40 protein-coding genes, 1 other RNA gene, 2 pseudogenes and 1 riboswitch (1 of these 44 running past the window's edge) are annotated in these 57,671 nt (G+C 57.9%); of the genes and pseudogenes, 14 read left to right on the forward strand and 29 right to left on the reverse strand.

All coding sequences use genetic code 11. The features are described from left to right. From LD28_RS22890 to moaA, 5 genes and pseudogenes are all read right to left on the reverse strand, one after another. Positions 1-88, reverse strand: a pseudogene (locus LD28_RS22890) (ferredoxin-type protein NapG); the annotation flags it as partial. Between the two features lie 16 nt (positions 89-104). Further along, positions 105-2,594: a nitrate reductase catalytic subunit NapA gene (gene napA, locus LD28_RS0106825; RefSeq protein ID WP_033136240.1), complete on the reverse strand. Its 2,490-nt coding sequence runs from the start codon at positions 2,592-2,594 to the stop codon at positions 105-107. 101 nt (positions 2,595-2,695) lie between these two features. Beyond that, on the reverse strand, positions 2,696-2,950 hold the full coding sequence (locus tag LD28_RS0106830) for a chaperone NapD (protein ID WP_031227438.1): 255 nt from the start codon (positions 2,948-2,950) through the stop codon (positions 2,696-2,698). A gap of 29 nt (positions 2,951-2,979) precedes the next feature. After that, positions 2,980-3,522 carry a ferredoxin-type protein NapF gene (gene napF / locus LD28_RS0106835; protein WP_033136241.1) on the reverse strand — a complete coding sequence of 181 codons (543 nt, stop codon included), beginning with the start codon at positions 3,520-3,522 and terminating at the stop codon, positions 2,980-2,982. A gap of 239 nt (positions 3,523-3,761) precedes the next feature. After that, positions 3,762-4,757 carry a GTP 3',8-cyclase MoaA gene (gene moaA / locus LD28_RS0106840; protein ID WP_033136285.1) on the reverse strand — a complete coding sequence of 332 codons (996 nt, stop codon included), beginning with the start codon at positions 4,755-4,757 and terminating at the stop codon, positions 3,762-3,764. After that, positions 4,745-4,885, reverse strand: a riboswitch (molybdenum cofactor riboswitch). It overlaps the preceding gene by 13 nt. Positions 4,886-4,963: 78 nt before the next feature. Here moaA and narQ point away from each other — a divergent pair. The 3 genes from narQ to LD28_RS0106855 all read left to right on the forward strand — a co-directional run bounded on the left by narQ (position 4,964) and on the right by LD28_RS0106855 (position 7,993). Continuing rightward, on the forward strand, positions 4,964-6,676 hold the full coding sequence (narQ, locus tag LD28_RS0106845) for a nitrate/nitrite two-component system sensor histidine kinase NarQ (protein WP_033136242.1): 1,713 nt from the start codon (positions 4,964-4,966) through the stop codon (positions 6,674-6,676). Next, the gene (gene narL, locus LD28_RS0106850) at positions 6,676-7,314 is read left to right on the forward strand and encodes a two-component system response regulator NarL (RefSeq protein WP_033136243.1); all 639 of its coding nucleotides are present in this window, start codon (positions 6,676-6,678) and stop codon (positions 7,312-7,314) included. Before narQ ends, narL begins: the two co-directional genes overlap by 1 nt. Before the next feature lie 103 nt (positions 7,315-7,417). Next, the gene (locus tag LD28_RS0106855; protein ID WP_033136244.1) at positions 7,418-7,993 is read left to right on the forward strand and encodes an LON peptidase substrate-binding domain-containing protein; all 576 of its coding nucleotides are present in this window, start codon (positions 7,418-7,420) and stop codon (positions 7,991-7,993) included. A 250-nt stretch (positions 7,994-8,243) separates the two neighbouring features. Here the strand turns inward: LD28_RS0106855 and LD28_RS0106860 are convergent, their stop codons facing one another. Together LD28_RS0106860 and LD28_RS0106865 are read right to left on the reverse strand one after the other, a co-directional pair. Further along, entirely contained in the window at positions 8,244-10,340 is a 2,097-nt protein-coding gene (locus LD28_RS0106860; protein ID WP_033136245.1) for a hybrid sensor histidine kinase/response regulator, read from the reverse strand. Positions 10,341-10,371: 31 nt separating this feature from the next. After that, a complete protein-coding gene (locus LD28_RS0106865; RefSeq protein ID WP_033136246.1) occupies positions 10,372-11,556 on the reverse strand; it encodes an FIST signal transduction protein in 1,185 nt (394 codons plus the stop codon). A 113-nt stretch (positions 11,557-11,669) separates the two neighbouring features. Here LD28_RS0106865 and LD28_RS0106870 point away from each other — a divergent pair, with 113 nt between their 5' ends. Then, complete coding sequence (locus LD28_RS0106870; RefSeq protein WP_033136247.1) at positions 11,670-12,584, forward strand: gluconeogenesis factor YvcK family protein; 915 nt, start codon at positions 11,670-11,672, stop codon at positions 12,582-12,584. 43 nt (positions 12,585-12,627) lie between these two features. Here LD28_RS0106870 and LD28_RS0106875 read toward each other — a convergent pair whose 3' ends face one another. From LD28_RS0106875 to lpcA, 3 genes are all read right to left on the reverse strand, one after another. Next, positions 12,628-12,963 carry an Hpt domain-containing protein gene (locus LD28_RS0106875; protein WP_033136248.1) on the reverse strand — a complete coding sequence of 112 codons (336 nt, stop codon included), beginning with the start codon at positions 12,961-12,963 and terminating at the stop codon, positions 12,628-12,630. 291 nt (positions 12,964-13,254) lie between these two features. Next, positions 13,255-14,064, reverse strand: a complete 810-nt coding sequence (locus LD28_RS0106880) for a class II glutamine amidotransferase (protein ID WP_033136249.1) — start codon at positions 14,062-14,064, stop codon at positions 13,255-13,257. Between the two features lie 164 nt (positions 14,065-14,228). Further along, on the reverse strand, positions 14,229-14,807 hold the full coding sequence (gene lpcA, locus LD28_RS0106885; RefSeq protein WP_033136250.1) for a D-sedoheptulose 7-phosphate isomerase: 579 nt from the start codon (positions 14,805-14,807) through the stop codon (positions 14,229-14,231). A 277-nt stretch (positions 14,808-15,084) separates the two neighbouring features. Here lpcA and fadE point away from each other — a divergent pair, with 277 nt between their 5' ends. Further along, complete coding sequence (gene fadE / locus LD28_RS0106890) at positions 15,085-17,541, forward strand: acyl-CoA dehydrogenase FadE (RefSeq protein WP_033136251.1); 2,457 nt, start codon at positions 15,085-15,087, stop codon at positions 17,539-17,541. A gap of 178 nt (positions 17,542-17,719) precedes the next feature. After that, entirely contained in the window at positions 17,720-18,994 is a 1,275-nt protein-coding gene (locus LD28_RS0106895; RefSeq protein WP_033136252.1) for an amidohydrolase, read from the forward strand. Positions 18,995-19,073: 79 nt separating this feature from the next. Here LD28_RS0106895 and LD28_RS0106900 read toward each other — a convergent pair whose 3' ends face one another. Together LD28_RS0106900 and LD28_RS0106905 are read right to left on the reverse strand one after the other, a co-directional pair. Continuing rightward, positions 19,074-19,421: an RnfH family protein gene (locus LD28_RS0106900; protein ID WP_033136253.1), complete on the reverse strand. Its 348-nt coding sequence runs from the start codon at positions 19,419-19,421 to the stop codon at positions 19,074-19,076. Then, positions 19,414-19,848, reverse strand: coding sequence for an SRPBCC family protein (locus LD28_RS0106905; protein ID WP_033136254.1), 435 nt, complete (start codon positions 19,846-19,848; stop codon positions 19,414-19,416). The genes LD28_RS0106900 and LD28_RS0106905 overlap by 8 nt, the downstream gene beginning before the upstream one ends. A 169-nt stretch (positions 19,849-20,017) precedes the next feature. Here LD28_RS0106905 and smpB point away from each other — a divergent pair, with 169 nt between their 5' ends. Both smpB and ssrA read left to right on the forward strand, forming a co-directional pair. Then, a complete protein-coding gene (gene smpB, locus LD28_RS0106910; protein WP_033136255.1) occupies positions 20,018-20,509 on the forward strand; it encodes an SsrA-binding protein SmpB in 492 nt (163 codons plus the stop codon). 119 nt (positions 20,510-20,628) lie between these two features. Next, positions 20,629-20,988: a transfer-messenger RNA gene (gene ssrA / locus LD28_RS22160) on the forward strand. A gap of 65 nt (positions 20,989-21,053) precedes the next feature. Here ssrA and LD28_RS0106915 read toward each other — a convergent pair. Further along, positions 21,054-22,115: an HNH endonuclease gene (locus tag LD28_RS0106915; RefSeq protein ID WP_033136256.1), complete on the reverse strand. Its 1,062-nt coding sequence runs from the start codon at positions 22,113-22,115 to the stop codon at positions 21,054-21,056. After that, positions 22,099-22,725, reverse strand: a complete 627-nt coding sequence (locus LD28_RS0106920; protein ID WP_033136257.1) for a class I SAM-dependent methyltransferase — start codon at positions 22,723-22,725, stop codon at positions 22,099-22,101. Before LD28_RS0106920 ends, LD28_RS0106915 begins: the two co-directional genes overlap by 17 nt. A 261-nt stretch (positions 22,726-22,986) precedes the next feature. Between LD28_RS0106920 and LD28_RS0106925 the strand changes: the two genes are divergently transcribed. From LD28_RS0106925 to fdhF, 4 genes are all read left to right on the forward strand, one after another. Continuing rightward, positions 22,987-28,185, forward strand: coding sequence for a RecQ family ATP-dependent DNA helicase (locus LD28_RS0106925; protein WP_033136258.1), 5,199 nt, complete (start codon positions 22,987-22,989; stop codon positions 28,183-28,185). A gap of 358 nt (positions 28,186-28,543) precedes the next feature. Next, positions 28,544-32,788 (forward strand): ATP-binding protein, encoded by a 4,245-nt coding sequence (locus tag LD28_RS0106930; RefSeq protein ID WP_033136259.1) that lies wholly within the window; start codon positions 28,544-28,546, stop codon positions 32,786-32,788. Beyond that, a complete protein-coding gene (locus tag LD28_RS0106935; protein WP_033136260.1) occupies positions 32,781-33,992 on the forward strand; it encodes an EAL domain-containing response regulator in 1,212 nt (403 codons plus the stop codon). Before LD28_RS0106930 ends, LD28_RS0106935 begins: the two co-directional genes overlap by 8 nt. 522 nt (positions 33,993-34,514) lie before the next feature. Then, complete coding sequence (gene fdhF, locus LD28_RS0106940; protein ID WP_033136261.1) at positions 34,515-38,681, forward strand: formate dehydrogenase subunit alpha; 4,167 nt, start codon at positions 34,515-34,517, stop codon at positions 38,679-38,681. 131 nt (positions 38,682-38,812) lie between these two features. Here fdhF and LD28_RS22895 read toward each other — a convergent pair whose 3' ends face one another. The 11 genes from LD28_RS22895 to kbaZ all read right to left on the reverse strand — a co-directional run bounded on the left by LD28_RS22895 (position 38,813) and on the right by kbaZ (position 49,460). After that, complete coding sequence (locus tag LD28_RS22895; protein WP_156120129.1) at positions 38,813-40,645, reverse strand: hypothetical protein; 1,833 nt, start codon at positions 40,643-40,645, stop codon at positions 38,813-38,815. A gap of 65 nt (positions 40,646-40,710) precedes the next feature. Next, positions 40,711-41,442, reverse strand: a complete 732-nt coding sequence (locus tag LD28_RS0106950) for a sugar isomerase domain-containing protein (RefSeq protein ID WP_033136263.1) — start codon at positions 41,440-41,442, stop codon at positions 40,711-40,713. Between the two features lie 14 nt (positions 41,443-41,456). Continuing rightward, positions 41,457-42,185 carry a sugar isomerase domain-containing protein gene (locus tag LD28_RS0106955; RefSeq protein WP_033136264.1) on the reverse strand — a complete coding sequence of 243 codons (729 nt, stop codon included), beginning with the start codon at positions 42,183-42,185 and terminating at the stop codon, positions 41,457-41,459. Between the two features lie 20 nt (positions 42,186-42,205). After that, complete coding sequence (locus LD28_RS0106960; RefSeq protein ID WP_050514270.1) at positions 42,206-43,045, reverse strand: PTS system mannose/fructose/sorbose family transporter subunit IID; 840 nt, start codon at positions 43,043-43,045, stop codon at positions 42,206-42,208. 1 nt (position 43,046) lies between these two features. After that, positions 43,047-43,835, reverse strand: coding sequence for a PTS N-acetylgalactosamine transporter subunit IIC (gene agaW, locus LD28_RS0106965; RefSeq protein ID WP_033136266.1), 789 nt, complete (start codon positions 43,833-43,835; stop codon positions 43,047-43,049). Positions 43,836-43,844: 9 nt separating this feature from the next. After that, complete coding sequence (gene agaV, locus LD28_RS22165) at positions 43,845-44,315, reverse strand: PTS N-acetylgalactosamine transporter subunit IIB (RefSeq protein WP_081959448.1); 471 nt, start codon at positions 44,313-44,315, stop codon at positions 43,845-43,847. 38 nt (positions 44,316-44,353) lie between these two features. After that, positions 44,354-45,208 (reverse strand): tagatose bisphosphate family class II aldolase, encoded by an 855-nt coding sequence (locus tag LD28_RS0106975; protein WP_033136268.1) that lies wholly within the window; start codon positions 45,206-45,208, stop codon positions 44,354-44,356. Continuing rightward, positions 45,199-46,398, reverse strand: a complete 1,200-nt coding sequence (nagA, locus tag LD28_RS0106980; protein WP_033136269.1) for an N-acetylglucosamine-6-phosphate deacetylase — start codon at positions 46,396-46,398, stop codon at positions 45,199-45,201. The genes LD28_RS0106975 and nagA overlap by 10 nt, the downstream gene beginning before the upstream one ends. Further along, positions 46,399-46,839, reverse strand: a complete 441-nt coding sequence (gene agaF, locus LD28_RS0106985) for a PTS galactosamine/N-acetylgalactosamine transporter subunit IIA (RefSeq protein WP_033136270.1) — start codon at positions 46,837-46,839, stop codon at positions 46,399-46,401. Between the two features lie 131 nt (positions 46,840-46,970). After that, entirely contained in the window at positions 46,971-48,134 is a 1,164-nt protein-coding gene (locus tag LD28_RS0106990; RefSeq protein WP_033136271.1) for an SIS domain-containing protein, read from the reverse strand. Positions 48,135-48,146: 12 nt separating this feature from the next. Continuing rightward, on the reverse strand, positions 48,147-49,460 hold the full coding sequence (gene kbaZ, locus LD28_RS0106995) for a tagatose-bisphosphate aldolase subunit KbaZ (RefSeq protein WP_033136272.1): 1,314 nt from the start codon (positions 49,458-49,460) through the stop codon (positions 48,147-48,149). A 274-nt stretch (positions 49,461-49,734) separates the two neighbouring features. Here kbaZ and LD28_RS0107000 point away from each other — a divergent pair, with 274 nt between their 5' ends. Beyond that, the gene (locus LD28_RS0107000; RefSeq protein ID WP_033136273.1) at positions 49,735-50,541 is read left to right on the forward strand and encodes a DeoR family transcriptional regulator; all 807 of its coding nucleotides are present in this window, start codon (positions 49,735-49,737) and stop codon (positions 50,539-50,541) included. A 16-nt stretch (positions 50,542-50,557) separates the two neighbouring features. Here the strand turns inward: LD28_RS0107000 and LD28_RS0107005 are convergent, their stop codons facing one another. The 3 genes from LD28_RS0107005 to LD28_RS0107015 all read right to left on the reverse strand — a co-directional run bounded on the left by LD28_RS0107005 (position 50,558) and on the right by LD28_RS0107015 (position 56,223). Further along, positions 50,558-51,415, reverse strand: a complete 858-nt coding sequence (locus tag LD28_RS0107005; protein WP_033136274.1) for an aldose 1-epimerase — start codon at positions 51,413-51,415, stop codon at positions 50,558-50,560. After that, positions 51,412-52,863 carry a sugar porter family MFS transporter gene (locus LD28_RS0107010; protein ID WP_033136275.1) on the reverse strand — a complete coding sequence of 484 codons (1,452 nt, stop codon included), beginning with the start codon at positions 52,861-52,863 and terminating at the stop codon, positions 51,412-51,414. Before LD28_RS0107010 ends, LD28_RS0107005 begins: the two co-directional genes overlap by 4 nt. Before the next feature lie 81 nt (positions 52,864-52,944). Further along, a complete protein-coding gene (locus tag LD28_RS0107015) occupies positions 52,945-56,223 on the reverse strand; it encodes a DUF5107 domain-containing protein (RefSeq protein ID WP_033136276.1) in 3,279 nt (1,092 codons plus the stop codon). A gap of 119 nt (positions 56,224-56,342) precedes the next feature. Between LD28_RS0107015 and LD28_RS0107020 the strand changes: the two genes are divergently transcribed. After that, entirely contained in the window at positions 56,343-57,539 is a 1,197-nt protein-coding gene (locus LD28_RS0107020) for an ROK family transcriptional regulator (RefSeq protein ID WP_033136277.1), read from the forward strand. A 45-nt stretch (positions 57,540-57,584) separates the two neighbouring features. Here LD28_RS0107020 and LD28_RS22900 read toward each other — a convergent pair. Next, a pseudogene (locus tag LD28_RS22900) lies at positions 57,585-57,671 on the reverse strand (IS3 family transposase) (its annotated part continues 63 nt past the right edge of the window); the annotation flags it as partial.

Raw genomic sequence — 57,671 nt, forward strand, 5'->3', positions numbered from 1 at the left:
CCACGCCACCGAGCCCCACACCAAGCAGGCCCACACCGCAAGCCCCCTTGGCCATGTCGGCCAGAAACTGGCGACGACTACGACTCATCTCTCGCTCCCCCGCCTCAGGCCTTCATCACCTTGACGGCGCACTTCTTGTAATCGGTCTCTTTGGAGAGCGGATCGGTGGCGTCCAGGGTCAGCTTGTTGACCAGCTGGCTGGCGTCAAAGAAGGGCATGAACACCAGTCCTTTCGGCGGACGGTTGCGACCACGGGTTTCGACACGGGTCTTCACCTCACCACGGCGGGAGGAGACAATCACCTCTTCGCCACGACGCACGCCACGGGCCTTGGCATCTTCCGGGTGCATGAACAGCACCGCATCCGGGAAGGCGCGATAGAGCTCGGGCACCCGACGGGTCATGGTGCCGGTGTGCCAGTGTTCCAGCACGCGGCCGGTGGAGAGCCACAGGTCGTACTCTTTGTCCGGTGACTCGGCGGCGGGCTCGAACGGCAGGGCGAAGATGACCGCCTTGCCATCGGGCTTGCCATAGAAGCGCACCCCCTCGCCCGCTTTGACATACGGGTCGAACCCTTCACGGTAGCGCCACAGGGTCTCTTTGCCATCCACCACCGGCCAGCGCAGACCGCGCGCGTCGTGATACTGATCGAACGGCGCCAGATCGTGGCCGTGACCGCGACCGAAGGTGGCGTACTCCTCGAACAACCCCTTCTGGACGTAGAACCCGAAGTGCTCGGCCTCGTCGTTCAGCAGCCCCTTGCTCTGCTCTTTCGGGAACTGGTTGACCTGACCGTTGGCATAGAGCACGTCAAACAGGGTTTTGCCCTTCACTTCCGGCATCTTGGCAATGAGGTCTGCTGGCCACACTTCCTCAACCTTGAAGCGCTTGGAGAACTCCATCAGCTGCCACAAGTCGGACTTGGCCCCTTCCGGCGCTTTCACCTGCTGGTGCCAGAACTGGGTGCGGCGCTCGGCGTTGCCGTAGGCACCCTCTTTCTCCACCCACATGGCGGTGGGCAGGATAAGGTCAGCCGCCTGGGCGGTGACGGTCGGGTACGGGTCGGAGACCACGATGAAGTTGCGCGGGTCGCGATAGCCAGGCAGGCGATCGGTATTCATGTTGGGACCGGCCTGCATGTTGTTGTTGCACATCACCCAGTAGGCGTTGAGCTTGCCATCTTTGAGCATGCGATCTTGCAGCACGGCGTGGAAACCCACCTTGTCGGGAATGGTCCCCTCCGGCAGTTTCCAGATCTGCTCGGCGATGGCGCGGTGCTTGGGCTCGGTCACCACCATGTCGGCAGGCAGACGGTGGGCAAAGGTACCCACTTCCCGCGCGGTGCCACAGGCTGAGGGCTGACCGGTCAGGGAGAATGGGCCGGAACCCGGCTCGGAGATCTTGCCGGTCAGCAGGTGGATGTTGTAGCAGAGGTTGTTGGCCCAAACGCCACGGGTATGCTGGTTGAAACCCATGGTCCAGTAAGAGACCACCTTCTTGCTCGGGTCGGCATAGATCTGGGCCAGCTTTTCCAGCTTCTCTTTAGAGACGCCGGAGAGCTTGGAGACCGACTCCACATCGTAATCCGCCACGAACTTGGCAAACTCCTCGAAGGTGATCGGGCTGGCATCGCCGCTGTCCGGGTTCTTCGCTTTCTGCTGCAGCGGATCGGTCGGGCGCAGGCCGTAACCGATGTCGGTGACCCCCTTCTTGAACACGGTGTGCTTGTTGACGAAGTCCCAGTTCACCTTGTCGTTCTGGATGATGTAATTGGCGACATAGTTGAGGATCGCCAGATCGGTCTGCGGGGTGAACACCATGCCGTTGTCCGCCAGTTCGAAGCTGCGGTGCTCGAAGGTGGAGAGCACGTGCACCTGCACATCGGGGTTGGAGAGACGGCGATCGGACATCCGCGACCAGAGGATGGGGTGCATCTCGGCCATGTTGGAGCCCCACAGCACAAACGCATCAGCCTGCTCGATATCGTCGTAGCAGCCCATCGGCTCATCCATGCCGAAGGTCCGCATGAAGCCGACGACCGCGGAGGCCATGCAGTGACGGGCATTGGGGTCGATGTTGTTGGTGCGGAAACCGGCCTTCATCAGCTTGGCGGCGGCATAGCCTTCCCAGACGGTCCACTGGCCGGAGCCGAACATGCCGACGGCGGTCGGCCCCTTCTCTTTGAGGGTCGCCTTGAACTTCTCGGCCATGATGTCGAAGGCCTGATCCCAGCTGATGGGGGCGAAGTCGCCATCCTTGTCGAACTGGCCGTTCTTCATCCGCAGCATCGGCTGGGTCAGTCGATCCTGGCCATACATGATCTTGGAGAGGAAGTAGCCCTTGATGCAGTTGAGGCCACGGTTGACCGGTGCATCCGGATCACCCTGAGTCGCCACGACCCGACCATCCTGAGAGCCCACCAGCACGGAGCAGCCGGTACCGCAGAAGCGGCAGGGGGCTTTATCCCAATGGATGGCAGTCTTGTCGGTACTGGTGATGAGATTGGCTGCCAGCGTGGGGGCACTGACACCGGCCACAGCAGCGGCAGCTGCCACCGCGTTGGCCTTCATAAAGTCGCGTCGACTCAGCTTCATGGCATATCCTCACATTGCTTATCGCGTAATAGTTGTCGAATCTGTCGAACGGGAGCCAGCCATCAGCAGCAGAGGGCTCGCCCGGCATCCCATCAATCTTTTCAGTGACCGCCGAGTTCATCGAACTGGTGGTAAATCAGGGCGGCAGAGAGCACGCCCGGCATCGCCTGTATCGCATCAATGGCCGCCATGATCGGCCGCTGGCTCGGACCTTCCAGGGTCACGACCAGCTTGCCCTCGTCACTGACGGCGTGGATCTCGGCCCCTTCGAGGGCACCAATCTGCTCGGCGAGCTGATGGCGCAAGGGGGGCTGGGTCAGCACCACCAGACTCGATACATGGAACTCCTGATCCATTGTGGCTTCTGTGTCACACGGTTTCTGACTCATTCTGACTCCTGCTTGAGGGTGGGCTGGCTCGCGCCACCGGATGGGGCGGCTCGCCCGTCGACCTTGATGCTGCCAACCGGACAATCCTGCACGCAGGCGCCGCAGCCGTTACAGCGATCCGGCTCCACCGTCGGGGTGGGCACTCGCCCCAGCACCGGAATAAAACGAATGGCATTGGGCTCGCAGCTGTCCTGGCAGCGCTGGCAGAACACCTGACCATTGGCCAGACAGTTGGCCTCGATATGGGCCTTGTAGTGCCAGGGAGAGTCGGTGGTCGGGCGAAACAGCGGCGCCTTGCAGACCGTGACGCACTCGGTACAGAAGGTGCACTCGCCACGCTGGAAATCGACCACCGGAAAACCGCCTTCGCCAATCACCAGGATCTGCTCCGGGCAAGCGGCCAGACACTCCCCACAGCGGGTACAGTCGGCGACAAATGCCGACCAGTTGACTGACCAGGGCAACTGCACCGGCGGTTCGGCGGCTCTCAGCCGCCCCCGGAACAGGCCGCGGCGGGCAAGATCGATCTCATCCGGCATGTTGACTCCTGTTCTGGTGAGGAAGGGTGCAGTGCGAGTCCATGATTGGCATTTTCGATACCAATTATAAGAGTGGGTGTATATTGCGGTCCTGACAAGGTCAGGGATATACCACCAGGGAGATAAACAGGGGGGATTCTTGCGCCAGATCAAAGCCTTGCAGCGCAATAAAAATGGAGGTATCGGTTAAAATACCTCCATGTGAGGATTGCTATTTAATCGTTGGCGATTTTTTGCCGTTATCCGCCGATAGAGGCGAGATGGGGGGTAATACCGGCATTACCCTCATGGAGACGATGGGAGGCACTCTTGCCCGCCAGTGCGGCACGAATGCGCTGTTGCAGCTCATCCGACTGCTGATCTGCGGTGAGCAGATCCCGCAGGTCGACACCGTTGTCGCCAAACAGGCACAGATGCAGCTTCCCCAGCGAGGAGACCCGCAGCCGGTTGCATCCGACACAGAAATCCTTGCTGTAGGGCATGATGAGACCGACCCCACCTTGCGAATCGGGGTGCATAAAGACCTGCGCCGGGCCGTCATCCTTGCCCCGCAACTGCTGCACCCAGCCACTCTCCAGCAAACGCAACTTGATCTGCTCGCCGCTGACATGGTGGTCGCGAAACAGGGTATCCATCTCGCCGGTCTGCATCAGCTCGATAAAGCGCAGCTCGATGGGCTTGTGCTTGATCCAGCCCAGAAAAGCATCGAGCTGGTAGTCGTTGAGCCCCTTGAGCAGCACCGCATTGATCTTCACCGATTTGAACCCGGCGGCCAGTGCCGCTTCGATCCCCTCCATCACCTCCGCCAGCTTGTTCTCACCGGTGATCTGATGAAACTGGCGCGGGTCGAGACTGTCGACACTGATGTTGAGGGCGTTGAGTCCGGCATCAAACCACTCCCGAGCCCGATCCTTGAGGCGATAGCCATTGGTGGTCATGGCGACTTTCTCGATGCCCGGGGTAGTGGCAATCACATTGACGATCTCGGTGAAATCACGGCGCAGGGAGGGTTCGCCCCCCGTGATGCGCACCTTGCGGGTGCCCATAGCGGCAAAGCTGCTCACCACGCGGCGGATCTCGTCAACCGAGAGAAAGGGGCGGCGCCCCGCTTTGTGACCGTCCGGGGGGCGATAGCCATCCGGCAAGCAGTAGGTGCAACGAAAATTGCAGACATCGGTCACTGACAAACGCAAATAGTAAAAACGACGGGAAAAACCATCTTCAAGTGGCAACATAAACACCTTTCCAAATACGGGAGGCCAGGGCATTTCTTTCCTGACCCTTACAGCTCGAACATCGGCTGACGGCTGGTTTTCCCCTATCGCAAGGACGTAGGCAAAACCGCTCGGAGTTCATCTAGTTTTTCGATGCTAACACAAGTTGAAGTACACTCCCACGCATCTTGCGGGGTCCTTATCACTATCCAGAGGTGTGCATCAATATGGGAAAACGATTCAGGGTCCATTCGGTCAGCAGCGCCATTGGCCGCGCCATGGTATTGATCCTTTTCATGGCCAGCCTGATTGCGCTGGTCGCCATGGTGACCCTCTTCTACTCGGTACCCGATGCCAAGGCGATCAACCTATCCGGTTCGCTGCGGATGCAGGCCTACCGGATGGCCTACGAGATCGAGCGGGGCGATAGCGTACTGGGACGCCTGTCACAGTTTGAAGAGACTCTTCACGCCGCAGAGCTGCAGGAGACCCAACGCTGGATCACGCCCGCCTCCCTGCGCCGTACCTATGGCGAGGTGCTCGGCCAGTGGGCGGTGATGCGCCAGCATATCGAAGAACGCACCCCCAGACGATACACCGATAACACCGAGCAGTTTGTGGCGGCCATCGACAATTTCGTCAATCAGATGCAGTACCACGTGGAATTCAAGGTGCGGATGCTGGCCCTGGCAGAGGGGCTCGGGCTGCTGGCCATCATCACCATCGCCTGGTTCACGGTGCGATTCACCCGCCAGCAGGTGGTCGCCCCCCTCAATCAGCTGGTCTACTGCGCCCGCCAGATCCAGCGCCAGGACTTCGATCTCCAGCTGCCCGCCCACGGCGAAAATGAGCTGGGGGAGCTGTCGCGGGCCTTCATCACCATGGCGGACGAGCTGGGCAAGCTCTATCGGGAGCTGGAGAACAAGGTGGAAGAGAAGACCGCCAAGCTGCAGCAGGCCAACGACACCCTCTCGTTTCTCTACAGCACCGCCCAGAAACTTCATGCGGCACCGCTCAGCACCCGCACACTGATCAAGCTGCTGGACAGAGCTGCCGCTCACCAGCATATCGACCATATCCGGCTGACCCGCTTCGAACACAACGCCATGCCGGTCTATATCTCGGGGCGTACCGGCTGGCCCGGCGATCTCGATGCAGTCGCCAGCTTCTATCTGCAGATGGATGAGCAGGAGTTTGGCAGGCTCGACATCATCAGCCAGCACCCCATCGACGAGCGGTTGATCAAGAACTTCACCATGCTGCTGGCTCAGGTGCTGCACAAGGACCAGACCCTGCTGCAACAACAGCGACTGCTGTTGATGGAGGAGCGGGCGGTGATTGCCCGGGAGCTGCATGACTCGCTGGCGCAGGCCCTCTCCTATCTCAAGATCCAGTCCACCCTGCTCAAGCGCTCCTACACCAAGGGGCAGCAGGAGAAAGCGCAAGAGGCGATACAGCAGATCGACGAGGGGCTCAGCAATGCCTACACCCAGTTGCGCGAACTGCTCGGCACCTTCCGCCTTACCATTGGGGACGCCAATCTGGGGGAAGCGATCCGCGTGATGCTCGATCAGCTGCAACCCCAGACCCATGCCGAAATCAGATTCCACTATGGGCTGGCCGACACGGATCTGGAGGCGGGTCAGCATATCCATATCCTGCAGTTGATCCGTGAGGCAGTGCTCAACGCCATCAAACATGCCTACGCGCAAGTGATTGATGTTAGCTGTGAGACCCTCGCCAGTGGTAACATTGAGGTTCAGATTTCAGATGACGGTGTCGGGATCGGACTCGCCAGCTCGGCGATCAACCATTACGGTTTGAGCATCATGAACGAGCGTGCAAGCAAACTGCATGGTCTGTTGACCATCAGCGAACAGCAACCACAAGGCACCTGCGTGCATCTGACCTTCCCCACCAGTCTAACGAGAGACGCCTGATGGACGAGATGAAATACAGTGTTCTGGTCGTAGATGACCATCCCCTCATGCGCAAAGGGATTGTGCAGTTACTGGCTCTGGAAGAGAACATGGAGGTGACCGGTGAAGCCTCCAACGGTACTGACGCTGTGGCGCTGGCCAAGGAGTCAGAACCGGATCTGATCCTGCTCGACCTCAACATGAAGGGGCTCTCGGGTCTCGATACCCTTAAAGCGCTGAGAGCCGAGGAGATCACCTCCCGGGTGGTGATCCTCACTGTCTCCGATGCCCGCCAGGATGTAGTAGCCCTGCTCAAGGCCGGTGCCGATGGCTACCTGCTCAAAGATACCGAGCCTGATCTGCTGCTGGCCCAGCTGGCAGACGTGATGACCGGCAAGCAGATCCTGAGTGAACCGCTGCGCCCTTATCTCGAAAACATCTACGAGCTGGACCACCTGCAGCAGAAGCTGGAAAGCTTAACGCGTCGCGAAATGCAAATCCTGCGTGAAATTGCAAAAGGCCTCTCCAACAAACAGGTCGCCTCGGTACTCCATATCTCCGAGGGAACGGTCAAGGTTCATGTGAAGAGCCTGCTGAAGAAACTCGAGGCGCAAAGCCGCGTGGAAGCGGCTGTCATGTATCTCGAGCAGCGCAACTAAGTCCCCTCCTCCTCCCGAAAAGCCACCCTCCGGTGGCTTTTTTCATTCTCTGGCACAGTCGCTGCATTGTCATATTCAGCAACTACTCAATGGAGGATGGAACATGAAACTACAACCTTTGGCACTGTTCCCCTTGCCTTCCCACATACTTCCCGGCGGCAAGCTTCCTCTGCGTCTGTTCGAACCACGCCATCTGCAGATGCTCAAGGAGTCGTTCGTCAACGATCAGGGGTTTGGCATCGTGATGGAAGAGTCGACCACCTCGGGACAATCCGGCCGGATCCTGCCAGTCGGCACCCGGGTCAAGGTCACCGACTTCTACACCCTCAACGATGGTTTGCTGGGCATCACCGTCCTTGGGCTGGAGCGCTTCTGCATCCACGAGATGGAAACAGACGACATGGGCCTGCGCCGGGCAAAGGTGGAGATGCTGCCCAACTGGCCGAGCACCCACTCAGATTTCAACGACAAGCTGCTGGTCAACCGCCTGCGAGAGGTATTCGAGCAGTATCCGGAGCTTGATGAGCTCTATCCGGACAAACGCTTTGAAGATGCGGCCTGGCTCTGCCAGCGCTGGCTCGAGATATTGCCGATGCCGATTTATGAAAAGCAGATGCTGATTGCCAAACAGAACAGCGAAGCGGCCCGTAAATTTCTCCATCGCCTGATTTCACAATGACAAAAAACAGCGTTGCAAAATGCAATTATTCCAACAATGAAAATAGTAATTTCGCATTATGCAAATGAGTAGGAACACAATTAAGCCATAACAAGAGAGAGCCGCTGCGCTAAACGGCCAAAATGAACACAAAAGAGTCCTTTGAAAGTTGGCACAGATTTTTCATGTATTTTGATACAACCCGATTTATCCCGTGCTCTCTTCAGTATTTGCTGAAGAACTGGTCAACCCACAAAGTTGACCATTTTTTTTATCCGCGCGTCGGCAACCGCTGGCCAAAGTGGCGCTGCAAACACGCTCTCAGCCGCGACAAGGTAATGGGTTTGGCGAGAAAATCATCCATCCCCTGTGCCAGACAACACGCCTTGTCCTCCGCCATCGCATTGGCCGTCAATGCAATGATGGGCATGGTGCACCCCAGCTCCCGCAAGCGCCGGGTGGCCTCCAGCCCGTCCATCAGGGGCATCCGCATATCCATCAGGATCAGATCCGGTTGCTGTTCATCCACCTGTGCCAGCGCTTCCAGACCATTGGCAGCAAGGCGCACCTTGATCACCAGTTTTTGCAGCATCAGCGACACCACCAGCTGGTTGACCGGACTATCCTCCACCACCAGCACGTCCAGTGGCAGTAAAGGTGGTTCCATCTCTTCCCGCTGAGGTTGGCAATGGCAAGGCAGCGCCATGCCGGGGAGTTCAAACCAGAAGCGGCTCCCCTTGCCCGGCTCACTCTCTAGCCGGATCTCGCCTCCCATCAAGGCAACCAGCCGCTTGCTGATGGCAAGGCCAAGACCGGTCCCGGAAAAGCGGCGAGTCGCCGAGTTGTCGACTTGAGAGAAGGGCTCAAACAACAGCGCCTGATCAGCATCGGCAATACCGATACCTGTGTCAGAGACCGATATCCGCAACTTCTCATCCTGCCAGCCAAGGTGCAGCGTCACCTCTCCCTGCTCGGTAAACTTGAGGGCGTTATCCAGAAGATTGCCCATCACCTGCGACAGACGCATCGGATCCCCTTGCAGCTCCTGGGGGACGGACTCATCGATCCGATAAACCAGCGCAATCCCCTTGGCTGTAGCCCGTGCCTGCAGCGGCTCAACCAGAGACTGGCATAACTGGATTGGCTGCAGGGTCTCGCAGTGAAACACCAGGGTTTGCGACTCGATTTTCGAAAAGTCGAGTACGTCATCGATGATGGTTTGCAGCAATCTGGCCGAGTGGGTGGCATGACGCAACAAGCTCTGCTGCTCCGGCGCCAGCTCGGCATGCAGCACCAGATCAAGCATCCCCAGCACCGCATTCATGGGTGAGCGGATCTCGTGAGTCATCATGGCAAGAAACTGGGACTTGGCGCGGTTAGCCGCTTCGGCTTCATCCCGTGCCCGCGCCAGCTCTTCTTCACGACGGATCTGGGTGCTGATATCCCGCGCGGTACCGCGATACCCGATGAAGCTGCCACCATGATCAAAACAGGGCTCGGCGCTCACCTCCATCCAGCAGGGGCCATTGAGCAGCGCAACCTGCATGCGGACTCCGCGCACCGGCCTGCGCTGTGCCAGCAGCTTGAGATAAGCCTGTGACTCGGCACTCTGCTTGTTGCAAACATAGTCATAGAGGGTCGGCCGGGTTGCCAACGCCGTCATCTCATCGAGGTATCCCGGCTCGGACGCATAGCTGAGCCGATGTTCGGCATCGGTCTCCCAGAACCAGTCGGAAGCCATGGCGGCGAAACTGCGAAAACGGCGTTCGCTGGCCTGCAGGGCCTCGGTTTTTACCTCAACCTGCTCCTGCAAGCGGGCCCGATAGGTGATGTTGACCAACGCTTGCGAAATAAGTGGGCGACACCGTTGCATGGCCGCCTTGCTGGTAAGGTCGAAAGTGCCCGCCTGTGAATGGCGGCAGATGATGGCAGCGGTAAAGCCGGGGGCCTGCAATCCGGTCAACATCAGGCTGGCCCAACCGGGTTCACCCGCCAGCGGTGCCAGCTCTGGCAACTGGGCGGGGTCATAGATCACCAGCGTCTCTCCGGCGACGGCTCGGCCAAAGGCCGAAGTCATAAACCAGCGGCGGCCGCACTGACCCGGCTCGGTGCTGAGATGGGTGATCCCCTGACCACCTTCCCAGGCCACCACATCGGCATGTTCAAAGCCGATAAAGGGTTTGAGTACCTGGATAAGGCTCTCCAGTACCTGCTCCAGCGTCTTGGCATCGGCCAGAGTAGCAACCCCGCCCAACAGGGTCTGGGACTCATGACGGTACTTTGCCTCACGCTCACGACAGCGCATGAGATCGACCAGGCTGGTCTGCAATTTGTCGCTGAGGGCTTCCAGTTCACTGTTGCCAATCATCTTGTTGCCTGCTCTGTTATGTTCTGCCGACTCAAGGGGTCAGGAAAATCACGCTCGACACCATCAGGTTACCGTGGGCCAGCTCGCCATTGGGCAGCCGTCCCTGCTCACCGAACGTAAAAGGGGTGATAAAGGGGATCTTGCCGAGACGAGCCTGGCTCTGCTCAACAAACTGGCACAACATATCGCCAAGGGCCAAACGGCAACCAGCACAAAAGATGATGAGGGCACCGATCGGTTGCAACTCGGCATCGACGCCATAGGCCGGTTCAATCCGGATGGCATTGAGGCTGCGCTGCAACAGCCCCTCCTGACTGCTATACATCAGCAGCAACCGTTCCCCTTGCACCACATCGGTAAAAAGTCGCAAGCCCCCCTGCTCAGTCACCGCCTCGGGATGGGAAAGCTTGTAGTAGGGAATGCCATCCAGCATGCCCACTTGGCGGGCCAGCGGGGTCAGGGTCGTCTCCCGCAAAATGGCGCCAGCCGACCAGGGCTGCTCACGCCCGCACCAGCGGGCATAGACCTCGGCAGCGGGCTGGTGATCGATGGTAAGCACCTCGCGCCCGTCGCAGGCGGTGATCTCGCCGCTGAACTCGGCAGGGATGTAACCAGAGTGAAACTGGAACGCCAACTGACACTCCGGATAGAGTACTGCCAGCACAATGCCGTCTGAACAGACCTCTTCATCCCAACACAGTTGCCACTCGCCACTCACGCTATTGTCGGCCGCAGATCCGCCGACCACCGGCACCGAGGCACCCAGTTCGGCTTCGATGCCAGCCAGCAGCCCCTCCTCTTCGCCGGGACTGGCGTGAAACAGGATCAACTGGGGCAGCTCGCCAGGTCGGCCGCAATCGCTCATGGCGCTGCGCAGCAACTGACGCACATCCACCCCATCGCCGCTTGCACCGGCTACCCCGAAGGCCCCTTTCTCGTCATAAAGGGCTGCCACCGCCAACCCATATCCGTCTCTGGCATGGTGACCCATCTCGGTCATCACGCCGCCACAGGAGCTGCACCCGAGCAATCGGGTCGTCGGGAACTGGTGTTTGAGCGCTTCGCGCAGTATCGCGCCGTCATGAGCTTGGGTAAAATAGACCAGCAACAGGGAGGGAGCCTGAATGGCATGGTGGCGCAAACGCGCACAGATATCTTGGGCCGCCAGCGATGAACTTTCAGCGAGGGAGTGAACGGTCAGAAATTTCAACACCATCTCCTTGTTTTATCGGATAGCGGTCGCAAGCAAAAATCATACCTTTATCAAACAATTATCTCGCTTCACTTGCTAACATAGCTGTCAACTGAGCCCAATTACAGGACGCCCATATGTGGCAAAAAAACATCAATGACTTCGATCGGGTCGTTGCCATCGGTGGTGGCCACGGCATGGGTCGAGTGCTGTCGTCCCTCTCGTTTCTCGGTCAACGACTCACCGGCATTGTCACCACTACAGATGATGGCGGCTCAACCGGACGCCTGCGCAAGAGTCAGGAGTGCATCGCCTGGGGCGATCTGCGCAACTGCCTGAACCAGCTGGTGACCGATCCCAGCATCGGTAGTCTGTTGTTCGAGTACCGCTTCGCCGGCAAAGGCGAGCTGGCGGGCCACAACCTCGGCAACCTGATGCTGCTGGCGCTCGATAATCTCTGTGTCCGTCCTCTTGATGCTATCAAGCTGATCAGTGACATGCTCAAAATCGAGTCACAATTGCTACCCATGTCTGAATTTCCTACCGACCTCTGTGCCCATATGGAGTGTGGCACCCAGATCCTGGGCGAGGTCTCCATCGATCAACTGACAACGCCGCCTCTTTCCCTCGGCCTGATGCCGGAGGTGCAAGCCACCCGGGAAGCGGTGCTGGCACTGCAACAGGCAGACATGATCATTCTGGGACCAGGCAGTTTTCTCACCTCCATCATGCCACCACTGCTGCTGGCCGAGATCGCTCAGGCCATCAACGAGAGCAGCGCCATGCTGGTCTTCGTCTGCAATCTGGTGGCGGAAAACGGCCCCGCCAGCCAGCTGGATCTTATGAGTCAGTGTCGCTGGCTGGAGTCCCGGGTCGGTCAGGGTCGGCTGGATGCCATCCTGGCACCCCAGGGTGCGGGTGATGCGGGGGCCTGGCAAGGGCGATTGATCGAAGCCGAGCTGGGTGAACTTGAGCTGCCCCATCGGCACGATCGGTTGAAGCTGAAACTGGCGCTGGACAGGATCATCCAGCAACTGCTTAACCAGCGTTAGGCAACGGCCACGGCGCCCCGGCATCCCTGCATGGCGCCGCTACTTACTGATAATCGGCAAGAAACGCGAGCACTTGGGGCAAGGAGAGTTCCAGCAGTTGCAGCTGACGCTCTGCCTCGGCCACATCCGCCTGCTTGCAAGCCATCTCCAGCGCCATCACCTGTTGGTAGCTCGGGACTGCGCCGTAGCTGCCACAGGATGATTTCATGCTGTGAGCCACCCGGGCTAGCGCTTCCCACTCCCCCTGCTCGTAAAGGGGTCTGAGCTGGCTCAACTGCTCACCCACCTCTTCGATAAACACTGCGATGACCACCGGCAACATCTCCTGCCCGATATCATCGGCCAACTGCTGCAACACCTTGCGATCCACCCACTCCATGCGAGGCCCTCCAGAAAGGTATTCAAACAGACCATACTATAGATAGTTTTCGGCGTCGTGCCTCATGGCCAAGCGGTGATGAACCATCCGATTGGGCGGCTCAGGGGATAAACTGGCAAAAAATGTGATCAGTATCGAATTAGCGACGCAGAAACGTCCGTCAAGACAACAACTTGATTGCCACCAATTAACAATTGATCAACACTCAATCCCGTCAGAGTGATGATGCTCAGCAACACCTCTCATCCCTTTTTGCCTTTTATGGCTGCTGCGAAGAACCAGGGTAGGAATCTACCCTGGTATTTTTTTATCTCGCTCAGGCACGCCCTGATTGGTCGTCACCCGCTCCCCCATACGGAACAGATTAAATTCGCCGGGTGCCATTTTGACCCAGTTCTCATTGCCGGTCAGCGGACGGGTGGTGATCAGGGTTACCACATCGTTGGGAGTGGTCTCGCTCTGAAAGTCGATCACTACCTCCTCATCCAGCAGGCTCGCCTCGCCAAAGGGCGCACAGCGGGTCAGCCAGTGCAGGTTGTTGGTACAGTAGCTCATCACATACTCCCCGTCCGAGAGCAGCATGTTGAACACCCCGAACGCTCTGAGCTCGTCACACAGGGTGGCGAGATAGCGAAACATGGCGGGAAAGTTGGCAGGACGCTTGGGATATTTTTGCTCCAGCCGATCGAGCAGCCAGCAGAAGGCGTGTTCGCTGTCGGTATCCCCCACCGGACGGTGACGGCCGGTTGGCAGCTTCTTGTAGCCGGTCAGCTGACCGTTGTGGGCAAAGGTCCAGTAACGACCCCACAGCTCACGGGTAAAGGGGTGGGTATTTTCCAGTGACACGCAGCCACGGTTGGCCTGCCGAATGTGGCTGACCACGGCGCAACTCTTGATGGGCAGCGCCTGTACCAGTCTGGCGATGGGAGATTGGGCGCTGGGCTCGGGATCCTTGAAGGTGCGAAAGCCCTTCCCCTCGTAGAAGGTAATCCCCCAGCCATCCTTGTGGGGCCCTGTCTTGCCGCCGCGCAGCATCAACCCGGTAAAGCTGAAGCAGATATCGGTCGGCACATTGGCACTCATGCCGAGCAGTTCGCACATATCCGGCAGACTCCTTTCATGATTTGGCTTGTGTCATGTTCGACCAGTACTCTGGTTCGACAGACAGCAGGGGAAGATGCAATCCCTTCCCCTGTGACTGGCAGCAACCGGTCGATGGCAAACCATGCAACCTGTGATGCCCTTGTCTGGTAGCGACAGCCTGATTACTTGGCCATCTCTTTTTCGACCAGCTGGATCAGGATGTGGATCACCTTGATGTGCACTTCCTGAATACGGTCGGCATAGCCAAAGTGCGGCACCCGGATCTCGACATCCGCCAGACCCGCCATCTTGCCGCCATCCTTACCGGTCAGGGCGATCACTTTCATGCCTTTGGCGCGGGCAGCGTCAATCGCTTTCAGGATGTTGCCGGAGTTGCCGCTGGTAGAGATGCCAAGCAGCACGTCGCCACGGCGGCCGACCGCTTCTACATAACGGGAGAAGACATAGTCGTAGCCAAAGTCGTTGGAGACGCAGGAGAGGTGGCTCGGATCGGAGATGGCGATACCGGCATAACCCGGACGGTTTTCGCGATAACGGCCGGTCAGCTCTTCGGCAAAGTGCATGGCGTCACAGTGGGAACCACCGTTACCACAAGAAAGCACCTTGCCCTCTTCTTTGAAAGAGTCAGCCAGCAGTTTGGCGGCCGCTTCGATGTTTTTCAGGTTCTGCTCATCAGCCAGGAAGGCCTGCAGCACGCTGGCAGCTTCGGTCAGTTCATTGCGGATCAATTCTTGGTACATGATGTCTCTTCCACTGTTTTAATGTGCTTGTAGCTCGCGGCTATTCTCGCACAAGCCAATCGCGGAGTCGCCCCCCTGCCAGCGACTCCACCAGCCCGCCACTCCCCGAACAGGGAGCGAGCCGTGAGCGTTATGTGGATCACAGAGAGAAGGTAATGAAGATGTAAACAGCTTGATAACTTTGTGCGTATGAATTACAACAGGGGCCATATCCAACAGGTCAGACCTCTGGATCAGTTACGCCACGTTGGCAACCTAACCACGCAAGGAGCAAGCAATGACGACGACCCTCACTCTGCTCGGGGTGATCCTGGTTATCGGAGCCCTGGCCTATCGCCGGGCATCCCTGTTCATCTCCACCCTGGTCACCGGCGCCGCCCTGGTGCTTGGCGCCATCTATGGTCATGTGCCCTTGCTGGTATGGGCGCTGTTCGCGGTGATCGCCATCCCGCTCAATCTGGTGGAATTTCGCCGCAATCAAATAACCAAGCCGCTGTTCAAGATCTACAAATCGATCATGCCGGAGATGTCCCGCACCGAAAAAGAGGCGATCGAAGCGGGTACCACCTGGTGGGAAGCCGATCTGTTCGCGGGCAACCCGAACTGGAAAAAGCTGCACGCAATCCCGGTCAGTACTCTCTCTGCCGAAGAGCAGGCCTTTATGGATGGTCCGGTCGAGGAAGTGTGCCGCATGGTGAGCGACTGGGAAGTGACCCACGAGCGCGCGGATCTCTCCCCCGAGGTGTGGCAATACCTGAAGGAGAACAAGTTCTTCGCCATGATCATCAAGAAGAAATATGGCGGCCTCGAATTCTCTGCCTACGCCCAATCCTGCGTACTGCAAAAGCTGTGCGGCGCCAGCGCCGTGCTCGCCTCCACCGTCGGCGTGCCCAACTCGCTGGGCCCGGGCGAACTGCTGCAGCACTATGGCACTGACGAGCAGAAAGATTACTACCTGCCCCGCTTGGCGGTCGGCAAGGAGATCCCCTGCTTCGCCCTGACCAGCCCGGAAGCGGGCTCTGATGCCGGCTCCATCCCCGACTTCGGTATCGTCTGCAAGGGTGAGTGGGAAGGCAAAGAGGTGCTCGGTATGCGCCTCACCTGGAACAAGCGCTACATCACCCTGGCACCTATCGCGACCGTCTTGGGTCTCGCCTTCAAACTGCGTGACCCGGAACACCTGCTGGGTGAAGAGGAAGAGCTCGGTATCACCTGCGCCCTGATCCCTACTCACATCAAAGGGGTTGGCATTGGTCGTCGCCACTTCCCGCTCAACGTGCCGTTCCAGAACGGCCCGACCCTGGGCAAGGATGTATTCGTCCCACTCGATTTCATCATCGGTGGCCCGGCCATGGCCGGTCAGGGCTGGCGCATGCTGGTCGAGTGTCTGTCAGTCGGTCGTGGTATCACCCTGCCCTCCAACAGCACCGGTGGCGTCAAGATGCTGGCCCTGGCGAGCGGCGCCTACAGCCGCATCCGTCGCCAGTTCAAGCTGCCCATCGGCAAGATGGAAGGGATTGAAGAGCCGCTGGCCCGCATCGGCGGCAACGCCTACATCATGGGCGCCGCAGCCAACCTGACCGTGACCGGTATCGACCTTGGCGAGAAGCCGTCGGTCATCTCCGCCATCGTCAAATACCACCTCACCGACCGTGCCCAGAAGTGCATCATCGATGCCATGGACATCCACGGCGGCAAGGCGATCTGCATGGGCCCCAACAACTATCTGGCCCGTGGCTATCAGGGTGCCCCCATCGCCGTCACGGTGGAAGGGGCCAACATCCTGACCCGCAGCATGATCATCTACGGTCAGGGCGCCATCCGCTGCCACCCGTATGTACTGCCGGAGATGCTGGCTGCCAGCCACCCGGATAAAGAGCAGGCGCTGAAGGATTTCGACAAGGCGGTGTTCAGCCACGTCGGCTTTGCCATCAGCAACCTGGTACGCAGCTTCTGGCTCGGTATCACCGGCGCCCGCTTTGCCTCTGCACCATACAAGGATCAGACCAAGGGTTACTATCAGCAGCTCTCCCGCCTCTCGGCCAACCTGGCGTTCCTGTCAGACATCGCGATGGGCACCCTGGGTGGCGAGCTCAAGCGCAAGGAGCGGGTCTCCGCCCGTCTTGGCGACGTGCTGAGCCAGCTCTATCTGGCCTCCAGTGCCCTCAAGCGCTATCAGGACGAGGGACGCCAGCAGGCCGACTTGCCGCTGCTGCACTGGGCACTGCAAGATGCCATGTTCAAGGCCCAAGAGGCGATCGACGAGCTGCTGCGCAACTTCCCGAACCGCTGGATTGGCCTTGCCCTGCGCGCCGTGGTGCTGCCGCTGGGTCGTGACCTGAACCGTCCGTGCGACAAGCTGGACCAACAGGTTGCCCGTCTGCTGCAAACCCCGAGCGAGACCCGTAGCCGCCTGGCCAAGGGTCAGTATCTGACCCGCGAAGAGGGCAACCCCTTCGGTCTGCTGGAGCAGGCGCTCGATGACGTGCTGGCCGCCGAGCCGCTGTTCGAGAAAGTCTGCAAGAGCGATGGCATCAAGCGCCCCTTCATGGCGCTGGACAAGGTGGCCGACATTGGTCTGGCTGCTGGCGTACTGACCCAGAGCGACGCGGAGCTGCTGCGCCGCGCCGAGATCAGTCGCCTGCGCACCATCAACGTCGATGATTTTGACCCCATCGATCTGGTGGCCAACAAGAAGCTGTTTGAAGCCTCTGCTTACCATCACGCGGCCTGATAACCCCCCATCGACAACGCCTCCCTTGTGGAGGCGTTTTTTATGTTCTGCCGCCACTATCAGCAGCCCTACTGCCACAACCCGCTACCACAGCTCCCCCGACCAGCTGCAGCCCCCGTGTGGTCAGCCGGGAAAAAAGGCACAATAGCCGACAAATCGAATCACCAAGGAAGCCAAGATGACCCTTGAGCACCTGATCCTGTGGCGCCGCGACCTGCACCGCCTGCCGGAAGCCGCCTGGAAAGAGTTTCGCACCACCAGCCTGATTGCCCACCACCTGAGCGAGCTCGGTTATCGCATCGTGCTCGGCGACAAGCTGCTGGCCAGCAACCTGATGATGGGGCGCGATGTGGATGTGGCGGCCGAGAAGGCTCGCGCCCGCCGTCAGGGAGCCCATCCCGACTGGCTGGAGCGCATTGGCGATGTCACCGGGCTGATGGGAGAGCTGGATACCGGCCGTCCCGGCCCGACCCTGGCCTTTCGCTTCGATATCGACGCGGTGGAGGTGGAAGAGTCCGACGCCGAACAGCACCAGCCGCAGCAAGAGGGCTTTGCCTCCCACAACAAGGGGTGGATGCACGCCTGCGCCCACGATGGCCACACCGCCATCGGCATGGGGCTGGCCAGCCAGTTGATGGCGATGAAAGAGCAGCTGTGCGGTCGCATCAAGCTCTTCTTCCAACCCGCCGAAGAGGGGTGTCGCGGTGGCAAGGCGCTGGCCGCCGGGGGGGCACTCGATGACGTGAATGCCCTGCTCTCGCTCCATATCGGCATTCACGCTGGCAGCGGCGAGCTGGTGATCAACCCCACCGAGTTCCTCTGCTCCACCAAGTTCGACGTCCACTTTATGGGCACCGCCGCCCACGCAGGGCTCGAACCCAACGCTGGCAGCAATGCGCTGGCAGCCGCCTGCATGGCCACCACCGCCATGCTCGGCATTCCCCGCCACCGCGACGGCATGACCCGTATCAACGTCGGCCAGCTCCACGCTGGCAGCGGCCGCAACGTCATCCCCGATCATGCCGAGCTGCACGGTGAAACCCGTGGCGCCGACAGCAATCTCAACGACTACATGTTCAGTCAGGTGCAGCGCATCGTCGAAGGTACCGCCCTCGCCCACGGCGTCACCTACCGCATCATCAAACAGGGTGAGGCCATCGCCCTCGACAACAGCCCGGCGCTGCAGGCCGAACTGGCGGCACTGGCCCGCAAGCAGGGGCTCGCCACCATCCAGACTCGCCGCTTTGGCGCCAGCGAAGATGCCGGTTTTCTGATGGAGCGGGTACAAAAGCAGGGGGGCGAAGCGGCTTACCTCATTCTGGGCGCCGATCTGGCGGCGCCGCACCACCACAACGAATTCGATTTCGATGAGCGGGTGATGCAAAGCGGCGTCGAGCTGCTGGCCGCCTGGGCGCGCGCCCGACTGGGCGTGACAGAAGCAGCCCTCTCTTGATATCCCCTCGGCCAACGCACCGGCTAACGGGATCAAAAAAGGCGCCTCGGCGCCTTTTTTCTGCAAGAAAACCTGAGCGCTACTCGCTGCGCTTGCGATGCACATCGGGTCGGCCACCGGTCACGCTATCGGCTCGCCCCTCCTCTTTGGCCTTCTCGGCGCGCTTTTTACGCATCTCGCGGGGATCGGCGATAAGCGGGCGGTAGATCTCGATGCGATCGCCGTCGTGCAGCGGCTCACTCCCTTTCACCGGGCGGCTGTAAATGCCGAACTTGTTGACCGACAAGTCGATCTCGGGATGCTTTTGCACGATGCCGGACTGCTCGATGGCGGCCTGTACGCAGGTCTCGGGCGCCACCCGCAGCGCAATCACGGTCTGCTGCTGCGGCAAGGCATAGACAACCTCGATATTGAGTTGATCAGGCACCGTACACCACCTTGGCCCGGTTGGAGAAGGCGGAGACCATGGAGCTCACCAGATCGCGGAACACCTGACCAAAGGCCACCTCGATCAGCTTGGAGGTAAACTCGAAATCGAGATCAAACTCCACCTTGCAGGCGTCCACATCAAGCGGGGTAAAGGTCCACCAGCCCGCCAGCTTGCGGAACGGGCCATCCACCAGCTCCATCCTGATCTGACGGTTCACATCCAGCTGATTGCGGGTAGTAAAGGTCTTGGCGATACCCGCCTTGGCCACATCGACCGACGCCATCATGTAGTCATCGCCAGCCTCGTGGACACGGCTGCCGACACAGCCGGGCAAAAACTGCGGATAGGCATCCACATCGTTAACCAACTTGAACATCTGTTCTGCACTGAACATCACCAGGGCACTGCGCGTAATTCGGGGCATGGCTTTTCCTCATCCAATCGGCGCGATTTTATCACCATGTTTCGGGTTGTGGAGGTAAAACCTCAGCCAAACCGCTCAGAAAGCCACCACTTGACCTGTTGCGCGTTTTACAGCCGCCCCTGCCTACGTATAATACGAGCCTCCTAGTCATTGCCGGAAATCGCCCGTCATGAGCAAAAAAAACAGTAAAAACAAAGCCGGGTCCAGCACCATTGCACTCAACAGAACCGCGCGCCACGAATACTTCATCGAAGAGAAGATCGAAGCGGGTCTGTCCCTGCAAGGGTGGGAAGTCAAATCCCTGCGGGCGGGCAAGGCCAACATCAGCGAAGCCTATGTCATCTTCCGCGATGGCGAGGCCTACCTGTTCGGCTCCAGCTTCCTGCCACTGCAAGCGGCCTCCAGCCACGTGGTATGTGACCCGACCCGCACCCGCAAACTGCTGCTGAGCCGTCGTGAACTCGACAAGCTCGAGAGCCTGATCGCCCGCCAGGGCTACACCGTCGTTCCCCTCGCCCTCTACTGGAAACAGTGCTGGGTCAAGGTCGAGATCGGTCTGGTGAAGGGCAAGAAAGAGCACGACAAGCGCGAAGATACCAAGGCCCGCGAATGGGATCGGGAAAAAGCCCGCATCATGAAGAACAAATCCCGCGGTGGATGATGCGACGCCCCGGCCTGTCAGCCGACCAATAAACCAGCAATCAACCGGCCGAGGCCGGTTGATTGCTATCAACGCCTTGCTATGACAGCATTTTTGCGTACAATCGCAATTAACAACTTGGGGCTGATTCTGGATTCGACAAGATTCACGAAACCCAAGGTGCATGCCGAGGTGCGGTAGGCCTCGTTAATAAACCGCAAAAAAATAGTCGCAAACGACGAAAACTACGCACTAGCAGCTTAATAACCTGCATAGAGCCCTTCTACCCTAGCTTGCCTGTGTCCTAGGGAATCGGAAGGTCATCCTTCACAGGATCGTGTGGAAGTCCTGCTCGGGGCGGAAGCATTAAAACCAATCGAGCTAGTCAATTCGTGGCGTGTCTCTCCGCAGCGGGTTGGCGAATGTAAAGAGTGACTAAGCATGTAGTGCCAAGGATGTAGTAATTTTGGACGGGGGTTCAAATCCCCCCAGCTCCACCAAACGTTTGGAAAGGGCCACCTCGCAAGAGGTGGCCCTTTTTTATCGAGTTTAAAGCCTCAACGTCTCATAAAAAGCGCAGGGGAATATTCACACTGGGGGCTGTCACGCCCACAAACTGGTCAATACCACGCCACAACCGGGCATGCTCACGCACAGCTTGCTGATAGGCCCAAGTGGCGATGGCGGTAGAACGCTCGGCATCGACGCTCACCAAGGGGGCCAGCTCGTCAGTGAGGTACGCCCCGTGAGTCAGGATATTCTGCTCGTACCAGGCATCCCTGTGTTCGGGAGCGGCGAGAAAATCCCGTTTGCTCCGGTTACAGTTGGCGTGTGCCAGTACGAAGTTGTGGCCCAAATCGATTGGATAACGACGCCAGGGGATGAAATGGTCTACCTCACCACTCCCGTGTATCGCCTTGTTACAGTAAAAACAGGTTCCCCCCTGCAAATCCCTCAATACCTCTCCTACTCGCCCCAGCGCCTGACGGCTTGAACCAAAGAGAAAATGCTCCAGCCCCACACTTGGGCCAATCAGTGGCTGATTCCCCTTGATGTCGCAGATCAGCTGCAGCCAATGCTGTCGGGAGAGGGAGACCACCAGATCGTAAAAGCGGTGAAGACAGTAGAGAATGCCGGGGTTCAGGCAGATATGATCCGCGCCCCTTTGGTGCGGATAGAGGTGGCACTCCTCTCGCCCACCCAGGATCTGCAGACGCCACAAGGGCCCCTCAACAAGGATGCGCCGAACTCGGGCAAGAAGAGGCAGCCAGGCGTCGTGACGACGCAGTGCAGTTACCGAGCGGACACCCTCTTCACGCAGCCGTGACAACTCCGTCAGCATAATGGCCTGACGACCGCAGCTCTGTTTGAGCAAGCTAGCCGTTTCTCCCGTCGCCGAGTAGGGCAAACTGTGCTGCCAATAGAGCTCCACAAACTTGGTGGCCAGTTCGTCCAGCGTAATGGTGCGCGCCGCAGTCAGATCATGGGTCTCGCTGCTGCGCTCAATCGCGATATCTGCAATCCCGTGGAGCAAGGCGCACTTGTAAGTGGCAACAAAATCGCCCTCGGTAAAGATGCGTTGCAGATAGGCAATAAAGGCGAGTTGCTGCTCAGGGGAGGCGTGCATGTTCGCCCCCGATGATCAGACTCTGCCAACTCAAGCCGGTACGCGCCAAAGCATCTTCCTGTGGTTCCGACACATGGAGAAGTGTCATCCCCTCCCCCAATGCAAGCCGCTCCACTTCATCGGCAGCCACCGGGTACATGGCTCGCTCCCGTATCTCCTGCTCCGAGATAACCAGCCGCAGACTCAGTACCAGATAGCCATCTGGTGAGAGCAGCTCATGAAGACGTGCCAGAGCCAAGGGGCGGGATTCCGGGGGTAGATGCATCCAGACAGCACTGAGCAAAATCAGATCAAAAGCGCCTGTCACACGAGAGAGAACAGGCATAGCGTCACTGACCCACGCCACCGCAACATCCCGGGTATGGCATTGTCCCAGCGCTGCGAGTGCCGGACAGGGCTCGACAGCGACCACTCGGTGGTCCTGATGGAGCCCGGCTAAAAACGCGGCATCCCGACCACTGCCAGCCCCCACATCGAGCAACCGGCGCGGCGCCGCCAGGAGCCAAGGCTCCAGCAGAGTGAGCCAGTCGCAATGAATAGCGCGAGCAGATACCTGCTGGTAACGGGTCGCCAATTCGGTGGCGTGGCGCTGGTAGTAGTCGAGGGACACAATGCGTTCCGATCGGAGAAGGAATGGAAATAGTCTCACAAGATCAGTGGGTTGGCCATGACAAGGAGGACACTTTCCAAACATGAACCATTAAGGATGCAGAAACATTTACCAAAACGGGATGCCAGCCAAAAGAACTGCGACCAGAGGGCTCTGAATGATGCCACCCTTCAATATTTCGGGTAATATTTGGCCAACTCACTGATCTTTTGGCACTTATTATCGCCATGAGAGGTCAACGCCAGATGGAGATGGCTATTGATGAACTCGACTGATGTCGTGGCCCTGTTTGGGGAAGACAAGATTCTTGCCTTTGACCTTGAGCTGAGCCGGGATGAAAAACTGCGTCATCTGGGCGCCCTCCTGGCTGATCGTGAGCTCAATCTCAAGGGCCCGCAGGATCTCTCCCTCAAGGAGTTAAATGCGCTGGCACAAGGGGCGGATGTGGTCCTTGGCCACAATATTCTCGATTTTGATCTCCCCTGGTTGGCCAAACAGGCTGTACGTCCCCAGTTGCTTCTCGAAAAACCGGTTATAGATACCCTCTATCTCTCTCCCATTGCCTTTCCCAAAAACCCCTATCACCGCTTGGTCAAGGATTACAAACTGGTCCGGGACACCCTCAATGATCCGGTCGCGGATGCAAGGCTCGCCTTGCAGATCTTCTCGGAACAGTTGATGGCTCTGCAAGCCTTACCCCTGCCCCAGTTGCAGCTTTATCAATACCTGTTCAGCCAGGGCGTCACGGCACAATTCAAGACTCAGGGCCTGTCACTGGTGTTTGCCAGACTTACAGGCCGCCCGCCAGTGCGGGTCTCAGAGCTACCCACCCTTATCAAGAGCATTGCCCATGAGAAGGCATGCCCCAATCAGCTCAACCGGGTGATTGGCGATGCCCTGCGTCAACCTATGTTGCTGTTACCGTTGGCTTATGCCTGCGCCTGGTTGCCCGTGTCCGGCGGCAACTCCGTGTTGCCGCCCTGGATTTGGCGCCGCTTCCCCCAGACCGCAGAGATCATTCACACAGTTCGTGAACGTCACTGCGGTCATGCTGACTGCAGCTATTGTCAGGAGAACCACGACGCACGCCGCCATCTGCAGCGAATCTTCGAGCTCGACAACTTCCGCAACCTGCCTGATGGGACGCCATTGCAGAAGACCTTGATCGAGGAGGCCATGGCTGGCGTCGCACTGCTCGGCATACTCCCTACCAGCGGCGGCAAGTCGCTCTGTTACCAGCTCCCGGCACTGGTGCGCAACCAGCGCAGTGGTGCGCTCACTGTGGTGATCTCCCCTCTGCAGGCACTGATGAAGGATCAGGTGGACAACCTTAAACACAAGGCTGGTATTGAAGGGGTTGCCGCCATCTCGGGGCTGCTGACGCTACCAGAGCGAGGCGCGATTCTTGAGCAGATCCGCATGGGGGATATCGCCCTGCTCTATATCTCCCCCGAGCAGCTGCGCAACCGCACAGTCAAACAGGCAATACGGCAACGTCAGATCGGTGGCTGGGTATTTGACGAAGCGCACTGCCTGTCGAAATGGGGACATGATTTTCGCCCTGACTATCTCTACTGCGCCAAGGCCATCGCCGCCATTGCCAGCGAGCAGCAGGTCCCCATGCCTCCTGTCTTCTGCTATACCGCGACCGCCAAGCCGGATGTGATTGAGGATATTTGCGCCCAGTTTCTCGACAAGCAGCCCCGACCGCTTCTCAGACTGGAAGGAGGGGTTGAACGTACCAACCTCGAATATGCCGTCGTTGAGTGCCCCGGTCTCAATAAACAGGGCCATATCCTTAACCTGCTCGAGCAGTTCTTTGGTGGGGAGAAGCCCGGCTCCTGCGTTATCTACTGCGCAACCAAGCGCAGCGTGGACGAGTTGGCGGATTTCCTCGGCCAGCAACAATCCCTCCCCGTCTCGCGCTTTTACGCCCGAATGGACAGTGCCCAGAAGAAAGCAACCCTCGAACAATTTATCAGTGGCGAGATCCGGGTCATCTGCGCGACCAATGCCTTTGGGATGGGGATCGACAAGGATGATGTGCGTCTGGTCATCCATGCCGATATCCCCGGCTCGCTCGAGAACTATTTGCAGGAGGCAGGGCGAGCGGGCCGCGATACAGAACAAGCCCACTGCGTACTGCTGTTTGATGAACAGGATATCGAGAAACAGTTTCAGCTCGAGGCCATGAGCGAAGTCAGCCTGCGCGATATCAAACAGATCCTGCGGGGAATAAGACTCAGGGCCAGCAAAGGAGGCAAGCAGGAGAACAACCCGCCACTGGTCGCAACCAGTGCAGAGCTCATCAACCAGCCAGAGGTGGAAACCAGCTTCGCTGCCGATGACACCAATGCGGATACCAAGGTCAAGACAGCGATCGCCTGGCTCGAGCGCGCTGGCTATCTGGAGCGCAGCGACAACATCACGCAGGTATTTCAGGGGCGCCCTCTGTTTGCCTCCACCGAGGAGGCGATGAAAAGGGTCGACAGTCTGAAACTGGCTCCCAAGGCCAAAGCCATCTGGCAAGCGGTTATCCAGGCGCTGATGAGTGCTGCCGATGATGATGGTCTCAGTGCCGACACCATTGCCGAAGAGGCAGGCCAATACATGGCGGATCACGGCAGTGGTGTTCAGGCCAGCGAAGTGATGCGGGTGCTCACCCAGATGGCGGATGTAGGACTTCTCTCTCAGGGGATGTTACTGACAACCTGGCTTCGACCCAAAGGAAGAGACAACGCCCGGGTGCTCTGTGGGCAAGTACACAGTATTGAAAAGGCGATGCTGGACACCTTGCGTGAACAAGAGCCCGAACCTGATACAGGGCAAGGGCTGATCTTTAACATTCGACTGGTCAATCAGGCCATCAAAGATCTGGGACATGAACGGAGTAACCCTGGCTTGCTGCGCAATTTGTTGACCAGCTGGTCCCAGGATGGTCGATCGGGAGGCGAGAAAGGCGCCATTGATGTCAAATATCTCTCTCGGGAGCTCTACCAGCTCACCTTCAACCGTAACTGGTCCCAGATTGAGCAGACGATTGATCAACGCCATCGCGTCACAGGCGCCACCCTCGATTTTCTCTACACCCTGTTGGCAAACAGCGAAGAGAGTGTCCAGCGCCAGGTAATGCTGTCGTTTGCCCTGGAACAACTGGTCAAATACCTGCGAGAAGACATGGATGTGGCCCAGCTCATGAACAAGCGAGAGGCAAGCAGCCAGCAGGAGTGGCTGCTCAAAGGGGCTGAGCGGGCACTGCTCTACCTGCATGAGCAACACGCCATCGTGCTGCAAAATGGTCTCGCCGTGTTCCGAAGCGCCATGACCCTCACGCTGACGGCGGAGCGGCAGCAGCAATACAACAAAGCAGACTATCAACCGCTTGAGCATCACTATCGCCAGAAGGTGATTCAGATCCATGTGATGAATGAATACGCCCGCATCAGCCTGGAACACTTCAAGCGAGCCAAAAAGCTGGTGACAGACTACTTCTCCATGGAAGCTGACAAGTTCCTCGGTCACTACTTCAAAGGGCGCAACAAGATCCTGGAGCTGGCGACCAGCGAACACTCCTGGAAGCGCATTGTTGAAGATCTTCACAACCGGGCCCAGGAGCAGATCGTCCAAGCACCGCCCGAGCAAAACTTGCTGGTACTGGCAGGCCCGGGGTCAGGCAAGAGCAAGGTGATTATCCACCGCTGCGCCTACCTGATGCGGGTCAAGCAAGTCGCCCCATCGCGGATCATGTTGCTCTGTTACAACCATAATGCGGCGATGTCCCTGCGCCGACGCCTGACCGAACTGCTGGGGCGTGACGGAGCACGGGTCTCGGTATTCACCTTTCACGGTCTCGCGATGAGCCTGACAGGCAATGCGGTGCAAAACCGGACATCCGACGATATCGACTTTACCACCATCATTGATGACGCTATCAAGCTGCTCCGGGGAGAGCAGAGCCAGCTCGGTCTCGAGTTGGAAGAGCAGCGGGAAAAGCTGTTGGGTGGGCTGCAATTTCTGCTCGTCGACGAATATCAGGATATTGACGAGCAGCAGTACCAACTGATCGCCGCACTGGTTGGCAAAAGCGAAGAGGATGAAGAAGCGCGCCTGCACCTGATGGCGGTCGGCGATGACGACCAGTCCATCTACGCCTTCCGCGAAGCGAACGTCAGCTTTATTCGTCGCTTCGAGCAAGATTACAACGCCCAGACGCACTACCTGACCTGGAACTACCGCTCAACAAGCCACATCATCGAAACGGCTAACCAACTGATAGAACACAATCTGGATCGCATGAAGCGTTCGCACCCCATTGTGATCGATGAACGGCGCAAGATGGAGGTACCGGGTGGCACGTGGGAAGGGCTGGAGCCTGCACGCGGCAAAGTCATCGTCCAATCCTGCACTGACGCAGCCCAACAGGCCGCTGAAATCGTCAGACACATCACCCTGATCCGTGAAAAAGATCCGACATGCCCACTGGAATCTATCGCCGTGCTGGCTCGCAATGGGCTGGATAAAGAAGAGCTGGCATGGGTACGTTCAGCACTCGCTGATGCCGCGATAGCCTGCCGATTTACCCTGGATCGAGAGCATGGCTTCCCGATACATCGCTGTCGCGAGATCTTGCGCTACCAGAACTGGTTGCATCAACAAGGCCATGCACTCCTGACAGCGCAACAACTGGCCGATCCACTCCCTCCCCTTGATCAGGCAAACCGCTGGGAAACCTTGCTGTACGATCTGATTGCCCAATGGCAGGAGAGTCAGGGAGAGCAAGCGCTGTCGGCGCACTATTTCCTGCAGTTCCTTTACGAATATCTGAGCGAGCAGCGTCGCCAGATCCGCTTTGGCAAGGGCGTGCTCCTCAGCACGGTGCATGGCGTTAAAGGGGAGGAGTATCGCCATGTTTTGATCCTGGATGGCGGATGGCAACGCTGCGCAGAAAACAATGCGAACAACATCGAGGAAGAGCGACGACTCTTCTATGTCGCAATGACCCGAGCAATCCAACGGTTAGTGGTTATGTCCCGCGCTGACCAGCGGCATCCCCATCTTCCTCTCATTGCCGAACGTTGTTACAACGAGTCGACCCAGGCCACCGCCCCTGTACGGCAGCGCCGTTTTGCCATCATGGGTATGCGTCAACTGGATATCGGTTATGCCGGACGTAGCAACGAAAACCACTCGATACACCAGAACCTGCGGCAATTACACGTCGGAGACGCAGTGCGCATCGATATCGACAAGCGTCAGAAACTTCATGTTTTCCATGGTCAAACACCCGTTGCTCGCCTCTCCCAAAGTGCTCATCAGATCTGGCAGCACCAGTTTGCCACTATCCGGCACGCCAACGTCATCGCCATGATTGAGCGAAGCAAAGAACAGGAAGACGATGCCTACCAGGAACAAGTTCGAAGTGAACGTTGGGAGCTGCCCATTATCGAGCTGGAGTTATAACTGTCAGATGGGAGCGTGGTCTACCACTCTCCCATCTGGCAAGAGCCCCAGCGCCATCATGTTGCGCATATCGCGCAAACTTGAGTATTAACAAGGTCGGCGGAACACTCAGGCTGTCGGGCTCGACAAGCACCGGGGTTATCCGCATCTCCTTGAACGGGCCTCAGTCAAAAGAGAACGCCAAGCCCCTCGTCGGGCAGTGCGGCACAAAGGCCTTATCACCTGTTGCAATCCTGGGGAGCCCCCGGCTCACACCAGCCCGTCGGCATGCTGTGGATCAATATTGCGTCAATTGATGTTGGCCGCTGCATTTTAAATGCACTTACAATATGTGCCCAATTATTGTTGGATTCCCTTGATGCTCAGCCAATGTAATCGCCTATTCCTGTTGACCCTGCTCCTGCTCTGCTGCGGGACGGTGCAAGCCAATACCAGTCTGAATGAGGACGAGTTCGATCTGTCTGAGCGCGCCTGGCTGTCAGCACACCGGGAGCTGATCATCGGCATACCGGTGATGGGTGACCCCCCATACAGCTATAAGGATGCAGATCTGCGCTTTACCGGTCCGATACCCGACATTGCGCAGCAGATCGCCAGAAAGCTCGGCTTGACCCTGCGCTACAAGGCTTACCCCTCCTACGCCAATGCGTTGGCCGGGCTTGACCACGGCGAGGTTGACATGTTTATCAACTACCAGCCGGGTGAACAGTGGCGAGCCAATATTGTCTCCATCCCGTTTTTACTCTCCATACCGCGCGGCGTGTTGCTCAACAATGACAAAACGGAGCTGTCACAACAGGATGCCCGTACATTGCGCTGGGTCTGTGTCACGGGGGTCAGTGCTTGCAGTGAATTGAAAAAAATGGGATTGCCGCACGTGGCTGAGGCAGAGAGTCGCAGCGAAGCCGCCTTTATGCTCAAGCAACGGATAGCCGATGCCTATCTGGCCGATATGCCCTCGCTGATGATGGTGAAAGAGCAGCACCCCAACGCAGGCTTCACCATTGCCACCCCGGAATGGGTGAGCAGCACCGCCCTCTCCATCAATATGAGCCAGAGTGACCAGCCACTGGTCAGGCTGGTCACCAAGGCATTCAACGAGATCCCGGTTGAAGATCGCCGTCGCCTGCTGGAGGCCACCACCACGAGCCCGCATGCAAATGCAGGAGAGATTAAAACCGTCCAGTTTACCGCCGAGGAGCTGCAGTGGCTGAGCCAGCATCCGGTGCTGACCTACGGTGTCTCACCCAACTGGGCATCAATGAGCGAGTTTAACTACCGCGGCAAACTGGTTGGCCTTGTCGGCGATCTGGTGGAGCTGATGCATCAATACTCCGGTCTCGACTTCGCTCTGGTGCGCACCAGTAGCTGGATCGAAACCCAAAATCTGCTCAAGCTGCAGCAGATCGATTTTATTCCTGCCATCACACCAACCAGTGAACGCAATCAGTTTGCCCTGTTTACCCCCAGCTATCTGTTTGTCGATCGGGTCGTCATTGGCCCCAAACGCAGTGCCGATTTACCCGGCATCAACTCATTGCGGGGAAAGCGGGTCGGCATGGTAGATGGTTCGATAGACAGAGACGTGTTAATACGCGTTGGGGCGCATCCAGTCAGGGTCAATGATGACAACAGTTTGCTGGCACTGCTGGATAAAGGGGATGCCGATTATCTCCTGCTCACCATGCCCTCCATGAATAGACGGGTCAATGAGCGTTATCATATCGTCTATGCCGGAAAGGAGTTGCGATTGCCGATGGCCATTGCGACTCAGAAAGATCCATATCTGCAGCGGATCCTCACCAAGGTGCTCTATGCCATTCCCCCCGGTGAATTTGACAAACTGGAGAAGCGCTGGCTGTCGATGAACCTGCAGACCGGGCTCAATACCGAGATGGTTCTACTCTGGTTCAGCGTCGGCAGCGCTGCGGCTGTGCTGCTTTTTGTCCTGTTCTGGATATGGAACCGCACCCTGAAATCCGAGATCGTGCAGCGCAACCGGGCAGAGAAAAAGCTCAACGAACAGTTGGCCTTTGTCCAAACCCTGCTCGACTCCTTGCCCAATATGGTGATCTTGCGGGATCGCCAGCATCAAATGACCTTGTGCAACCGGGCATATCGCGAGCTGTTTATGGGTCCCGGATCCGATGACAATGGCTGGGGCCACATGCCCCGGGAAGAACGGGAACAGATGCTGCGCGAAGAGTTGGCCGTCTGGGAAACCGGCGAGGTTTTCGAAGGGTCCGGCTACACGAATCGACCAGATAACGAGCCACTGCATGTCGTCTATGTCAAATTGCCCTACCGCTCGCCGGATGGAGAGCTGCAGGGGGTATTGACGGTATTGACCGATGTCAGTGCGCTCAAAGCCGCCGAAGACAAGATCCGCGAAGTAGAAGCCAGGCTGCGGGACATTACCGACAGCATGCCGGGTCTGGTCTATCAATATCTTTGGCAGGGGGCCGGCAAGGGGAGCTTCCTCTATCTATCCCAAGGTGCCAGCGACATTCTGGGGATGACCCATCAAGAGTTGATGGCAGCAGAGTCCGGCGGGGTGATCTTCGGCTTGAACGAAGAGGCACTGGCTGCTTTTGTCGATGAGGTTGCCATACACGCGCGCACCCTTGAGCCACTGGATATGGAGTTGCTGGTGCCGTCTGTCTTGGGCGCTCGCTATATACAGATCCGCGGCAACTTTGTGGCGCAAGAGGGCGATGACCGTTTGCTTAACGGCGTGGTGCAGGACATCACCGCCCTCAAGCAACAGGAGCATGAACTGCGCGATGCGCGCGCCGCAGCCGAACAGGCGATGCAGGCCCGCAGCCGTTTTCTGGCGACCATGAGCCATGAACTGAGAACCCCCATCTCTGGCATGCACGGCATGCTGGAGTTGCTGCGGATGAGCAAGCTCGATGATGATCAGCGCTATCTGCTGCGCAATGTGGAGAACTCGGCCAATAACCTGCTCTATCTGGTCAACGATATCCTCGACTTTTCCAAAATCGAGGCGGGGCAACTCTACCTCAATTACCAATCCTGCCGTCTGCAATCCGTCGTCTGCGACGTGATCCGCGGCCATGCCGCACTGGCCTACAGCAAGGGGCTGAAGGTCACGCTGCAGTGGGAGGAGACACTCCCCGATCTGGCCGATATCGATCCGGTCAGGGTCGGCCAAGTGATCTCCAACTTGCTCAATAATGCGGTGAAATTCACCGAGCGAGGCGCTATCACGATACGAGCCAATTACCATGAACAGCAGCTCTCCATCACGGTAGAGGATACCGGGATAGGTATCGCCAAAGAGAAGCTGGGACTGCTCTTTACCCCGTTCGAGCAGGTGGAATGCGATATCAATCGGCGCTTTGGCGGCACCGGACTGGGTCTGGCCATCTGTGACCAGCTGGTGAAGAAAATGGGGGGCACTCTCGCGGTCAGCAGTCAGGCTGGCGAGGGGTCCTGCTTCCGCTTTACCATCCCGCTGACACATTGCCTGTGGGAGCCGCCAGCCCTGGCCGGCAGCGAATGGTGGTTTCTCGGCAGTGATCCAACCCTGCAAGCCATCATGAAACGGCTCGGTGCCAACTTGATCCCGCTGGATGTAAACCAGTCAAGTGGCAACTGGTGCGGCTTGCTGCTGGCCGAGGAGTCGGCACTGGAGGCAACCCTGGGCAGTGAGTGGCAAGCCCTGTTGCAGCGCGATTCACTGAAAGGCGTGGTGGTCTCTCCTCGCGAAGCACTCCGCGGGCGCATGGGCTCCGAGAACTGGTGGCGGCTCGGCCAATCCCCGCTCTATCCGGATCTGCTGCTCGAAAGCTGCCGCGATCTGCTTACCGGACGCACCGTGGCCACAGGCACCGCCACTATCGAGCCGTTGAGCGGACGGGTGCTGGTGGCCGATGATCATCTGGTCAATCGGGCACTGCTAGCCCGCCAGCTGGCGATCCTGGGGGTGAATTGCGAGGTGGTTGAAAATGGCGAGCAGGCACTTCGAGCCTGGCAAGCACAGCATTTCTCCCTGCTGCTCACCGACTGCCATATGCCTGTCATGGATGGCTATACCCTGACCCAAACCTTACGGGCCCAAGGGGAGCTCGCCCCTATCATAGGGGTCACAGCCGACACATCGGAGGAGGCATCTACCCGCATGGAGGTCGTCGGTATGAGTGGTATGCTATTCAAACCCTATTCGCTGGAATCGCTAAGACAGATGCTGATCCGCTGGTTGGCAGCCCCCGCAGCAGAGCCCGCTCCCCCTGTGGAGCAACCTCCCGGCATCCAATTGGCAGAGCGCTGGCAGGGATTGTTTGGCGATGAAGTGGTAGCCAGGAGCATGGCGGGCGAGTATCTGCGCTCAAACCAGGCGGATTGCAACGAGATGATGGCTGCACTCTTGTCCGGTGATACCCAGGAGTTGGTGGAGATAGCCCACCGCATAAAAGGGGCGGCCAGAATGGTTGGCGAGGTGCCGCTGGCAGAGCAGGCGGCGCGGCTGGAGTCTGCTGCCCGACTGAAGCAACTGGGTGAGCTGGACAGCCTGGGGCAAGGTGTGCAGGCGATAATGAACCGGATTGAACAGGAGATGGGATTGTGGCTCGATGAGTAAAACGGCAGACGAGTTGGTCATCATGGTGGTCGAGGATCATGCGTTTCAACGCAAGACCCTGATGCACCAGATACGGGCGCTCGGTTATCAGCAACTGCTGGAGGCAGCAGACGGCATCGAAGCACTGGCGCTGTGTCAGAGCCACACCGTCGATATCCTGTTCTGCGATCTGCGGATGCCCGGCATGGACGGCATGGCGCTATTGCGCCGTCTCTCTATCGGTGGCTTTCGCGGTGGCATCATCCTCTCCAGCGCGCTGGAAGATGATGTCGTCGATGCCGTGCTGCGCATGAGCGCGGCCTATGGCCTCCATGTGCTGGGCCGCATCGAAAAACCCTCCAGCCAGCAACGGCTGCAGCAATTGCTCGACTCCTGGGCCCCCAAATCAGCACCCTCGGGCAAAGAGGATGGCCTCACTCTCTCGGTGGACGAGCTGCGTCGCGCGCTCGACAACGACCAGCTGCTGCCCTGGTATCAACCCAAGGTCGCCTTTGCATCCGGCCAATGGGTGGGGATGGAGGCGCTGGCCCGCTGGCAGCATCCGGAATACGGGCTGATCTCCCCCGGCATGTTTATTCCGCTGGCAGAAAAAAACGGCCTCATCGACCAGCTGACCGATGTCATCATCAACAAGTCGCTGCAGGATTGCCATCTGTGGGAACAGACCGGCCTCTCCCTCAATCTGTCGATGAACCTGTCGACCACCTCGTTGATTGAGGGGGATCTCTGTCACTTTCTGATCAACCAGTGCCAGCACTGGGGGGTCAATCCAGAACTGATCACCCTGGAAGTGACCGAAAGCTCGTTTGTCGAGGATATCGGCAAGGCACTGGAGGTGCTGACCCGACTGCGGATGCACGGCTTTGGCCTCTCCATCGATGACTTCGGCACCGGCTACTCCTCGATGCAACAGCTGGCGCTGCTGCCGTTTACCGAGCTGAAGCTTGACCGCTCGTTTGTCGATCGCTGCTATGCGGATCCCTCCCGTCTGGCCATCATCGAGTCGAGCATCGAGCTGGCCCGCAAGCTGGGGCTCAAGTCGGTCGCCGAAGGGGTGGAAGATGTGCAGACCTGGCAACTGCTGGCCAAGCTGGGGTGCGATATCTGTCAGGGCTTCTTTACTGCCCGTCCGATGCCGCGCAACGAACTGCAACAGTGGCACCAGATTTGGCAAGCGAGATTACCTACCTTGCTCTCTGACTGATCCCGCGGGCGCATCTCCCCTGAAAAGGGGCATTTGCAGCCACGAGGCATACAACGGCTGGCCGCTCTCCAACATGGCGGTCACCTCGCAAGAGGTGGCCGCCTTTTGCTGGGTAATATGTCCACCCCCTCCATTCCTATGCGGCCCGGCCTGATCGCTCTTCCGGCGACGCCCAACGCCCCAATACATTCAAAATAAGTTGCAAAACATGCAACCTGACAACCAATCATTGGTAACGTAATACACCACGGCAAAACCAGAATGAAGCCTGGAAAGAGGGTAAATATGTTACTAATAGACTGCTATATATGGGATAAAGCTGAGTTCACTCAACCTGCGAGATGTACGACACACAATCTGAAATCGTTTTTCTCTTTAGGCCGATAACCTGTCCAAAATCAAATAAAGTTGTAAATAATTTTTGCTATGGTGAGCGCATAGCAAGCGACGTCCCTGTCGCCTCCCCTGCTGGCTACGCCAGATGCAGCATTTTCTGCGCCTTGAAAGCGAGTTTATGACGCCATGATCACCATCACCCTCGATGGGGCTCAGTTGACGGTTGACCCGACCCAGCCCCTGCTCCAGATAGCAAAACAGCACCACATTGACATCCCCTCCCTGTGCGGTGACAACACCAGCGGCCCCAAGACGCCGTGCGATCTTTGCGTGGTGGAGATTGCCGGGCTTGGCATCCGCCGCGCCTGCGAGACACGCCCCGAGGCAGGGATGGTGATCACGACGCAAAGCGAGGCCCTGAGCACACACCGCCAGCAGGCGCTCGGTCGCATCCTCTCGGATCACTACGCCGATTGCGAGGCTCCCTGCCAGCGCGCCTGCCCGGCCGGGGTGGACATTCAATCCTATCTGCACCACATCGCCATGGGAGATCACCAGGCGGCGATGGCCGTCATCAAGCAGACCCTGCCGATGCCCCTCTCCATCGGCCGGGTCTGCCCTGCTTTCTGTGAGGCACAGTGCCGCCGTGCGCTGGTGGATGAGCCTATCGCCATTCGCCACCTCAAGCGCCATGCCGCCGATCTCGATCTGGCCGATGCAGCCCCCTATCAACCGGCAAAGAAGCCAGCCAAGGGCAAACGGGTGGCCATTATCGGCAGTGGCCCGGGCGGCCTCACCTGCGGTTACTATCTGGGTTACGAGGGGTTCGAGGTCGACCTGTTCGAGGCGATGCCCGAAGCGGGTGGCTGGCTGCGCTACGGCATTCCCGAGTACCGGCTGCCCAAGGCGATCCTTGATCAGGAGATCGCGCTGATGTGCCAAAGCGGTATGCGGATCCACACCAAGCAGCGACTGGGCCACCAGATCACCCTCTCGGCACTGTGCCGCGACTATGATGCGGTCTGTCTGGCGGTTGGCGCCTCCAAGGCGGTGCCGATGGATTACCCGGGCAGCACCCTGGCAGGCTGTTATCTCGGGGTCGATTACCTCAAGGATCAGATGCTGGCCAAGCGGCTCACCACCGGCAAGAGGGTGGCGGTGATCGGCGGCGGCAACACCGCCATCGACTGCGCCCGTACCGCCATTCGGCTGGGAGCGGAAACCACCCTCATCTATCGCCGCACCCGCGCCGAGATGCCCGCCGAAGCGTACGAGATCGACGAGGCGGAGCACGAAGGGGTGCGCTTCATGATGCTCACCAATCCGGTGGAGAATCTGCCGGACAGCCGTGGTCGCGTCTGTCAGGTGCGTCTCGAGAAGATGGCCCTCGGCGAACCGGATGCCTCCGGTCGCCGCCGCCCCGAGCCCACCGGCGAGTACCTCATTGAAGAGTTTGATACCGTGATTGCGGCGGTCTCCCAACAACCGGATCTCAGCTTTATGGAAGGGGAGCCCCTCACCCTCCCCTTCACCCGCTGGCAGACGCTGGAGTCCCATCCCGAGACCATGCACAGCGGTCACGGCAACCTGTTTGCCATCGGCGATCTGCGCCGCGGGCCCGCCACCGCCATCGAGGCGGTCGCCGATGGCCGCAAGGCCGCACTGGCCATCGACCAGTTCCTCCATGGCAACATGGTCGATCCGGTGCACCCCTTCAACGCCTGCAAGGCCCCCAAACTCAAGCAGGTGGATCCCGCCCAGTTTGCTCACCTGAAAAAAGTCGCCCGCAGCATCATGCCTCATTTGGCAGATAAGGATCGCGAGGGCAGCTTTGCCGAGGTTGAGCGCGGCATCAGTGACCAGGATGCCCGCAGCGAAGCCAGCCGCTGCCTGGAGTGCGGCTGTCAGGCCAACACAGATTGTGCCCTGCGCGACTACGCCACCGAATACAAGGTCGACCAGCGCGCCCTCGATAGCAGCCAGTGCCAGAAGTTTGCAGTGGATAACAGCAGCGAATTTATCGTGTTCGATGCCAACCGCTGCATCGGCTGCGGCCAGTGCGTCCAGACCTGTGGTGAGCAAGCGGTACAAGGGGTGCTGCACTTTGCCAAAAACAGCGATGGCACCCTCTCGAACCGCCCGCAGTTCGATGCCGGGCTGGCCATGGGCGACTCCCACTGCGTGCAGTGCGGCGCCTGTGTACAGGTCTGCCCCACCGGCGCCCTGGTGGATGCCCGCGACAAGTCGCAGGGGCGCACCGAGCTGCTCACGCCGGTCAATACCATCTGCACCTACTGCGGGGTCGGCTGCGGCGTCACCCTCTATGTCGATGAGGCGCACAACCGCATCCGCTATGTGGAGGGGAACCGCAACTCGCCGGTCAATCAGGGGCTGCTCTGCGTCAAGGGGCGCTTCGGGTTTGACTTTATCCAGAGCGAGGAGCGCCTCACTACCCCGCTTATCCGTAAAAATGGCGAGCTGGTGCCCGCCAGCTGGCAAGAGGCCATTGAGCTGGTTGCCGAACGCTTCACCGCCCTGCGCCAGCGCTATGGCAGCGATGCACTGGCGGGTTTCTCGTCGGCCAAAACCACCAACGAAGAGAACTACCTGTTCCAGAAGTTCATGCGCCGGGAGCTTGGCACCAACAACGTGGATCACTGCGCGCGGCTCTGCCACGCCTCCACTGTCACCGGGCTGGAGGCGTCGCTCGGCAGCGGCGCCATGACCAACGACATCCCGAGCATCGACCACTCGGATCTCATCTTCATCATCGGCTCCGACACCTCGGCGGCCCACCCCATCATCGGCTCCCATATCAAGCGGGCCGTCACCGCGGGCAAGGCCCGGCTGGTAGTGGCCGATCCGAAGCGGATCGAGATGGCGGACCACGCCAGCCTCTATCTGGCCCATCGCCCCGGCACCGACGTGATGCTGCTCAACGGGTTGATGCAGCAGATCATCCAGCACGGCTGGCACGACCAGGCTTATATCGCCGAGCGGGTGGAAGGGTTCGAAGCGCTGCAAGCGGAGGTGCTCTCCCCCGCCTATGCACCGGACAAGGTGGCCCTCGTCACCGGCGTACCGGCCGAGCAGGTGATCGAACTCGCGCGCCTCATCGGCACCGCCGAACGCACCGCCATCTACTACTCCATGGGGATCACCCAGCACACCACCGGCCACGACAACGTGCGGGCCATCGCTAACTTGCAACTGTTGTGCGGCAACATCGGCATCGAAGGGGGTGGCATCAACCCGCTGCGGGGCCAGTCCAACGTGCAGGGAGCTTGTGACATGGGGGCGCTGCCCAACTGCCTCCCCGGCTATCAGAAGGTGGCCAACCCCGAGGTGCATGCCCGTTTCGTGGCCGCCTGGCAGCAGCCAAACTTGCCGCGCACGCCCGGCCTCACCCTCACCGAGACCATCGATGCCGCCTGCGCAGGCAGCCTCAAGGGGCTCTATGTGATGGGGGAGAACCCGGTGCTGAGCGATCCGGATCAGCATCACGTCATCGAGGGGCTCAAGCAGCTGGAGTTTCTGGTGGTGCAGGATATCTTCCTCTCCGAAACCGCCCAGCTCGCCGATGTGGTGCTCCCCTCCTGCTCCTTTGCCGAGAAGAGCGGCCACTTCACCAACACCGAGCGGCGGGTGCAGCGCATCTCCCCCGCCCTCAAGGCGCCGGGTGAAGCGCGGGAGGATTGGTGGATCATCCAGCAGATCGCCAACGCCATGGGCGGCGACTGGCGCTATCAAAACCCGCAGGAGATCACCGCCGAGATCTGCCGGGTCACCCCGCAATACGCTGGCATCCAGTGGGATAGGGTGGGACCGGAGGGATTACAGTGGCCCTGCAACGACGCGGCTCCCGAAGGCACTCGCCTGCTCCACAGCAAGCAGTTCACCCGTGGCAAGGGAGCGATGGTCGCCACCCCGTTCCGCTATGCCGCCGAGCTGCCCGACGAGACCTATCCCATCGTGCTCACCACCGGCCGCCTGCTGGAGCAGTTCCACACCGGCACCATGACCCGCAAGACCAAGGGGCTCGACAAGCTGGCTGGCCCGCGGGTGATGATGAGCGTGGTTGACGCCGAGCGGTTGGGCATCAGCAACAGCGAGAATGTGAAGGTCACCAGCCGCCGCGGCCATATCGAACTGCCCGCCTTCGTCACCAAACGGATGCAACCGGGGGTGGTCTTTATCCCGTTCCACTTTGCCGAAGCACCGGCCAACCGGCTCACCATCAATGCCACCGACCCCCACGCCAAGATCCCCGAGTTCAAGGTGGCGGCGGTGCGCATCGACAAGCTGACCAGCCCGCTCCCCTCGGCACCACAGCCAGAGATGGAGATAGCCTGACCGCAGACCAGGTAACGCGCTGGATAATCCGCAATAAAAAGAGCCACCCAACGGGTGGCTCTCTGTTCGTCGAACGGCAAATCAATAAACGACATCGGATAATAAAACGATGCTCTCAGAGAGAGACTCAATTATTGCAACATCTGCGATGTCGCCTTGTTTCTATCCTTGCATGTCGAATCGGTACAATCCCAGGAACGGAATGGAGATACCGTGACTTGATGATTCAGCGCCTGACTTGAATCAAAACTCAACGTCAACCCACTGAACCGGTTTACCAGACGATAGCTACCATCTCGTTGCTCACGGCCATCATTACGGCTTTGCACGGTCGATACTTTGACCCACTGTGAGTTCAAACAGGTATCCGAGGTTTCAGCCCCCAAGCAAGGATCTGCAACCAACCCAACCTCTGCCCCCCAACGCCTTGAGTCATTGACACCACCCGGCTCAGTAATGCCCAAGTATCTTTTTTGCTCCATATGTCCTGCCGGATAAGCCACAACATGGTAATAACCATCTTGCCGGTTCACGAGCCCCCAAGAGAGATCGCCATCATCCTGTCCATGCTTCACCGTCAGATTGAATCGACTATCGGCTGTCAGTACCTCGCCATCGCGATTACGTAACAGCTTTTCCTCTATCCGCGCTTGATTATCTGTGCCAGTTTTTTGAAAGGTAACGTCAATATATTCAGCACCATATTGCTGACATTCAATATAACAATATGTTCTGGTTGTTTTACCCACAATGAAATTTGACAAGGTTTGTACTTGCGGGTCCATCATGAAGCGATACCAGGATCGAGTCACATAATTATTGAGTGTTACTAGCTTTGCCCACTTCTGGCTTGACAAACTCTCGGTCACATAAAACTCCAACGGAGCCTTCTCTCCATTTCCCACCCCTGATGAAGGTTCCGGTGTGGCAATATATTTGCCCAGATAGCTATTCCATGCGACATTGGCAACCCGCAAGGGGGAGTTGACCAATTTCCCCTGGGCTACCAATTCTGATGCCGTGCCGACCATAGCGACAGGGTCATACTCGGGTGAAAAGTATCCATTGGCTGACACATCTACTGAGACAATATTACTGGCAGCCCCGGCATTACCCAGAGAGTAATCACCAGTATTAAACTCTTCCCATCGTCCATTATGAAACTTCCGCCAACTGGCTGGTGACATCTTGCCTGACATTGGCGCTCTCATGACATGCTCTTGCATAAATGAGCTAAACCCTGTCCAGCCAGAGAGGTTCTGTACACGACTGGTGTAGAATATGTAAAAATATCCTGATGCATAATCGACAAACAGCCGGGGATCGCCACCGCCATAATTGTAGGTCTGACCAAGCGTTTCTTGTCGAGAATCTTTCATACCATATTGGGAGGTTTGGATAACATCAGTTACTGCCCAATTCACTCCTTTATCCGTGGACTTCACCAGTTCAATCGCATCATATCTTGGAGTCAGACCAAAGATTTCATCGTGCAACAAGCCATACCAATCACCACTATCCGGATCTACCCACACATCCATTAAACCACAATAATTTATATAATTATAACCAGTCCCCTGTGGTTGTATACGCCTCATTAATGGCGTGTTGGTGCACAATGGAACGGTATTTTGAACTGTTGCTTGATCATAAATGCCTTTAATCTCATCATAATTGCGTGAGTTGTTCTTGAAAAGTTCATCTGCGCCTTGATAATTTTTCTCACTGAAAAAACGCCAAGCGTGATCAGCATTATTTGGATTATACTCGTTGTATTGTGACAGGGTATCATGATAGAAATACTTTCCTGTTTCATCAATAAATGAGAAGCCGGGCGAGTCATTCCCTAAATGAACCGCTACCGGAGGTGTGTGTGTAGCAGTAACGGCAGCATTGGCATACTGAACAGATAAACAACTTAACCCAATTATCCCTCCAGCAACAAGTTGTGAACATATTTTCATCTTAAACTCCATGTTATAAGAAGATATGACATTGCCTGCTACACGCAGGAAATACCACCATTAAATTACATGCAGGTAACTCTATTTTTATACTTATCAATATTACCTTTATTCACTTCAGCTGCTTGTAACGCATTGACAGAACGCCATAACAGCGGTTGTTTATCCAGCTTGATAGTCTGTTTGACACATTCACATACCAAGCTATTCAAGATAGTAAAGCCAATCACGGAAGAAATTGATCCGGTTGAAAAGTCATGATTGGGCACCGGAATAATTGCATCTCCTGGCACGCCCCCCATATCAAGCACATAATCACAAACATCTTCCAGTTTTTTACCGCTCTGGTGCCTTGATGACACTGCGCGAGTAAATGCAAAGGAAGTCAAACCAATCACGGTCAAACCTCGTTTTTTACCCTCCATGGCAAATTCAACCGGTACCGGATTTCGGCCAGAGGTAGATACCACAATCAAGATATCGCCTTGACGCAACTCTTTTTCACCATCGAGCGCGATAGCTGCCAACCCATGTTGCCGTTCAGCAAAAGTACTCATCGGAGCATAGGGAGACAGTGCCAGAACAGGTGGTAAAATCGCATTGACTTGTACCAGTCCTCCGGCACGGAAATACATCTCATGGGCAAACATTTGCGAATGGCCACAGCCTGTAACATGGATCATCCCATCATTTATAATTGAATTGGCCATCGCTACAGCACACTGTTCAATTACCTCTTGCTGATCTTTCACCGCATCAATATGTTGTAGCAAGTCAGTCAAATATTTCTTGTACATATAACCATCTCCAATTACAGGCAACTCACACGGCCTTTCATAGACAAAATATGCTTTTTATTGATCGCATCACCACGATCCAGATTTGAACTAACCCAAACTGGTGGTGTTACCCCAGCCTCAGCCAAATTGCATACCGTCTGTGTCACTAATGCTTGAATAACTGAGAAACCAATAATGGATGATACCGGGCAACATTTTTCGGAGAGCCCATCCAATTCGATGACCGCATCACCATACGGAATGTTGAGATCAATCGTAATATCTGCGATATCACTCAAAAACAAACCCGAAGAGTGCTTTGGTTTTGTCCGTTTGCTGAACTCCATCGATTGCAAGGCGATCACCGGAAGCCCGCGCTTTTTGGCCGCCAAAGCGATATCTACCGTCGGAATTGTACGCCCTGCAATCGAGGCCAAAATGACACAATCCTGTACAGTCACATGCTGGTCTTCAAAAATAGTCGTCCCAACACCTTCAACTTCATAAATATGATCTGAATAAGCCTGAGTACGCGGTGCGGTAGAATAAATATGTGGTAGCAGAGGGTTGATCGGCACCAAGCCACCCGCGCGATAAAATGTTTCCATCGCATAGATATGGCAGTGACCACCAGAAACATGGATAACACCATCATGCTGCACTGCATTGCTCATCAGTTTCGCAGCATTCTCAATGTTACTCCCTTCATTCGCTATCACTTTCTCAATAATGGCTTTACAGCTATCTATATACTTAATCATGTTGTCCTCTCATATATCTATTAAAGTATTCCGACATAATGCAGTAACACTGAACCAACAATCATGCCCAGCATCATTTTGACAGGTGATAGCCCACGCATAATCAGCTTGTAGCACCCGATGACGACAATAAGAGGCAAAATATTCGGCATTATTTTGTCTAAAATTCCATCCTGGATATTCAATACTGTGTCACCGAGATGAATTTCAGCACCAAGTTTGACCCTGACAAATGATGCTGTGAGTGCGCCTACCACTGTCAGACCAAGAATTGTTGCACCACGACTAAATGCATCACTTTGCTGCTTCAGAGAGCCAAGCGCATTGAGCCCTAATTTGTAACCATAGTTAAACAGCGGGATGTAGATCGAAAATCTAACCAGGTTAAAGAGCAACAGGAAAATAAGCGGCGCGATATAAACTTTATCCAATGCCAAGGCTGCTGCAATAGAAGCTGTGATAGGCAATATTGTCAGTTGACACATTGCATCACCAATCCCGCCTAATGGTCCCATCGCCGCCACTTTGAAAGAGCGGATGGTTTCTATTGGTTGCTTGCCTTTTTCCATGGCAAGGATAACCCCTTGCATGAAAGTAACCAGCCAAGGTGCAGTATTGAAAAACTCGTTATGCAGCTTCAATGATAATGAGAGGTCATGCTTATTTTTATGAATTCGCTGCAATGCCGGTAACATCGCATAGAGGAATCCGGATGATTGCATCCTTTGATAGTTAAATGAAGCCTGAACCCACAGCATCCGCAGCCAGGACTGCCTCATAATCTTCTGGTCCAGCACTGCGTTAGTGTCCTGGTCAAGATACTCTTCATTGTTCATCATTTTTTCAGTGTGCTGTGACATATTAAATGCCCTCATCCATTTGTTCATTGTCAAGCGGCGTTACTTTGTTTTTGCTATTCTTGCGCTCGGCATGATTAAAATAATCGATAATTGCGACAGACAAACCAAGAAGCGCAACAGCGATAACGGGCAACTTCAAAAATGTCGCACAGACAAAGCCGATGATGAAAAATGGAGTATATTTTTTCTCTTTCAACATCATCTTCAAAAGCATGGCAAAACCCAGTGCCGGCATCATGGCACCAGCGATGCTTAACCCTTCTATGATGACTTTCGGGACCTGTTCAACAATTGTTTTTGCAACCACATCACCAAAGTAAGTCGGGATAAAGGCACAGATAAAGAAGGTGAAGAAATAGGCTGCCATCCCCAAATAGTTAACTCGTTCGATCCCTTTCACATCACATTCGCCAGCCATCTTGTCGACTTTATTCATCAAGGTGGCAAAACCAGTAAATTGAATAACGGTTAACTGTTGCATCAGGATAGCAAATGGTATTGCCACACCGACAACTGCACTTGGGGACAATCCAGACTGGATCCCGAAAACAACACCAACTGCCGATCCGATAGTGACATTAGGGGGTTGAGCGCCCGCCAATGGCATTAAACCAAGCCAGGCCAGCTCTAACGTCGCACCAATTAACAAGCCTGACTCAATATCACCCATCAGCAGGCCAACAACCGTCCCGGTTACAATAGGCCGACCAAACATCAACCCGGAGCCATAATAATCAAGCCCGGCAAAGCCGACCCACAGGGCGATGGCGAATACAGTTAAAATATCCATATTTTCACCTTACAAGTATTGTTCAATATTTATGGGAGTATCTGATGGGTTACGTTGGATGGTGCAAGAAACCCCGAGACCAACCAACTCTCTGAATGTGCTTTTATCATTATTATCCAGCGACACAGTGGCATGAACCTGTTCTTTTCCTTCCTTGTAGTGCATATTGCCAACATTTATTTTCTTAATCGGCACACCACCTTTAACAAGGGTCAAGGCATCCTGAGGGGTACGAACAAGGATAAATATTTTTTGATGGTCCGCAGCTTTATGAATGACATCAATCGTTTTCTGCAAACTGAAAAAACGGGTATCAAATTCACCAGCCGACATTTTTGCCAATGCTTGTTGTGCAGGATCTTGCGAAACCGCGTCATTGGCAAAAAGAATCAGGTTGCATCCAGAATGAGGGCCATGACCTACCGCGACTTGACCATGTAAGCCTCGCTCATCGATTCGGGTATAAACAATATTTGGCATAGTGCTAGTCCTTTATTTCACGTTACTAATATCGGTTTTTATAATTTGTTATCGCTCATACACATGCGGATTTTCGCTTCGACCACCTCTTCCATGGCTGCCATGGCGGGGACCAGATACTGGCGCGGATCGCTGGCATCCGGATGAGAGCCAAGGAAGGCTTTCATGGCATCGGCGAAGGCGATCTTCAGTTCGGTCGCGACGTTGACCTTGCAGATCCCGAGTTCGATACAGCGGCGGACATCGGCTTCCGGCACACCGGAGGCGCCGTGCAGTACCAGCGGAATATCCACCTGCTCGCGGATCGCGGCGAGGCGGGCGAAGTCGAGGCGGGGCTCCTCCTTGTAGAGGCCGTGGGCGGTGCCGATGGCAACGGCCAGCGAGTCGATACCGGTGCGGCGGACAAACTCGGCCGCCTTCAGCGGATCGGTAAATTTGGCATTTGCGGCATCGACAATGAGGTCATCTTCCTGACCACCCAGCTGGCCCAGTTCAGCTTCGACGCTGGCCCCCATGCGGTGGCAGAAGGTGACCACACTGCGTACTTTCTCGATGTTCTCTTCAAACGGAAAGTGCGAGGCATCGATCATGGCCGAGCGAATCCCCGCTTCGACCTTGCTGTGGATGTCCTGCTCGTCTTCATGATGATCCAGATGCAGCACCAGCGGGATGCGGTACTCATGGGCCGCGGCCTGACAGATGGAGACCAGATACTCAACCCCGGCATGGCGATAGGTGCCCGGGGTACCAGCCAGGATCACCGGTGAACGCATGCGCGCTGCCGCGCGAGCCACAACCTGCACGGTTTCCAGGTTGTGGATGTTGAAGGCGGGCACGGCGTAACCGCGGCGCTGGGCATCTTTGAGCATTTCATGGGAAGAGATCAGATACATAGTGACTCCTGTGCGTCCTGATTGACGCGAGATCCTGAGAAAAGGGTGACGAAGTGAGCGGGGTCTATCTCCCGGCCAGCCACCCAGATGTGTTGTTGAGTAAGTTCAGTGGTAAGGGCGAGCAGGTTGGCCTGTTTGCCGACGGCCAGTGAACCGAGACGATCGGCAATACCGAGCATCTTGGCTGGTGCCAGTGATGCCATCCGGATGGCATCGGCCAGCGGGACGCCCGCCAGATTGACCATGTTGCGCACGGCGTCGAGCAGAGTGAGGGAGCTGCCAGCCAGACCGCCGGCCTCGGTGCGCACCACCCCCTCTTTCATCTCGACCCGGTAGTTGCCGAGCAGGTAGTGACCATCTGGCATACCAGCGGCCCGCATCGCATCAGTGATCAGCAGCAGACGCTCACCGGCGCAGCAGTGGCAGAGTTTGAGCACGCTTGGGTGGAGATGATGGCCATCTGCGATCAGCTCCAGCCAGGCATCGGGATGGACCAGGCCAGCACCGACCATGCCGGGCTCCCGGTGGTGCAGACCACGCATGCCATTGAAGCAGTGCACCAGCCCGGAGGCGCCCGCCGACAGCGCCGCCATGGTGGTGTCGTGATCCGCCGCAGAGTGGCCCAGCATCACCCGGATGCCGTTTGCGGCAAGATGACGAATGGCCGTGATGGCATTGGGCTTTTCCGGTGCCAGCGCCACCACTTTCAACGTGCCGCGTGCCAGCTGTTGCAGCCTGTTCAGCTCGGCAATCTCCAACTCCCGAAACAGCGCCTGATCGTGGGCCCCCTTGTTGGTCGGGGTAAAATAGGGCCCTTCCAGATAGCAACCGAGCAGCTCGGCACCCGGCATGCCGCTGGCAACGCCATCGGCAATGCGGGCAACGGCCTGCTCAAGATCGGGTAGCGGGGCGGTGACCGTGGTCGCGAGAAACGCGCCGACACCTTCCGCCGCCTTGGCCATCGACAGGGTGCCGAGGGCCTTGCTGTCGTTGTCCATCACATCCACCCCGGCGCCACCGTGGACATGACCATCGATCAGGGCCGGTACCAGCAGATCGACATCCCGCACCGGATCGCCATCTGTGATGGGGGCGATTGCGGTGATGATGCCCCCTTGGTGGGTGAGCGCCTGATGCTCCAGCCAGCCCTGCTCGGTCAGCAGGCGGCGAGCACGGATCCGTGAAGCCATTTAAATACCCTCCTCGACCAGGCTTGCTTCTGCCTGGCGATCTTTTTGCATTTCATCTGCCAGTGAAGTGAGGCCACGGTGGCCGCAAGCGAGGGCCTGGACACGGAATTCACTGACACTCAGGCCATCACGCTCCAGCAGCATCTCCAACAACAGCTGGAGATTGGTTCCGGTGATCACCTCTCGTTTGGGTGCTGCCATTGATAACAAAGAGGCCACCCGGAAAGGTGTTCCCCCTAGCAAGTCAGTGAGAAACACCACACCATCACCCTGCTCTACTGCCAACATGGCCTCTGCAAGTTGATGCTCCAACTTGCTGGTGGTTGATGATTCGGGAAAATCAATTGCCGCCACATATGGCTGTTCACCGAGGATCTGCTCCATTGCCTTTGCCAGTCCGCTGGCAAAACCGCCATGCCCCGTGATGATGATGCCCAACATGTGACTCACTCCTTTTTCTAATGATTAACAACAAACAGACCATGAAGAATGGAAACGTTTACAAAAATAAATATGCAATATTTTCAGATGCATAGTGATTAATTCTTATAGTGATTTCTGCCCGTTGATTCTCATTCCTGACTTTTATAGGGATAAATATTTACCCCTTGTACGACCCGGTTGACGTGCCCGGTCGGGCAGGGATTGTCCGGGCTGATACCAAGACTCAACGAGGTGTAGAAGGCATAAAACTGGGCATAGAGCAGGTAGCAAAAGGAGAGCTGGGCATCATCACCCTGCAGGGTGTGGGGCAGATAGATGTGCTCACCCTCTTCGATACGGGGGTCATGCTGGTCAGCAATGGCGACCACCCGGGCGGCCTGTCCGTCGCCCCGCAGTTCGCGCAACAGATCCAGATCATATTGACGGGTATAGGGGTCATTGGAGATGAGCTGGACGATCAGGGTCTGTGCATTGACGACGGATTTGGGGCCATGGCGAAAACCGGTTGGAGAGTCAAACAGGGCGACCAGCCGACCACCGGTCAGCTCCAGCAGCTTGAGCGCCGACTCCTGGGCAACCCCTTGCAGGCTGCCACTACCAAGATAGATAACCCGTTGTGGCAGCGGTTCATTCCATGCAGGCACCTGCTGAACAACCTGATCAAGGATCGCTTCACTGACGCCAACCAGTGGGGCGCAGGCCTGCTGGTTGAACTGTGCTGGCAGGAAGACGGCAAGACAGCTCAGCATCATGCTGGTCAGGCTGCTGGTCATGGCGAAGCTGCGATCATTGGTTTGTGGCGGCATCAGCAGGGCCAGAGAGCGGGCATCTTGCTGGCAGCGGCGATAGAGCGCCCCTTCGCCGTTGCAGGTGAGCACCAGATGATGACAGTTGCCGAGCAACTGGCTGGCCAGCTCAACGGTGGCCACGCTCTCCGGGCTATTGCCAGAGCGGGCGAACGAGATAAGCAGAGTCGGGCAATCCTCAGCCAGATACTCGGCCGGATCGGTGACAATATCGGTGGAAGCAATCGCCTCGAACCGGGTATTCAGGCGAGCAGAGAGGTAGGGAGCAAGCGCTCGTCCCGCAAAGGCAGAGGTACCGGCACCGGTCAGGATCACCCGCAGATTGCCATGGGAGCGCAGAGGGGCAAGAAAGCGATCCAGCGCATTGCGACACTCCTCCACCATGGCAAGGGTCTCCCGCCAGGTTGCCGGTTGTTGATGAATTTCACGGGCTGTCGCCAGGCCGTTGGCCGTGCGCAGCATCTCTTCTGGATAACCAAGGATCATGTCTACAACTCCTTAAACGACAGGGTCGAGCTGGGAAAGACAGGGGCAGGCTGTGCCGCAAGCGTTGGCATAGCTGCGCAACACCTCCTGCACCTGATCAAGAATGAGGTCATGGGGATTGGCCGACAGCGTGCCCAAACGTACCTTGCGGTACTGCAGGGGCAGATGCTGACTGAGCAGTGGCAAGGGGATGGGCTCTGCGGCCAGGTTGGTGAGCAATCTGGCATAGCACTCATCGACGCGCGCATCGGGCCAGTAGTAGCGAATGCGGTCTGAGTAGCTGTAACCGCGAGCGAGTCGGCATTCGTTGGCACTGCCCTGATAGTGGCTGCGCCAGAAGTCGGGGCGATCCAGCATGGTCTCTTCCATTACCTGGCGCAGACCCGAGCACGCCTTGGCGACAACCAGCTCCTCTTCGATGGCGGCAAGGGCAAACAGCGCTTCACGCAGGGCAAAGGTGAGGGCCGGGCCGACCTTGAGAATGGCAAAGTGGTCGCGAACCAACTGACGATAAGCCTCGGGGGTCTGGTAATCGGTGGAGTGAGCCTCGAACACCAGATGGGGGTAGGCTTCGATCATCCGGCTCAGTGGTGCCGCTTTCGCGGGTTGGTAATCGATGATGTGGGTGTGGTCAAACTCGACCCCGGGCTGCACCACCAGCCCGATCACCCGTGGCCAGATATGGGCCAGACCAACCTGAGCGAAGGCTTGCTGGTGTGCCTCCAGGGTATGGCGTGCCGCTTCCGGGGTGGTGACGGCCAACTCGGCCAACTCTTCATGAGCACCGCCCGGCACCGGCACCTCGGTGCCAATCACATAGACCAGATCGCTCTTGCCAAAGGTGGCCAGACAGGTTTGCTCGGCGATCTGCGCCAGACGGGCGGCCCGCTCTGCGACCAGCTCATCGGTCAGCGGCACCGGATCACCCTGACAAGACATGCTGCAGTCGAGATGGATCTTCTTGAAACCGGCGGCGACATAGCAGGCAATCAGCTTTTCGGCATGGGCCATGGCCTGCTCGGCTGGCTCACCTTGCCAGCGGTTGGGACCAAGGTGATCCCCCCCGAGAATGAGTCGGTGCGCCGGAAAGTGGCACTCGGCAGCCAGTTGATAGAGGCGATCACGAAAATCGGCCGGAGTCATCCCGGTGTAACCACCGAACTGATCCACCTGATTGGAGGTGGCCTCGACCAGCAGCAGTTGATCCCCTTCGGCGGCCAAGCGCAACGCGGCCTCCAGCACCAGCGGGTGAGCGGAGCAGACGGCATAGATCCCGACCTGTTCTCCCTGTTTATGTCTTTCGACCAGTGCCAGCATGGATTTCATTTTGATCTTCCTTCGTTGCTCTAGATGAAAGTAACCTTTCACTTCGTTTTCTTTACCCTAGTGGCGATACAAAGAAAACGAAACAAAAGAGTTCTATCTTCTTGAGAGGGATCACAAAAAGAAAGACACTGAAAGCTGCCGGGCGATGGGAAATGAAAATATTGCTGTGGAAAAGCTTAGTAATGGCTTGATTTGACTCTGCCGCTGAGCGTTAATATGAAAACGTAACGAAGTGAAAGAACATTTTCACCACAGCACTCCGGCAGAAGAGACTATGCAAACAACAGAAAGAAGCACGCTCGGGACCAGCGAGCGGCGGGAACGGATCATTCAGCAACTGCGCAGCAATGGCAGCGTTCAGGTCAATGAACTGGCCACCCACTATCAGGTGTCGACCGTGACCATTCGCAACGATCTGGCATTCCTGGAAAAACAGGGGGTCGCTGTACGCGCCTATGGTGGCGCCCTGCTGTGTGAACCCAATCAGGCCGTACCCGAGCGAACCATTGCCGACAAGAGCGTGCTCAATACGCCAGCCAAACAGCGGATCGGCGCGCTGGCGGCCACACTGGTACCGCCCGGGTGTCGTCTTATCCTCGACTCGGGCACCACGACGCTGGAGGTGGCGCGTCATCTGCGCGAGCATCAGGAGATCCTGGTGATGACCAACGGCATGAACGTGGCCAATGCACTGCTGGAGGCGGAGGGGGTCGAGCTGCTGATGACCGGCGGTCAACTGCGCCGCAAATCACTCTCGTTCTATGGGGCGCAGGCCGAGCAATCCCTGCAAAACTACCATTTTGACCTGCTGTTTCTCGGGGTGGATGGCATCGACCTCGAGCGTGGTGTCAGTACCCATCACGAGGATGAAGCGCGCCTTAACCGCTGCATGTGTCAGGTCGCCGAGCGGATCATCGTGGTCACCGACTCCAGCAAATTTGGCCGACGCAGCCTGCACAAGATTATCGATACCCCGCGTATTCATACCCTGATCACCGATGACGCCCTGCCAGCAGACGTGCTGACTGGCTTGCGTCATGCCGGGATCGAGGTACTGCTGGTACCGGCGGATCCCCACTGATCGCAGCAGGATTGCGTTAGCCCCCGGACACTAGGGTCAGGGTCATACCGATACTCATGCGGTCACCTCTGGCGAGTAACCGCAAACCGGGGTGACCGGCCAGATGGTGGGCATTGGCGGCATGGCTCTGGGGCTCCAGACAGACAAAGCCACTCCCCTCATCGGGCTGGTAGAGCATCAGGAAGGCACACTCGCTTGCAACCAGCAGGCGCTGCTGGCGGGTTGGATGGTCAATCTCGGCCTGACCGCGCCAGCCGCCGTAACAGTGGTTGAGCCACCCTTGCGGGCGAGCCCACTGGCGAAAGTCGAGGTGGGGCGCCAGTCTGCTCGACCAGTCGGTCGGCAGATGATCCGGCCCCTCTTGCCAGACGCCGCTCGCCAGAAAGCGAATGCGGGTCTGCGAGTCGCGCCAGAAGAAGGGGTGGAAACCGGCGCCGTAGAGGCAGGGGCTCTCCCCGAGATGGGTCAGGCTGATCCGCGCCACCAGGCTCGCCCCCTGCAGCCGATAGTCGATCTCCGCCAGATAATGAAAGGGGCCATTCTGGCTGGTGAGCTGCAAGGTCACCGAGCTGTCGGTCAACGCCACCGGTTGCCAAGGCTGCAACCAGCCATCCCCATGCAAAAAGAAGTCGGGATCGAGCTCGCTCGCGGGCAACGCACACGCCTCTCCCCACAGTTCAAACCGGTTGCCTGCGACCCGATTGGCCAGCGGCACCATGGGAAACAGCGCGCTCTGCCCGGGATGCCAGGGCTGTGCCGGGTCCGTGTCGCGCAGCAACGGGCGCCCTTTGTCATCCTCCAGCCCCAGCAGGCAGGCCCCTTGTGCAGAGACCCGCATCCGAAGATGCGGGTTGTTTAATGTGTATACCGTCATGCCGAGGCGCTCGCCTTGGTCGGCGTCAGTTCGACCTTGCCTTGGGCCAGCTGGGCTTCCAGCGCCTCCAGCGTGACGCCCTTGGTCTCGGGCACCTTGCGATAGATAAAGATGAGACCGGCGAAACAGATAAGGCCATAGAGCAGGAAGCTGCCTGCGGCGCCCAACCCGGCGTTAAGCAGCGGGAAGGTGTAGGTCAGCACGAAGCAGGCGATCCAGAGCGCCAGGGTACCGGCCGACATCGCCAGCCCGCGCACACGGTTGGGGAAGATCTCCGAGAGCAGCACCCAGGTGACCGGCGCCAGCGTCAGGGCATAGATGGCGATCGCCGCCAATACCAGCAGCAACACCGGCAGCCCCAGTACGCCTGTGGCATAGGCCGCCGCCATCATGCCGTAGATGATGGTCAGCCCCGCCGAGCCAATCAGCATCAGCTTGCGACGACCAATCTTGTCCACCATGGGCAGCGCGATCAGGGTAAACAGCAGGTTGATAAGACCGGTGGCGACGATGGATTTGAGGGTGCTGTTGATGTCAAACCCGGCGGAGGCAAAGATCTCCTGCGCATAGTTGAAGATGACGTTGATGCCGCACCACTGCTGGAACACCGCCAGCACAATCCCGATGATGAGGATCGGCCGTACCGAGGGTTTACCCAGCTCCGCCAGCGAGACCTTGTGGGTCTCGCCCACCAAGGTCTGACGAATATCGGCCAGGGTCTGCTTGGCATAGGCATCCCCGCCAATCTTGCCGAGCATGCGGGAGGCTTTCTCATACTGACCATCTTTGGCCAACCAGCGCGGCGACTCCGGCACGAAGAACATCAACACCAGAAACGCCAGCGCAGGTACCAGTTCGGCACCGAACATCCAGCGCCAGCCGGACTGACCATTCCAGGTCGCCAGAATATCGGCCTGAGTGGCGTTGCTCGCCACCGGATCGGCGATCATCAGGTTCACCAACTGAGCCGCCAGCACCCCGATGACGATGGTGAGCTGGTTGATGGCCACGAACTTGCCCCGCTTGTTGGCCGGGCTGATCTCGGCGATGTACATAGGCGAGAGCGCAGAGGCCAGACCGATGCCGATCCCGCCGATGATGCGATAGACCACAAACAGATCGAAGTTGCTGGCAGCAGCCGTGCCCCACGCCGAGATGGTGAAGAGGATGGCGGCCAGGATCAGCGGCTTCTTGCGACCGAAGCGGTCGGCTGACCAGCCGGAGATGGCGGCCCCCAGCACACAGCCCACCAGCGCCGAGCTCATGGCCCAGCCGGACTGGGCCGGGTCGGTGATGGCGAAATAGGCCTCATAGAATGGCTTGGCCCCGCCAATCACCACCCAGTCATAACCAAACAGCAGGCCACCGCAGGCGGCCACCAAGCAGATCATCCAGATGTAGCTCATATTGAGCCCATTCGTATCCAATTGATTTTTCGTGCGTTCCATGACTCATCCTTATCATCTTGTCGATTGTAGGGTGCAGTGGCGCCCCTCACCGTGGCGGGGCGCCGGTTTTTGTTATGAGTGTTATGAGTTGAGTGACAGCTCGCGGCAGATCAGGGCAAAGAGGTGCCCCTTGTCGTGAGCCGGGTTAAGGGTGAGCAGCTCTCGCAAGGTCTGTTCACAACCATCCCGCTGACCCAGCCCCAACAGGCCGAGCGCCCGGACCAGCAGACAGTGCTGGCGATGTTTGTGCTGCGGGTCGTCATCCAGCACGATGAGGTCGGGCAGTGAGACGGCGAAGAAATCCGCTTCGACCGACTCGCCCATCGCCTGCTCGGCCCAGCCGACCATCCCTTCAAAGAGACGCTGCGCCTCCGCAACCCGACCAAGACGTGCCAGCGCCATGCCCTGATAGAAGAGGTAATCCACCGGCTGATCGTTGTAGTAGCGGCTGGCCCCCAGCGACCCCTGACCAAGACAGGCCTGTTGCAGGCACTGGGCCGCCAGACTCTGGTTGTCACAGGCCAGATGGCAGAGCGCCAGCAGGTAGTGGATATCGTTGTCGGTCTGCCCCACCAGACGCCCCTCCCCCAGATTGAGGGGGTAGTGCAACGCCTGTTGCAGCAGCAAAATAGCCTGCTCGTGACGCCCCTGAGTCATCAACGCCAACGCCCGGCGCTGCTGGTTGATGAGGTACTGACCGGTCACCTTGCCCTCGCCCCCCTCCCAGGGGTGGAATTCGCGCAGCCGCAAGATCTCCGCCGCAGCCTCCAGCTGGCCGGTGATGTGATAGAGGCTGAGCAGTTCGGCAGTCAGGTCGTCGCGCTTGAGGGCCACCTCACGATGTGCCTCCAGCAGCGCCAACCGCTCGCTTGGTGCCATGACGCAGCGCTTGTGCAGTTGATCCAGTTCAAACAGCAGACGGGCATCGTCCGGCTTGAGGGCAAAGGCCCGACTCAGACACTGCTCGGCCGCCACCGGATCGCCGCTCTTGTTGAAGTGATAGATGCCAAGGTTGCGCCAGGCCGGGGCAAATCCGGGTGCCTGCTCGCACACCTGCTGCCACAGGGCAATCGCCTGCTCATAGTTGCGTTTGCTGTAGTGGAAGCAGCCCAGCAGATAGCTGGCAAACCAGCTGTGGGGCAGTTGCGCCAGCATGGCCACCTCGCCAAGGGTATTGGGGAAGCGCACCTTGCGGCCAAAGGCCTGCTCGGCCCGTTGCAGCAGGGCATCCTGCGCCTCACCTTCCGGCAGCAGCGCGGCCTGAAACAGCAGCGGCAGGGTCTCCTCCACCGGCAGTGTTGAGAGCAGTTGCTGCGCCAGCTCGGGGCGACCCAGTGCCAGCAGATTGCTCGCCAGGAAGCAGAGGTTCACCCCGCGCCCGTTGCACAGGGTGCGCAGCGCTTCGAGATCGTTCGGCTGCTCGCTTGCCAGCCAGCGCAGGAAGGCGAGCTGATAGTGGAGCGGATAGCGGACGCGCTGCTCGTCGATATAGGCAATGGCTGCCTCCCGCTGGCCAGACTCCAGCAGCGCCAACCCTTTGAGGGCGATAGCGCCGTAGTGGGTGCCGTTGACCGCAAGACTCTTCTCGACAAAGGGCAGCGCCTGCAGCGGGTCACGGCGCACCATGGCGATGCGAGCCAGCCCGAGGAAGCCGCTGTCGCGGCAGTTACCGCTCCAGGTCGCCTTGTAGAAGTCATCGAAGGCGGCATCGAACTGGCCAAGACGCTCCTCGATGTGGCCGCGCAACAAGCTCGCCTTGCCACACTGGGGGTTCTTGTTGAGGCGATGGGCACGAACCAGCGCCTGATTGACGTAAACCAGCGCCTGCTCATAGTTGGCGCGGTTGTACTCCAGGGTTGCCAGCGCCAGATTGCAGCGATAGTCGCCGCCATCGAGCTCCAGTGCCCGCAGGTAGTAATCAAAGGGCGAACGGCTGGCATGCAGATACTGCTCAAGATGCTGGCCGATGAAGTAGAGCTCGTCGACCGAGTCGAGATTGACGGCGGGCTCCGGTGCCGTGGCCGGATCCGGCAGGGCTTCGCCCGCGGGCTGATGCTCGAGATAACTCAAGATCGTCTGGCCCTGCTCATCCAGCAGGCGTACCTGCAAGCGTCCCTCGCTGGTGATGGCCTGCGGCTCGAGCCAGGCCTGACCCGGTTGCAGATCCAGCGTCTGGGTGAACAGCACGCCGCTCTCGTCACTCACTTCGAAACGGGCGTGGCACAGCGGCGCGATGGCGTAGGCACCGCACAGCAGACCGTCCTCGCTGCGCTCCAGCTTGATGGCGGCGCGGGTGTTGGCATTTTGCAGGGTGCCGAGAGTGTTGTAGGGCAGGAAGTTCTGCACGAACACCTTCTCCTCCCCCGCATCCAGCCAGGTGAAGTCGGGCTGGTTGTCGGTGTAGACCCCGGTCATCAGCTCGATGTAAGGGCCGTTGTCGTCGGTCAGGTTGCGATCCCAGGCCAGACCGAAGTCACAGTTGCCCCAGCTCCACTGCTTCTTGCCCGGCGAAACGTGGTGATCCGCCACGTGCAACAGGCCGCCCTGCTCGTCATGGCAGTAGGCGCCGACGAAGTCGTAGTCGGACTTGTCCGCCATATAGGAGGTGGGCACCGGAATATTGCGGTAACGGGAGATATCGACCCCGGCGGTGTAGTCCACCTTGTAGTAGGTGCCGCGGGCGATGGGGAAGGCACTGACGTCGCGCTTGCCGTGGTCATAGACGGCGGTCACATCAGGCGGGAAGACGCTCTGGTGGGCATCGCCCCCTTTCACTGCCGGGTTGGACCACCAGAGGAAGTGGCGCGGCGTGTCATTGCCGTTGAACACCTTGCCGGTGATCTCGATAAGCGCCTTGTCGGGATAGAGGGTGAAGCCTGCCATTACCTGCAGACCGCGCATCGGCTCCACTTCGCCGAGCAAGACGGTCTTGGCGCCGCCCTCGCGCTCCGCAATGGTGAAATCCACCGGCATAAAGGTGGTGGGTCTGTGGTGCTGCGGCCAGTTGAACTCGATGCCGCCGGAGATCCAGGGACCCACCAGCCCCACCAGCGCCGGTTTGATCACCTCGTTGTAATAGACGAAATCCCGCTGCATCACCTTGTCATAGGCACGGTGGATGCGGCCACCCAGCTCCGGCAGCAGCATCACCTTGATAAAGTCGTTCTCCAGCCAGACCGCCTGATAGGGCTTCATCTGCTTCTGACCGGTGAGGGTGTCGATCACCCCATAGGGATAGACGGCCCCCGAGGAGCCCTGATAGACCCGCTTCTCGAGAAACATGGGGTTGGGATCTTCGGCGCCCACCTCGTAGGTCGGCAGTGAGATGGTCTCTACCCAGACCTTTACATCAGCTCTCATTAATCTCGCCTCACTCAACATTTGTTAGTAAAGTTTTCAGTGAGAGCAGATTAGAATGGTTAAACCTGCATTAATTGCCGAAAGATCACGCAATACAGTAAGCGGAGTTTAGTGAAGCGATGAGCATAGGGTTGAACAACCAGAAGGTCCGCCACCACAACAAGCAGGTGCTGCTGGCCCTGCTCTATCAACTCAAGGAGGCGAGCAAATCCACCCTGGCCCGCCACTGCGAACTCTCCATCCCGGCGGTCAGCAAGATCCTCGACGAACTGGTGGCCGATGGCGCCATCAGCCACAGCGATCAGAACCTCTCCCAACGCGGCATCAATGGCGGCAGCTACCGCATTGCCAGCGGCCAGGGGGCCATCCTCTGCCTCAACATCAGCCCCACCCGTCTGGAGAGCATCCTGGTGGATAACCTGATCACCCCGCTGGATGAGTTCAGCGACCAGAAGATTGCCCCGCAGACCCCCGATGAGCTGCTGCGCCTGATTGAGGCGCACTACTACCAGCACAAACGCCGCCACAAGGGGCTGGCGATCCGGCTGGCCCTGTCGGTACACGGTCAGGTCAACCCGGCGACCGGGGTGTCGCAAACCATGCCGCAAGCCCCCTGGCATGCGCCGGTCGAGCTCAAGTATCTGCTGGAGGAGCGCCTCGGCTGCGAGGTGATGGTGGATAACGACTGCATCATGCTGGCACTGGCCCAGAAGTGGCAGGGCCGGGAAGGAAACGGGGATTTTTGCGTCATCAACGTCGATTACGGCATCGGGTCGGCCTTTATCATCAACGGCCAGATCTACCGGGGCGCCCTCTTTGGCAGCGGCCAGATAGGCCACACCATCATCAATCCGGACGGCAGCGCCTGTGCCTGCGGCCGCTATGGCTGCCTGGAGACAGTCGCCTCACTGTTTGCCATCAAGAAACGGGCCCGGGTCTTTCTCAAGCAACAAGTCAGTGCCGACAACCCGGCGCAGGCGGGTGTGGAGCTGGATACCGCCCAACTGCTCGCGCTCTACCATCAGGGGGATGCCATGATCCGCGCCCTGGTGGACGAAGGGGCCCGCGCCATTGGCCTGAGCCTCTACAACTTCCTCAATATCCTCAACATCAACCGCATCTGGCTCTATGGCCGCAGCTGCGACTTTGGTGAAGCATGGCTGCAAACTATCGTCAGTCAGACCGGAGCCAACCCGTTCGACTGCAGCGATGCGGTCAATGCGACCCAACTGCGCTTCGGTGAACTGACCCGCCCCCAGCAGGTAATGGGCATCGGCTACCTCTATGTAGAGCGAGCCTTGGCAAAAACCATGTAAAAAAGGGCGGGAGTCACTGACTCGCCACGGTTTTCCAGACACGCAGTTGCTGCCACGTTCAAACGCGACCGGCGACAGCCCGCCATTGGCACCATGACGCCTGATTGGGTTGTAAAACAGCTCGGTATCATC

The organism is Aeromonas finlandensis (assembly GCF_000764645.1).
GTDB lineage: Bacteria > Pseudomonadota > Gammaproteobacteria > Enterobacterales > Aeromonadaceae > Aeromonas > Aeromonas finlandensis.

Coding starts and splice junctions, on each gene's coding strand:
- napA (WP_033136240.1), bottom strand. CDS start 2,594: ATGAAGCTGAGTCGACGCGACTTTATGAAGGCCAACGCGGTGGCAGCT.
- LD28_RS0106830 (WP_031227438.1), bottom strand. CDS start 2,950: ATGGATCAGGAGTTCCATGTATCGAGTCTGGTGGTGCTGACCCAGCCC.
- napF (WP_033136241.1), bottom strand. CDS start 3,522: ATGCCGGATGAGATCGATCTTGCCCGCCGCGGCCTGTTCCGGGGGCGG.
- moaA (WP_033136285.1), bottom strand. CDS start 4,757: ATGTTGCCACTTGAAGATGGTTTTTCCCGTCGTTTTTACTATTTGCGT.
- narQ (WP_033136242.1), top strand. CDS start 4,964: ATGGGAAAACGATTCAGGGTCCATTCGGTCAGCAGCGCCATTGGCCGC.
- narL (WP_033136243.1), top strand. CDS start 6,676: ATGGACGAGATGAAATACAGTGTTCTGGTCGTAGATGACCATCCCCTC.
- LD28_RS0106855 (WP_033136244.1), top strand. CDS start 7,418: ATGAAACTACAACCTTTGGCACTGTTCCCCTTGCCTTCCCACATACTT.
- LD28_RS0106860 (WP_033136245.1), bottom strand. CDS start 10,340: ATGATTGGCAACAGTGAACTGGAAGCCCTCAGCGACAAATTGCAGACC.
- LD28_RS0106865 (WP_033136246.1), bottom strand. CDS start 11,556: ATGGTGTTGAAATTTCTGACCGTTCACTCCCTCGCTGAAAGTTCATCG.
- LD28_RS0106870 (WP_033136247.1), top strand. CDS start 11,670: ATGTGGCAAAAAAACATCAATGACTTCGATCGGGTCGTTGCCATCGGT.
- LD28_RS0106875 (WP_033136248.1), bottom strand. CDS start 12,963: ATGGAGTGGGTGGATCGCAAGGTGTTGCAGCAGTTGGCCGATGATATC.
- LD28_RS0106880 (WP_033136249.1), bottom strand. CDS start 14,064: ATGTGCGAACTGCTCGGCATGAGTGCCAATGTGCCGACCGATATCTGC.
- lpcA (WP_033136250.1), bottom strand. CDS start 14,807: ATGTACCAAGAATTGATCCGCAATGAACTGACCGAAGCTGCCAGCGTG.
- fadE (WP_033136251.1), top strand. CDS start 15,085: ATGACGACGACCCTCACTCTGCTCGGGGTGATCCTGGTTATCGGAGCC.
- LD28_RS0106895 (WP_033136252.1), top strand. CDS start 17,720: ATGACCCTTGAGCACCTGATCCTGTGGCGCCGCGACCTGCACCGCCTG.
- LD28_RS0106905 (WP_033136254.1), bottom strand. CDS start 19,848: ATGCCCCGAATTACGCGCAGTGCCCTGGTGATGTTCAGTGCAGAACAG.
- smpB (WP_033136255.1), top strand. CDS start 20,018: ATGAGCAAAAAAAACAGTAAAAACAAAGCCGGGTCCAGCACCATTGCA.
- LD28_RS0106915 (WP_033136256.1), bottom strand. CDS start 22,115: ATGCACGCCTCCCCTGAGCAGCAACTCGCCTTTATTGCCTATCTGCAA.
- LD28_RS0106925 (WP_033136258.1), top strand. CDS start 22,987: ATGAACTCGACTGATGTCGTGGCCCTGTTTGGGGAAGACAAGATTCTT.
- LD28_RS0106930 (WP_033136259.1), top strand. CDS start 28,544: ATGCTCAGCCAATGTAATCGCCTATTCCTGTTGACCCTGCTCCTGCTC.
- LD28_RS0106935 (WP_033136260.1), top strand. CDS start 32,781: ATGAGTAAAACGGCAGACGAGTTGGTCATCATGGTGGTCGAGGATCAT.
- fdhF (WP_033136261.1), top strand. CDS start 34,515: ATGATCACCATCACCCTCGATGGGGCTCAGTTGACGGTTGACCCGACC.
- LD28_RS22895 (WP_156120129.1), bottom strand. CDS start 40,645: ATGAAAATATGTTCACAACTTGTTGCTGGAGGGATAATTGGGTTAAGT.
- LD28_RS0106950 (WP_033136263.1), bottom strand. CDS start 41,442: ATGTACAAGAAATATTTGACTGACTTGCTACAACATATTGATGCGGTG.
- LD28_RS0106955 (WP_033136264.1), bottom strand. CDS start 42,185: ATGATTAAGTATATAGATAGCTGTAAAGCCATTATTGAGAAAGTGATA.
- LD28_RS0106960 (WP_050514270.1), bottom strand. CDS start 43,045: ATGTCACAGCACACTGAAAAAATGATGAACAATGAAGAGTATCTTGAC.
- agaW (WP_033136266.1), bottom strand. CDS start 43,835: ATGGATATTTTAACTGTATTCGCCATCGCCCTGTGGGTCGGCTTTGCC.
- agaV (WP_081959448.1), bottom strand. CDS start 44,315: ATGCCAAATATTGTTTATACCCGAATCGATGAGCGAGGCTTACATGGT.
- LD28_RS0106975 (WP_033136268.1), bottom strand. CDS start 45,208: ATGTATCTGATCTCTTCCCATGAAATGCTCAAAGATGCCCAGCGCCGC.
- nagA (WP_033136269.1), bottom strand. CDS start 46,398: ATGGCTTCACGGATCCGTGCTCGCCGCCTGCTGACCGAGCAGGGCTGG.
- agaF (WP_033136270.1), bottom strand. CDS start 46,839: ATGTTGGGCATCATCATCACGGGGCATGGCGGTTTTGCCAGCGGACTG.
- LD28_RS0106990 (WP_033136271.1), bottom strand. CDS start 48,134: ATGATCCTTGGTTATCCAGAAGAGATGCTGCGCACGGCCAACGGCCTG.
- kbaZ (WP_033136272.1), bottom strand. CDS start 49,460: ATGAAATCCATGCTGGCACTGGTCGAAAGACATAAACAGGGAGAACAG.
- LD28_RS0107000 (WP_033136273.1), top strand. CDS start 49,735: ATGCAAACAACAGAAAGAAGCACGCTCGGGACCAGCGAGCGGCGGGAA.
- LD28_RS0107005 (WP_033136274.1), bottom strand. CDS start 51,415: ATGACGGTATACACATTAAACAACCCGCATCTTCGGATGCGGGTCTCT.
- LD28_RS0107010 (WP_033136275.1), bottom strand. CDS start 52,863: ATGGAACGCACGAAAAATCAATTGGATACGAATGGGCTCAATATGAGC.
- LD28_RS0107015 (WP_033136276.1), bottom strand. CDS start 56,223: ATGAGAGCTGATGTAAAGGTCTGGGTAGAGACCATCTCACTGCCGACC.
- LD28_RS0107020 (WP_033136277.1), top strand. CDS start 56,343: ATGAGCATAGGGTTGAACAACCAGAAGGTCCGCCACCACAACAAGCAG.